The organism is Bartonella sp. TT110JLCBS (assembly GCF_042193405.1).
Classification (GTDB): domain Bacteria; phylum Pseudomonadota; class Alphaproteobacteria; order Rhizobiales; family Rhizobiaceae; genus Bartonella.
This window is the reverse complement of the sequence record NZ_JBHILT010000016.1, coordinates 1-42,981: the sequence shown is the minus strand read 5'-3', so window position 1 is coordinate 42,981 and position 42,981 is coordinate 1. Positions and strand designations below refer to the sequence as shown.

37 protein-coding genes and 3 tRNA genes are annotated in these 42,981 nt (G+C 36.2%); 23 read left to right on the top strand and 17 right to left on the bottom strand.

Features of this window, described 5'->3' with window-relative positions; translation table 11 throughout:
• Positions 1-155 precede the first annotated feature (155 nt).
• A complete protein-coding gene (locus ACFILW_RS07325; RefSeq protein ID WP_375685434.1) occupies positions 156-941 on the top strand; it encodes a DNA adenine methylase in 786 nt (261 codons plus the stop codon).
• Positions 942-1,006: 65 nt separating this feature from the next.
• The gene (locus ACFILW_RS07320; RefSeq protein WP_375685433.1) at positions 1,007-1,399 is read left to right on the top strand and encodes a helix-turn-helix domain-containing protein; all 393 of its coding nucleotides are present in this window, start codon (positions 1,007-1,009) and stop codon (positions 1,397-1,399) included.
• Positions 1,400-1,488: 89 nt separating this feature from the next.
• Here ACFILW_RS07320 and ACFILW_RS07315 read toward each other — a convergent pair.
• From ACFILW_RS07315 to ACFILW_RS07305, 3 genes are all read right to left on the bottom strand, one after another.
• Positions 1,489-1,563, bottom strand: a tRNA-Val gene (locus ACFILW_RS07315).
• A 97-nt stretch (positions 1,564-1,660) separates the two neighbouring features.
• Positions 1,661-2,023 (bottom strand): cell cycle two-component system response regulator CpdR, encoded by a 363-nt coding sequence (cpdR, locus tag ACFILW_RS07310; protein ID WP_375622424.1) that lies wholly within the window; start codon positions 2,021-2,023, stop codon positions 1,661-1,663.
• 900 nt (positions 2,024-2,923) lie between these two features.
• The gene (locus ACFILW_RS07305) at positions 2,924-3,826 is read right to left on the bottom strand and encodes a serine aminopeptidase domain-containing protein (RefSeq protein WP_375685432.1); all 903 of its coding nucleotides are present in this window, start codon (positions 3,824-3,826) and stop codon (positions 2,924-2,926) included.
• Positions 3,827-4,109: 283 nt separating this feature from the next.
• Here ACFILW_RS07305 and ACFILW_RS07300 point away from each other — a divergent pair, with 283 nt between their 5' ends.
• A complete protein-coding gene (locus tag ACFILW_RS07300; RefSeq protein WP_375622426.1) occupies positions 4,110-4,577 on the top strand; it encodes an Hsp20 family protein in 468 nt (155 codons plus the stop codon).
• 253 nt (positions 4,578-4,830) lie between these two features.
• Here the strand turns inward: ACFILW_RS07300 and ACFILW_RS07295 are convergent.
• Positions 4,831-4,907: transfer RNA gene (locus ACFILW_RS07295), tRNA-Pro, on the bottom strand.
• A gap of 612 nt (positions 4,908-5,519) precedes the next feature.
• On the opposite strand from ACFILW_RS07295, the gene ACFILW_RS07290 reads away from it, so the two are divergent.
• On the top strand, positions 5,520-5,885 hold the full coding sequence (locus ACFILW_RS07290; protein ID WP_375618518.1) for an iron-sulfur cluster assembly accessory protein: 366 nt from the start codon (positions 5,520-5,522) through the stop codon (positions 5,883-5,885).
• Positions 5,886-5,955: 70 nt separating this feature from the next.
• On the opposite strand, the gene mazG is transcribed toward ACFILW_RS07290, so the two are convergent.
• The 8 genes from mazG to ACFILW_RS07250 form a co-directional block, all read right to left on the bottom strand.
• Entirely contained in the window at positions 5,956-6,771 is an 816-nt protein-coding gene (mazG, locus tag ACFILW_RS07285; protein ID WP_375622427.1) for a nucleoside triphosphate pyrophosphohydrolase, read from the bottom strand.
• A 33-nt stretch (positions 6,772-6,804) separates the two neighbouring features.
• A complete protein-coding gene (locus ACFILW_RS07280; protein WP_375645872.1) occupies positions 6,805-7,734 on the bottom strand; it encodes a lipid A biosynthesis lauroyl acyltransferase in 930 nt (309 codons plus the stop codon).
• A gap of 6 nt (positions 7,735-7,740) precedes the next feature.
• Positions 7,741-8,769, bottom strand: coding sequence for a zinc-binding dehydrogenase (locus ACFILW_RS07275; protein ID WP_375622428.1), 1,029 nt, complete (start codon positions 8,767-8,769; stop codon positions 7,741-7,743).
• Between the two features lie 57 nt (positions 8,770-8,826).
• Entirely contained in the window at positions 8,827-10,101 is a 1,275-nt protein-coding gene (locus tag ACFILW_RS07270) for a beta-ketoacyl-ACP synthase (RefSeq protein WP_375622429.1), read from the bottom strand.
• Between the two features lie 15 nt (positions 10,102-10,116).
• Positions 10,117-11,292 carry a beta-ketoacyl-ACP synthase gene (locus ACFILW_RS07265; protein WP_375622430.1) on the bottom strand — a complete coding sequence of 392 codons (1,176 nt, stop codon included), beginning with the start codon at positions 11,290-11,292 and terminating at the stop codon, positions 10,117-10,119.
• Between the two features lie 11 nt (positions 11,293-11,303).
• Positions 11,304-11,588, bottom strand: coding sequence for an acyl carrier protein (locus ACFILW_RS07260; protein ID WP_375613069.1), 285 nt, complete (start codon positions 11,586-11,588; stop codon positions 11,304-11,306).
• 188 nt (positions 11,589-11,776) lie between these two features.
• Complete coding sequence (locus ACFILW_RS07255) at positions 11,777-14,095, bottom strand: NADP-dependent malic enzyme (protein ID WP_375622431.1); 2,319 nt, start codon at positions 14,093-14,095, stop codon at positions 11,777-11,779.
• Positions 14,096-15,223: 1,128 nt separating this feature from the next.
• Entirely contained in the window at positions 15,224-19,780 is a 4,557-nt protein-coding gene (locus ACFILW_RS07250; RefSeq protein ID WP_375685431.1) for a hypothetical protein, read from the bottom strand.
• A gap of 671 nt (positions 19,781-20,451) precedes the next feature.
• Between ACFILW_RS07250 and hfq the strand changes: the two genes are divergently transcribed.
• The 4 genes from hfq to ACFILW_RS07230 all read left to right on the top strand — a co-directional run bounded on the left by hfq (position 20,452) and on the right by ACFILW_RS07230 (position 25,284).
• Positions 20,452-20,691: an RNA chaperone Hfq gene (gene hfq, locus ACFILW_RS07245; RefSeq protein ID WP_005773461.1), complete on the top strand. Its 240-nt coding sequence runs from the start codon at positions 20,452-20,454 to the stop codon at positions 20,689-20,691.
• 54 nt (positions 20,692-20,745) lie between these two features.
• Positions 20,746-22,089 carry a GTPase HflX gene (gene hflX, locus ACFILW_RS07240; RefSeq protein WP_375622433.1) on the top strand — a complete coding sequence of 448 codons (1,344 nt, stop codon included), beginning with the start codon at positions 20,746-20,748 and terminating at the stop codon, positions 22,087-22,089.
• Between the two features lie 144 nt (positions 22,090-22,233).
• The gene (locus tag ACFILW_RS07235; protein WP_375622434.1) at positions 22,234-24,060 is read left to right on the top strand and encodes a hypothetical protein; all 1,827 of its coding nucleotides are present in this window, start codon (positions 22,234-22,236) and stop codon (positions 24,058-24,060) included.
• Positions 24,061-24,207: 147 nt separating this feature from the next.
• Positions 24,208-25,284, top strand: coding sequence for a COX15/CtaA family protein (locus tag ACFILW_RS07230; protein WP_375622435.1), 1,077 nt, complete (start codon positions 24,208-24,210; stop codon positions 25,282-25,284).
• Between the two features lie 21 nt (positions 25,285-25,305).
• Here the strand turns inward: ACFILW_RS07230 and argC are convergent, their stop codons facing one another.
• Positions 25,306-26,238, bottom strand: coding sequence for an N-acetyl-gamma-glutamyl-phosphate reductase (argC, locus tag ACFILW_RS07225; RefSeq protein ID WP_375622437.1), 933 nt, complete (start codon positions 26,236-26,238; stop codon positions 25,306-25,308).
• A gap of 323 nt (positions 26,239-26,561) precedes the next feature.
• Between argC and glyA the strand changes: the two genes are divergently transcribed.
• The 6 genes from glyA to nusB all read left to right on the top strand — a co-directional run bounded on the left by glyA (position 26,562) and on the right by nusB (position 31,100).
• A complete protein-coding gene (gene glyA / locus ACFILW_RS07220) occupies positions 26,562-27,875 on the top strand; it encodes a serine hydroxymethyltransferase (protein ID WP_375622439.1) in 1,314 nt (437 codons plus the stop codon).
• Between the two features lie 13 nt (positions 27,876-27,888).
• Entirely contained in the window at positions 27,889-28,371 is a 483-nt protein-coding gene (gene nrdR, locus ACFILW_RS07215) for a transcriptional regulator NrdR (RefSeq protein WP_375611570.1), read from the top strand.
• Complete coding sequence (gene ribD, locus ACFILW_RS07210; RefSeq protein ID WP_273791384.1) at positions 28,364-29,491, top strand: bifunctional diaminohydroxyphosphoribosylaminopyrimidine deaminase/5-amino-6-(5-phosphoribosylamino)uracil reductase RibD; 1,128 nt, start codon at positions 28,364-28,366, stop codon at positions 29,489-29,491. Before nrdR ends, ribD begins: the two co-directional genes overlap by 8 nt.
• The gene (locus ACFILW_RS07205) at positions 29,473-30,090 is read left to right on the top strand and encodes a riboflavin synthase (protein WP_375685430.1); all 618 of its coding nucleotides are present in this window, start codon (positions 29,473-29,475) and stop codon (positions 30,088-30,090) included. The genes ribD and ACFILW_RS07205 overlap by 19 nt, the downstream gene beginning before the upstream one ends.
• Before the next feature lie 81 nt (positions 30,091-30,171).
• Complete coding sequence (locus ACFILW_RS07200; protein WP_375645865.1) at positions 30,172-30,627, top strand: 6,7-dimethyl-8-ribityllumazine synthase; 456 nt, start codon at positions 30,172-30,174, stop codon at positions 30,625-30,627.
• 2 nt (positions 30,628-30,629) lie between these two features.
• Complete coding sequence (gene nusB, locus ACFILW_RS07195) at positions 30,630-31,100, top strand: transcription antitermination factor NusB (protein WP_375622446.1); 471 nt, start codon at positions 30,630-30,632, stop codon at positions 31,098-31,100.
• A 75-nt stretch (positions 31,101-31,175) separates the two neighbouring features.
• Here the strand turns inward: nusB and ACFILW_RS07190 are convergent, their stop codons facing one another.
• Positions 31,176-31,655, bottom strand: a complete 480-nt coding sequence (locus ACFILW_RS07190; RefSeq protein ID WP_375622476.1) for an outer membrane protein assembly factor BamE — start codon at positions 31,653-31,655, stop codon at positions 31,176-31,178.
• 221 nt (positions 31,656-31,876) lie between these two features.
• Between ACFILW_RS07190 and ACFILW_RS07185 the strand changes: the two genes are divergently transcribed.
• The 5 genes from ACFILW_RS07185 (at position 31,877) to ACFILW_RS07165 (ending at position 35,767) form a co-directional block, all read left to right on the top strand.
• A complete protein-coding gene (locus tag ACFILW_RS07185; RefSeq protein WP_375622448.1) occupies positions 31,877-32,434 on the top strand; it encodes a DUF177 domain-containing protein in 558 nt (185 codons plus the stop codon).
• A 146-nt stretch (positions 32,435-32,580) separates the two neighbouring features.
• Complete coding sequence (plsX, locus tag ACFILW_RS07180; RefSeq protein WP_375685429.1) at positions 32,581-33,651, top strand: phosphate acyltransferase PlsX; 1,071 nt, start codon at positions 32,581-32,583, stop codon at positions 33,649-33,651.
• A 49-nt stretch (positions 33,652-33,700) separates the two neighbouring features.
• Entirely contained in the window at positions 33,701-34,675 is a 975-nt protein-coding gene (locus ACFILW_RS07175) for a beta-ketoacyl-ACP synthase III (RefSeq protein ID WP_375622452.1), read from the top strand.
• Positions 34,676-34,752: 77 nt separating this feature from the next.
• Positions 34,753-35,067, top strand: a complete 315-nt coding sequence (locus ACFILW_RS07170) for an integration host factor subunit alpha (protein WP_015856447.1) — start codon at positions 34,753-34,755, stop codon at positions 35,065-35,067.
• A gap of 196 nt (positions 35,068-35,263) precedes the next feature.
• Positions 35,264-35,767 (top strand): MerR family transcriptional regulator, encoded by a 504-nt coding sequence (locus ACFILW_RS07165; protein WP_375622455.1) that lies wholly within the window; start codon positions 35,264-35,266, stop codon positions 35,765-35,767.
• Positions 35,768-36,883: 1,116 nt separating this feature from the next.
• Here ACFILW_RS07165 and thrS read toward each other — a convergent pair.
• The 3 genes from thrS to ACFILW_RS07150 form a co-directional block, all read right to left on the bottom strand.
• The gene (thrS, locus tag ACFILW_RS07160) at positions 36,884-38,860 is read right to left on the bottom strand and encodes a threonine--tRNA ligase (RefSeq protein ID WP_375685428.1); all 1,977 of its coding nucleotides are present in this window, start codon (positions 38,858-38,860) and stop codon (positions 36,884-36,886) included.
• Between the two features lie 112 nt (positions 38,861-38,972).
• On the bottom strand, positions 38,973-39,323 hold the full coding sequence (yidD, locus tag ACFILW_RS07155; protein WP_375622459.1) for a membrane protein insertion efficiency factor YidD: 351 nt from the start codon (positions 39,321-39,323) through the stop codon (positions 38,973-38,975).
• Complete coding sequence (locus ACFILW_RS07150) at positions 39,324-39,752, bottom strand: iron-sulfur cluster assembly scaffold protein (RefSeq protein ID WP_375622461.1); 429 nt, start codon at positions 39,750-39,752, stop codon at positions 39,324-39,326.
• Positions 39,753-39,877: 125 nt separating this feature from the next.
• Here ACFILW_RS07150 and folE point away from each other — a divergent pair, with 125 nt between their 5' ends.
• From folE to ACFILW_RS07130, 4 genes are all read left to right on the top strand, one after another.
• Complete coding sequence (folE, locus tag ACFILW_RS07145; RefSeq protein ID WP_375685427.1) at positions 39,878-40,489, top strand: GTP cyclohydrolase I FolE; 612 nt, start codon at positions 39,878-39,880, stop codon at positions 40,487-40,489.
• 137 nt (positions 40,490-40,626) lie between these two features.
• Positions 40,627-40,711, top strand: a tRNA-Leu gene (locus ACFILW_RS07140).
• A 192-nt stretch (positions 40,712-40,903) separates the two neighbouring features.
• A complete protein-coding gene (locus tag ACFILW_RS07135; protein WP_375685426.1) occupies positions 40,904-42,076 on the top strand; it encodes an alpha/beta hydrolase in 1,173 nt (390 codons plus the stop codon).
• Positions 42,077-42,214: 138 nt separating this feature from the next.
• Positions 42,215-42,721, top strand: a complete 507-nt coding sequence (locus ACFILW_RS07130; RefSeq protein WP_375622467.1) for a hypothetical protein — start codon at positions 42,215-42,217, stop codon at positions 42,719-42,721.
• The last annotated feature ends 260 nt before the right edge of the window (positions 42,722-42,981 follow it).

Below are 42,981 nucleotides of genomic sequence, written 5' to 3'. Positions count from 1 at the left end.
TAAAGATGATGTCACGCATCATGAAATTGATAGCCTTTATTGTCTTTATGTTTGTAATAGATTTTTCCCGTTGCGTGGACGCCATAGAGAATAGCTTCTCACATCTTAAAAGATGGTTAACAAAAAGTTAAATATCAAATCTCTCCTTTAAAAATATGATGAAACAAGAATTTACACAAACATTGTTTGCGTGGATGGGTGGTAAACACTATCTGCGTAAGAAAATTATACCGATTTTAAATAGTATTGACCATGAAACCTATGTTGAACCGTTTTTAGGCTCTGGTGTTATTTTCCTAAATAAAGGACCAGCAAAATATTCCGTTATTAATGATTTGAATGGAGAAATCACGAATCTGTTCCAATGTGTTCAAAATGACTTTGATGATTTAGCCAAACGACTAGAATGGTTTGTTTGTTCAAGACAGTTGTTTTTTGAACTTGCGGCGATTGAACCAGAAAGCCTTTCCAAAGTTGAAAGAGCCGCCCGTTTTTTGTTTCTCCAACGTTGTGTGATGTATGGAAAAAAAGATTATGTCTCTTTTGGCTTTGGAAGGAAAAAGCCTATAGCATTTAATCCCGATAAGCTGCTATCAAGGATGCGACGTGTTAGACAGAAGCTTCTTGATACAACGATCTTAAATTTGTCGTGGGAACGGGTTATCGAGCTATTTGATGCACCCGACAGTTTATTTTACCTAGACCCGCCTTATCTTGTGAAGAAGAAGTGTTACAGCTCTGGGAATTTTGTTGAAGATGATTTTGTGAGTATGGCAAAAGTTCTCAAAAGCATACAAGGCAAATTTGTCTTGAGTCTAAATGATTGTGATGCGGTTCGAGAGATCTTTAAGGATTTTGACTTTTTAGAATTAGAGACCCTTTGGACAGCAGGTACGGCAAAAAAACCACCCCGAAAAGAACTCTTGATTCGTAATAATTGAAGAAAATCATAAAAAGATTTGTTAGAATCAGAAGAAAATATTTCTTCTCTAATAGGACTTTTTATATGGTTACATCTTTTGGTAAAATTTTACGGAAACTTCGCATTGATCACTCCGAACGCCTTTTAGATATGGCTAAAAAATTAGACATATCTGTAGCATTTTTATCTTCTGTCGAGATTGGCAAAAAATCTGTTCCTGTAGGACTGGAGGAAAAGATAATTGAACTCTATGCTTTAGATCAAGAGGTAGCAGAAATTTTGAGAAGAGAATCGGATGCTTGTCGCAAAAGTTTTACAATCAAGACTTCTGATCCGTTGAGGCGTAAAACTGTTGGCATGTTTTTTAGAAATTTAAAAGATTTTTCACAAGAGGATTTAGAAGCATTCAAAACATTATTAGAGATGATTAGCGAAGCGCAAAGAAAAGAAAATGCTACTGTTGTAGACAAATGTTAGAAAATCCTATTCCCCAACTTTTATTTACGCGTCCCTCACAGTAAAAAACATATGGAAAATCAATAAGTTATTGTTGATATAAAATGCAATGGTGGGCGTGACAGGGATTGAACCTGTGACCCCTACGATGTCAACGTAGTGCTCTCCCGCTGAGCTACACGCCCATTCATTGATGTTGCATACACCATATAGAATGACAAACGTCAATGCTTAATTTCATTTCCTTTTTTATCAGACATGAATAATTTTAAAAATATCCTTTTAAGCAGCTATAAGAATCTTTTCAACCTCATTTACCAGATCACGTAAGTGAAATGGTTTAGAGAGTACTTTTGCATCAGGAGGGGCATCACTATTTGAATTGAGTGCAACCGCTGCAAAACCTGTAATAAACATTACGCGTAAATCAGGGTCAATTTCAGTAGCGCGTCGTGCGAGTTCGATGCCGTCCATCTCTGGCATCACAATGTCAGTAAGGAGAAGAGAAAAAGGTTCTTCTTGTAAACGTTCATATGCGCTAATGCCATTATCGAAGTCGGCGACTTCGTAGCCTGCACGTTCTAAGGCTTTGACTAGGAAGCGACGCATATCGTTATCATCTTCTGCGAGCAGGATTCGTTTCATGATTATGTTCCAATAGCTCCATTTGTCAGAGTTTTGCCGCATCAATTATACAATATAGAGTATTTATAAAAAAGATGGTAAAATGCTCATAATTGAAATGAATGGCAAAATGGTTAATTTTTACATTCTTATTCAGAATACAGCATATTCGTTGTGAGTTGGTTAAATTCGAAATGTATGTACTTTAAAAAAGGAGGGACTTGCAAAATATTTTAAGATAATTCATTGTTATTTTTTCTTTTAATTTTTTTCATTCTTAACAGAACTCCATTAAAAAACTTATAAAAATCATTACTGTAGAGACTACCTATATTAGAAAATTAGAAGAATATTATGTTAATTTGTTGTTTTAAAAAATTTCTATTACAAAATATATTTTTTATAGTTATTTGTATTTTATAGATATTTTAAAATAAATATTATGAACAGCGTTTTTTTAGAGTATTTTATTTAAATGGATAAAAACTGTTATTTTTATAGATATAATATAAAATAACAACTTAATAATAAATAAAAAACAGTATTTTGATGTTTTATTTATAAAGATGTATAATTTTTATTAAATCCGTTTATTTTATTTATTTTTATTTAAATTTATATTAATCATATAAAATATTTTTATTTATATAAGTATAATTTTATATATAATTATTTTTTATATTTTATAAATTATATTATTATTTAAATAATATCGTTTAATATAATGATATACTTTGTATATTAGGTATTTTTTAGAGGATGTAATGAATATTTAGCTCATGGCTTGCATGTAGAGTCTATAAAAAGAATCATGTGAGTTGTTAAAAGAGGCTATCTACTGTATCAAAGAAGTCTTTATAGATTGACGTTGCTCGTAGAAATTTTTGTTTTGATGGAGCAAGCGGAAGTGAAGGTCTCATGTTATTTTATAGATACATTATCGGGAATAAAAGCATCAAATGCAGCCCAAAATTGTTTTTTGTAATCTTCGTTAACCATAATTGTATCAAGTTCAGCGCCTGTAATAGTAATATTTTCTGTCAGACGTGTGTGTTGGCATAATTGCCGCACTTCAATATTGTTTGCAATATTTTTTTGATTGGCGAGAATAAAGAGTGTTGGGATTTGTAAATGCTCGTGAAGTAGATTTTTTTTCACAGAATCAATCGCATTAAATACCGATGCCATCCATAGGGATGTTGGGGGATTAATGGAAGGGTAGGGCACTTTTTGAGCGTGTTTTAATTGCATATTTTTTAGTTTTTTTTCATTTCTCGCTGGTATGAAGCCAAGACCTATATCAGAAAGAAATTGTGTTAACTTATGTTGAAAACCATTTGTTTTATTGCCGAATGGAGCAAAAAGGGGAGAAACACAGAGCAATTTATTAAACTGATGATTAATAAGATCTAATCCGCTCAGTGCTATCAATCCACCTATGCCATAGGCTAGCATAGAGTAAGGTGGCGGACAATTAGGATAAACAATATTTTTAAGAAATTCATATAAATCATTAATATCATTATTTATATCAAAATAATAATGTCGGCTTTGTTTTCTTGTTTTAAAGGATGTCTTTTCTTGATCAAACCAGTCAAATATTGCCGTATGAAAACCACGTTTAGAAATTTCATTTATTGGTAAAAAGTATTTTTCTAAAATATTTGCGTAGCTTTCGAGAATAACAATTGTTCCCTTAGATTTTTCTAATTCAGGATATGTTATCGCAAAATGAATCTCGCGATCTATTGCTATTTTAAAGGTGCTATGATGAATATTAGGAGGAGTAGATTCCCAGTCTATGCGATAAAAAGGCGTTTCCAATTGACATCCTTTACAGTAGTATTTCTGCAACTTAGTGCAACGTGAGATAATGAGATGACTTTGACTATTTATGTAATGAGGAAGAAGGATTAAGAAAGGGGTATGGTACTTTTTAGATAGTTTTTATCAATTCAGGTACAAAAGAGTTGAAATGAGGAAAAACAATTACCAGATAATATAGTGTGGTTGCCGTGAAGGGACCACTGGTTCACAAGTAAGTTTGCCATTTGGGAACTTTGTGAATCAATTATAAATTATAGTCGCTCTAGAGGAGGGCAATATTATGCGTCAAGTAGATTTTTCACCATTTTATCGTTCCACAGTAGGTTTTGATCATCTTTTTAACTGGTTTGATTCTAGAACACAACCAGACGAAGTTTCTTCTTATCCGCCTTATAATATCGAGCGTTTAACTGAAGATTCTTATAGAATTTCTATGGCTGTTGCTGGTTTTTCTCAAGATGAAATTGATATTGAAACGCATTGTAACCAGTTGATCGTTAAAGGAGACAGAAAGCCTGAAAATGATAATGAAGAACGAGAATTTCTTTATCGAGGTATTGCTTCGCGTGCTTTTGAACGGCGTTTTCATTTGGCTGATCATGTTAAAGTTATTGGAGCAGAACTTGGAGATGGGCTTCTTCATATTCAGCTTAAAAGGGAGATGCCAGCTGAATTAAAACCTAAAAAGATAACCGTACAGATGTCACCATCCATTACAAAAAATGATAATAGCAACAGTATCGCATAAAGAAAATTTAGAAAATATGAGATCGAATAATTATACATTTTTCTAAAGAATGAAATAACGCGAGACAAAAGGTCTCGCGTTTCGTATGTGTTTTCCTAAGAACGAAGCGCATTTAAATAAAACAGCTTATCTCGAATTTATGATAAAATATCATTGCACATTATTCTTTGTTGAAGAAAAAGTTCATGTGTGTGCAATTGAAATACATAATAATTCACTTTTTAAGTAAGCTTATTTTATAGCTTTTTAAAAATGGTCGGAGCGGCGGGATTTGAACCCACGACCCCTTGACCCCCAGTCAAGTGCGCTACCAAGCTGCGCTACGCTCCGAGTTCGTGTAAAACGATTAAATGACTGTTTCTTTAAAGGCAAGAGAAAAAATAAACAGAATAAAATCTAAAATGCTCTTGCACTTAGAGCTTTTGAAAAAAATTTGGACATCAATATTTTGTTGTTAATTCAAGATAAGTAACGAATCTATAAAATTCTTTGTGATCATTAAATTTTTAGTTCTATAGTTAATAGATGTATGCATTTAATTACTTTTGCAGATTATAAGGGGATAAGATTAGTGACTTTAGGGGTATGCATTAAAAGGAGGGGAGAAAATGAATGTGGGAGGTATATTTTTTCCTTACCTAATCGTTACTTTATCTAAAAAGATAAAGACTTTCAAAGGAAGAGAAGTGAATGTATGGTTTTGAAAAGTTTTCGTTTTTTTAGAGTTTTTATAGATGAGGTATTTTGCATTTTATGTGGATAAAAAATTGTAAGTTTTGGATTGTATAATCACAAGTCTCATTTTACGGGTATGTATTTTTATCCAAACAAACAAGGTCACAATGCTTTAATTTATGTTTTGTTTTTTTTCTAAAAGATCAGATAAAATATTATAGAGGAAAAACTTTCAAAGTGTCTATTGAACTAAGAAAAGAGTAAAGAATGAGCCGTTTTTCGGTAATAAATTTGACGCAAGCAGCAGTGGATCGTGTTAAAGCGATTATGGATGCAAAAGATGCACAGGGTATTCTTGTTGGTATCAAAAAAGGTGGTTGTGCAGGGATGGAGTATACAATTACTCTTGTCAAAGAAAAGGGGATAGATGCGGACGTTGTTGAAGTGAATGGTGCCCGTGTTTTTGTAGCACATGATGCGGTATTATTTTTATTAGGGACGCAGATGGATTATGAAGTGACAACGCTGCGGTCTGGTTTTGTCTTTAAAAATCCTAATCAAGTTTCAGCATGCGGGTGTGGAGAATCGGTGGAACTTCGTCCTGCTACGCAGGATCAATATAAAACAAATTGAGCTGAGCTAAATTATAATTTAGTAATTTTAGAGGGGCTTGTTCTTTTAGGTAGAAGAAATCTACTATTTTTTATTGTTCATTTTTAGCTTGCTTCCAAAGTGCTTCCATTTCCTTCAAAGATGCATCAATGAGTGTTTTAGATTGAGTGGATAGCTTTTCTTCAATATAGGCAAAACGATTTCGGAATTTTGTATTTGTTTTTTTTAATGCTTTTTGTGAATCAATCGCTAAGTGGCGTGCCAAATTGAGGAGAATAAAGTAGAGGTCTCCAAACTCTGCTTCTATTTCTGAAATTTTCTTATTTTTGATGGCTTCTTTGAGCTCTTCGAGTTCTTCTTCTATTTTTGCAAAAACTTTATCACTCTCTTGCCAATCAAAACCCACTTTCGCCGCTGCTTCTTGTAAAGCAAGCGCTTCTTGGTTTGCTGGCTGGATTGGTTTTACTTTTGCGAGTATGCTTGTGGAGGAATTGTTGTTTTTTTCTTCACACATTCTTTTTTGTTCAACCTGTTCTCTTTTTTTTATATATTCCCACTCTTCTTTTATAAATCCTCGTTTTTTTTGCTCAGCATTTCCAAAAACATGAGGATGGCGTCGAATCATTTTTTCCGTGATTGCATAAACAACATCTTCAAAAGTAAAGCTGCCTTCTTCTTGTGCTATGGTAGCATGATAGACAACTTGTAAAAGAAGATCCCCAAGTTCTTCACAGAGATCCTTTCGATTTTTTCGTTCAATGGCATCGATGACTTCGTAAACTTCTTCGAGCATATAGGGTATGAGGGATTCAAAAGTTTGTTTTTTATGCCAGATACAACCATTATCAGAGTTTCGTAATGCAGTGATAATTGCAGTGAGATCTTTGATATCTTTTGAGGCTAACATTTTGCACTTCCTTTGTAAGCAATAGAGCTTATGTTAGATGTCCCAACGTCTATGTAACCACATCCATTGTCCAGGATATTCACGAACCCAAGATTCAACAATATCATTTAATTTTTGCGTAGAAGCAGCTATATCGATATCATTTTTTTCATCACGTGGAAGTTCTACATGTTCATATAACTCTAAACGATGACGTCCACTAGGCAAACGAATACAACGTGCTGGATAAATATCACAGTTATATTGTCGAGCAAGTTTTATAATTAAGGGGTTTGTTTTAAGAGGTCTGTTAAAAAACGTCCCCATGACACCGCGGCGAAATTTTTGATCAACGAGCATACCAACATTTTCACCTTCTTCTAATTTGGCTGCTAATGCCCATGCTGCACCGGCCTTGGAGGGAACAAGATGTCCCATAGAAGTTTGTCGTGCTTTAAGGATTCGTTTGGCAACATAGGGATTATTGGGTGGTCTAAATAATACTGTAACATTAAGATCAAAACTTTGTGCGCAAATAGGCAGAAGTTCAAAATTTCCAGTATGTGCGGTGAAAAAAATATGTGGTTTTTTTTCATTTTTTAATCGCTCAAATATTTCAATGCCTTTAACCTCAATGAAACCTGGCTCGTCTGCATGAGGATCAAAATCAAAAATTTTATCAAGAAAAATATATTCGGCTAGGAAACGTCCTATATTTTCCCACATTTCTATTGCAATCACATGGAGTTCTTGCTCTGTTTTTTCTGGATATGCACTCCTAAGGTTTGCAAGTGTGATTTGATGACGATGTACAAGGGGACCAATTTTTTTTGCTAACCAAGCAAAAAAAGAAATTCCCATTTTGGCTGGAAAACATTTTAGAATAAATAAAGAACCAAAGAGCAGATATGCCCATAACAAGTAGGATATTTTTTTAGCTATAATTTTAATACGATATATGAGATTTTTAAGAGAAAGCTTCATCATGATTTAATCGATTTTAAGGATAATTTTACCAAAAACATCACGACTCTCCATTCGTTTTAAAGCTGTATCAATTTCATCCAGCCCAACAATTGTATCAATGACAGGGTGCACGGCTTTTTGTGCCATTTTTTGCATGGCATTGTTCATATTTTCCATACGGCAGCCAAATGAACCGAATATCTTAAGCTGTTGCTGGAATAATTGCATGAGATTTATTGGTGCTGAAACACCAGAGGTAGAACCGCAAGTCACTAAGCGTGCTCCTTTTTTCATACATAACAGAGAACCGTTCCATGTATCGACACCAACATGCTCAAAAACAACGTCAACACCTTTTTTTTGGGTTAATTTACGCACTACACCTTCAAAACGATCTTTACGATAATTAATCACATGATCTGCCCCAAGAGCGTGCGCTTTTGCAATTTTTTCATCTGAACCTACAGTTGTGATAACTGTACAGCCCATGTGTTTTGCAAGTTGAATGGCTGCAGAACCAATACCTGAGCCACCAGCCTGTACTAGGATTGTTTCTCCTGCTTGTAGTTTTGCGTTATCGAAAAGCATATGTTCTACGGTACCAAAAGTAATTGGAGCAACAGCTGCTTGCAATTCATCACATTGGAGAGGGGCTGGAACTAATAAACGTGCTGGCAAATTGACAAGCTCACACGCAAATCCATCAAGGTGAAAACCGTAGACTCCCTTTACATTACTGCAAAGATTATCCCGTCCTTCATGACAAGCTTGGCATATTCCGCAGGTTTGTGCACCATAAATTGAGACAATTTGTCCAAGTTGGAGATGTTCAACGCCATCTCCTATTTGTATAACCTCACCAGAGGCTTCAGCACCAATGATGAGTGGCATTTTTCTTTTCGCAAAGGCCATGCCACGCCATCCCCATACATCAATGTGATTAAGGGCAACAGCTTTTATCCGTACCGTTACTTCACCTAGGCTCGGTGGAGATGGCGAGGGAATATTGGTGATTTCAAGCCGACGTTCATCGAAGAGTTGCAGTGCACGCATTATTATCCCCCTTAAATATATTATTGGTTAGCGTTATAAAATTTTATTATTAAAGGATTATCCTTTATATGCTGTGATAACAAGACTCGTATTTTGACCACCAAATCCAAAAGAGTTTGACAAAACCGCATTAACACAGGCTTTACGGCTATGATGAGGAACAACATCTAAAGGGATAGCAGGGTCAGGATTATCGTAATTTATTGTCGGTGGAAGTATCCCCGATTGAATGGTTAAAAGCGAAAAAACGGCTTCTATTGCACCAGCAGCAGTTAATGTATGCCCAATCATTGATTTATTAGAAGAGACTGGAATATGCTCTAACTGATCACCGAAGACTGTTGATAACGCAAGATATTCCATTTTCTCATTTTCAGGTGTTGAGGTTCCATGTGCATTAATATAGTCAATTTCATTGATGGTTATTTGTGCATCGTCTAAGGCTTTACGAACGGATTCAATTGCTGGTGATGCATCAGGTTTTGAACGTGTACGGTGAAAATCATCGGCTGTTTCTCCACAGCCAGCTAAAATTCCTAAAACTGTAGCGTTACGGTTTAATGCGCTTTGAAGAGATTCAAGAACAAGAGCGCCTGAGCCTTCTGCCATAACAAAACCATCTCGATCACGGCTAAAGGGTTTTGCTGCTTTTTCTGGAGGCTCATTCTGAGTTGAAAGAGCAGATAGTAGCGAAAAACGAATAAGAGATTCTGCTGAAACTGACCCATCTGTCGCAATTATGAGAGCACGATTTGTCTCTCCCCGTCGAATAGACTCAACACCTAATTGAATTGCTGTTGCACCAGATGCACAGGCAGTGGAAAGTGTAACAGGAAGTCCTTTTGTACCGAATGTTTTTTGAAGTTTTTCTGCAATTGCACCAAATTGTGTGGTTTCAAAAAGCGTCTCATGGAGTTTATGCTTACAGACTTTAAGAAGATGTGCATAAGAAGGCTCATTATTGAATTCTTCCTCTTGATCAAGACTAAAACGTGCTTTCCATTCAAGTTCAACAGGAGGAGCAGCTAGAAAGAGTGGTCCATTAAAATTTGTTTTATCAATAGCAGCTTGTTTTAAAGCTTCTTCAGCAGAAAGATGCGCAAGCTTTTCAGAGAGAGCTGAAGCACCAAGCGTACTTTCTTTGAGGAAATCAATTGTTCCAGCAATATATGTATTTAATCCCTCAACGGGAAAACGTGTTATTTTGTGGATACCACTTACACCGTTTGTTAATTTTTGCCAATTTTCATGTTTCCCTTGTCCTAGTGATGTGACAATGCCTGCACCAGTTATTGCTACAAGTGGACGCCCAAAATGATCATGATATTTCACTATAGAAATTCCCCTTCAAACAGCTGTAAGACGTACGATACCTTCAGCTCTTTTTATACCAATAGTTGTCACAAATATTTCATGTACTTCTTTAAGAAAAGGTTTTTCATGAGGACTTAACGCTGGAAAACAGTGTTTTTTTTCAATTGCAAGTGCTGCAAGAGCAAGTGCTAGAGGAAATTGTGCTTCCCGCATATAGCCAAATAACGTTGTAATACCGCGATAAGATAGATTAGCATCATCAAGAGCATTTTGTTCTGCTTTTGTTGCTTCATGAGCACCAGAGGCTGCTGAAATGGCTAAGGCAGATTTAGTGCCCACAGTTTTTAACATTGTTGCAATTGATTCTCTAAGTGAAGTTTTGGTTCTATCTATTTGGTCTGTAACAATTTGACTAATTTCAGCATAAGCACGTGCGTTACGTTTTTTCGCATGTTCTCCACTTTCAAGAACGAAGAAAATACCACCAGAACCGGTTATAATACCGCCGCCAGGGTGAACTTTACGATCCCACACTGGGCTCCACCCATTATGAGTTAAAAGACCACCAAGCTCATGTGCTAACAACATATCATAACTTTGTGCATTATAGGAACTTCCTACAAGAGCATGGGTACTTTGTCCCGATTTAATACGGGCTACAGCAACTTGAAGTGCAGAAAGTCCACTACCTTCTTCTCCCATAAATGTGCGAGATGATCCAGTGACTTTATGAACAATTGAAATGTTTCCTGCCAGAAGGTTTGAAAGTTGTGCCAAAAATAATGTTGGACGAAGTTCGGTTGCAAGAGCAACATTTAACATAGAGGCATGATCGACGACTGCGCGCGCTTTAGAAAGGATTTGTGTATCAACAGTAATATCACGCTCTCCTCCACTTGCTGCTACGATCATATCCATTGTTGAAGTGAATTGCTCATTATTTTTCATACCGGCGTCATCAAGAGCAAGACCAGCCGCATAAGTACCAAGACGTTGCCATGTTCCCATTTGCCGTTGATCACTTTTTTTAGGAATTTGTAAACTCCAATCAACTTCGGGCAATTTATGAACTGTGTAGGGCGAAAAAGTTGTATAGTCTAGGTTTGGTTGACGGGCTGGATCATTTAAGAGATTCCAATGTTGATCAGTTCCTTCTCCCAGAGAGCTTATGAGTCCTATACCAGTGATGAATACAGATTGATCATGCATGATGAAAAAAATTACTCCGCCTGTTTTAAGGCAACGAGATCATCAATTTTTGCACAAAGGTTTTTAAGAACAAAGTATTCTTCCGTTGCAACTGTACCTTCGTTGACTTCTTGCGTCCATTGTTCTAGTGGAACTTTTATTCCGAAAGCTTTATCAATAGCGAAAACAATATCAAGAAAATCAAGACTATCAATTCCCAAATCGTCAATTGTATGACTTTCAGGTGTAATTATATTGCGATCAATTTCACTGATTTCTGCAATAATATCAGCAACTTTATCAAACGTAGCAGACAATACACGGATTCCTTATTATAGAGTTAGTAAATTCAAAATACATTTAATACTGTTCTTCTAGCCTTTTTTCTCTTTAAAAAAAAGCCTTAATCCAGAATATAACTGTCTTTTCTATAGAGAAAAGAGGTTTACAGTACATGAAATACTATATCTCAATATTTAAAAAACTTTGAAATTTTATTGCGCATTTATTTTACGAGACTATTTTTTCTATTGGCAGCAAGGACAGCAAGGGCTGTTATATTAACAACTCCCCGTGAAGTTACTGAAGGCGTTAAGATATGGGCGGGACGTGCTGCCCCGATTAGAATAGGACCAACATGGAGTGCATTTGTAAGGCTTTTAACAGTGTTGAGCGTGATATTGGCTGAATCAAGTGTTGGAAAGACAAGTAAATTAGCTTCACTTTTAAGACGAGAATCAGGGAAAACACGATCACGAAAAACTTTGGAAAGGGCAGCATCAGCATGCATTTCACCATCTGCTTCTAAATCAGGGTGTAATTTGGCAAGAATTTCTGTTGCACGTCGCATTTTACGCGCACTTTCTGTGTTTTTAGAACCAAAGTTTGAGTGTGATAATAAGGCTGCTTTTGGTGTTATTCCAAATGCTTCAACTTCTTGAGCTGCCAACACAGTCATTTCAGCGATTTCTTCTGCAGAAGGATTTTCATTGACGTAAGTATCTGTGAGGAAAAGAGTACGTTGTTGAGAGATAAGCAAACTCATAGCAGAAAAACGGTGAACATGAGGATCAAGACCGATAATTTGTTCAATCAATTCAAGTTGACGTTCAAAACGTCCTTCTAAGCCGCAAATCATCGCGTCTGCTTCTTCACGCATGACGGCGAGGGCAGCAATGGCCGTTGTTGATGTTCTTACTACTGTTTTTGCCATTTCAGGCGTAACACCACGTCTTCCTGTATAATGAAAAAATAAATTAACATAATCACGAAAACGTGGATCATCTTCAGGGTTTGTTAATTCAAAATCTATACCAGGACGAATTCTCAAACCAAAGCGTTTTAATCTTGCTTCTACGACATGTGGACGACCGATAAGGAGAGGTGTTGCCGTTTGTTCTTCAATGACAATTTGTGCTGCACGAAGGACGCGTTCATCTTCACCATTCGCATAAATGACGCGTTTACGTTTTGCTGTTTTTGCTGCAGCAAAAACAGGTTTCATTGTTAAACCAGAAAGAAAGACAAATCGATTGAGGATATCATAATAGGCTTCCATATCTTCAATGGGACGAACGGCGACACCTGTTGCCATTGCTGCTTTAGCAACAGCAGGAGCAATACGCAGTATTAAACGCGGATCAAAAGGAGAGGGGATCAAATAGTCTGGACCAAAACTCGGGGGTTCTTTTGAGTATGCGCGTGCCACAACATCTGAAGTTTCTTCACGTGCAAGGGCAGCAATCGCATGAACAGCAGCCATTTTCATTTCTTCATTAATTGCAGTAGCACCTACGTCTAATGCACCACGGAAGATATAGGGAAAACACAGTACATTATTAACTTGATTGGGATAATCAGAGCGCCCTGTACAGATCATTGCATCTGGCCGCACGGAGCGTGCTTCTTCGGGCATAATTTCTGGTACTGGATTAGCCAGCGCTAAAATGAGTGGATTTTGAGCCATTCTTTTAAGATATTCAGGCTTTAACACACCACCCGCAGATAAGCCCAGAAAAATATCTGTATTATCAATAATATCAGATAAAGTTCGTGCGTCTGTTTTTTGTGCGTAATTGTCTTTCCAACGATCCATAAGGGTCTTGCGACCTTCATAAACAACACCTTCTAAGTCACTAAGCCAAATATTTTCAACTTTTGCCCCAAGACGGACCAAAAGATTAATACAAGCTAGGGCCGCAGCGCCTGCACCTGAGGTAATTATTTTTGCATTTTCAATTTTTTTTCCTGAAAGATTTAAGGCATTTAATACAGCCGCAGAAACAATAATAGCAGTTCCATGTTGGTCATCATGAAAAACTGGAATATTCATCTTAGCGCGCAGTTTTTCTTCGATTTCAAAACATTCAGGAGCCTTGATGTCTTCAAGATTGATACCACCAAATGTAGGTTCTAAAGTCGATACCGTTTGTACCATTTGTTCTATATCGGATGCATCAATTTCAATATCAAAAACATCAATATTCGCAAATTTTTTGAATAAAACGGCTTTACCTTCCATAACTGGCTTTGAAGCAAGTGGGCCAATATTTCCTAAACCAAGAACAGCAGTTCCATTGGATATAACAGCAACTAAATTAGAACGGGAGGTATATTGAGCAGCAAGATTAGGATCTTCATGAATTGCAAGACATGGTGCAGCAACACCTGGAGAATAAGCAAGAGCTAAATCACGTTGGTTATCAAGAGGTTTTGTTGCTTGTATTTCCAATTTTCCAGGTTTAGGGTACTGGTGATAAAAAAGTGCGGCACTGTCAAGTTCAGCTTTTTGTGAACTGAAATTACTATTTCGTTCTCTAGACATTTTTATGATATCCAAGTTAGTGTATGTTTATACTGAGCGTTCCATCTACGATAAGGTTTTGTCTACTATAGATCCTCATTTCTCTGCATATCAAAATGCATGGGCATGAGTAAATTCTCCTGGATCGTAAAACCAATTTGATGCTTCTTTTTGTTTGTGCGCGTAAATAATTTTGTTGATAGCAGCACGTTTGTTTTTCTTTCCTTAATAAAACACGTAAAAATTAATTAGTTTACAAAAAAATGAAATATTTCTTAATGCTTACATTACCAAGTCATTATTTTTTTTGCAATGCTTACAAAATAAGGAAAACACAGAAGAGCTTTTCCTATTAATTTCATCCATTTTTTATAAAATATATATTTTATTTAAAATTCTATACGTAGGTAAAAGAAGTTTTAAACAACAATTTAAAAGTTATAAATTTTTTATTCAAATATTTTAAAGGTAGTTGAAACGTTAAGAAGAGAAATTGTGTTGTTTATTGTTCAATAGAATTTCTAATAGTGAAAGCTTTATTTTTTATATACTGATAAGTATATGTTTTAAGCAACGAAGATGTCGCAGAAATAGCTGTAATTGCGCATTCTATACATGAAGTTCATATATTCCATATAACGCTTTTCTTTATAATTTATAATGAATCATCTTGTATATTGGATGAGAAATTTGAATACAATAAAATCCATTCATTTCAAATTCACCTAATATAACAAAAATATTGACTTACATATTTCAAGGAAGAGCAATATGTGAGTAAAAAATCTTTAAGAAAGGAATAAAAATGTTTCTTATGAATTGTTTTCATAAAAACGCATGAAAAAACATTGAGAGGTAGCAAATAAAATAATATTGTTAGAGCTTTATGTTTTTATGAAACTATGAAAAAAAAGATTAAGAGAAGAATAAAGAAGTAGGAAATATGTTTTATTATTCTTAGAATGTTATGCTGTTTGATAAGTTATTATGCTTCTTTAGGATTATCGTCTAGGATATCAAAGAAAATCGCATGCCAATTATCCCAGCCTTTGAAAGCTACAGTTGAAAGCAAAGTACTCTATGATGAGCCATTAAAACAACTGGAGAGAGAAAGTGGAAAAAATATTTTTCTCCACTTTTCTTATTTGTTTATTGAATACGGCCACTTGCATGAGCAAGCATGGTATAAACTTTTCCGGTATCTGATATCAGGTATTTGCGCACTGAGTTGGAAGAACTAGAACTGCGCGATATATCACGTAAGAGCTTTTCGAAATCTGTAACATATTGATTCACTGAACGTTTAAACTCAAAATCGCTCATATATTTTTTCTTAATCATTTCAAATATTGTTTTTCCATTCAAGGTGTAAAGACGTTCTGTTACAATGTTTTTTTGTCCACGTTGATAATGATCCCATAGCTCAACAATGGCATTATGATTAATCGCTTGCACTATACCAGATGCTAATGAGTTAAGAGAGGTGTTTGCAGGACGTGGTTTTGTTTGCACAGACGTTAAAACAGCATCACTAGGGGCGTCATAAAATGTTTCTTCACGTGAAGCTCTTTCTAAGAGATTCGATACCCATTTATTTGGTCTTTTTTTGCTTTGATCTTGTTGCAAAACAGGTTTAGGTGGTACGATCTTTTTAATGGTTTCAGGGGAACTATCACTTCTTTGATTAAACATTGATGATGTAGGAAATGCCGATATCAGCTGTTTTTGCAAATCCTTTTGATCATTTTGTATAACACTGACTAAATCTTGTAACGCTGTAATCTGTTCATTCAAAGCTGTGCGAATTGTTTGCGTTGTTTCTTTTGTTTTTTCTGGAAGTTTTTTTACATTTTCATTGATATCATTATTAATCTTTGAGAGCTCTAAACGAACTTCATCAGCGGAGCGACGTATATTTTCTGCTGCTTCTGAAAAACGCGTTGATGCTTCACTAACAAGTCCATTAAGTGATTGTTGGAATGAATTTGTGGAGTTACGCGCATTCTTATCAGAGCGTTCAAGTGCTAAGTTGAAGATTTTTTCATAATGCTCAATCATTTGATTAATTTCATGAGACTTTGAAACAAGTGCATCACTTAATACAGAAAGCGTATTATGTTTTTCTTCAAGTGTTGCACTAAGTGAATTTTCAGACTGTTCAAGAACGTGAATAGTTTGGGTGAGTGTTTTTGCATGTTCACCAAAACTGCTTGTTATATGATTAATTTGTTCAAAGGTATTCTCTGAGAGTCCTTGCAGAATTTCAACATTATTGTTGAGTGCTTGATTTGAGGCTGTTAAACGCTCTGCTACTTGGTTTGTATTACGGAAAAAATTATTCGTCGTTTCACTAAACTGACCATCAATATTTTGAACAGCTGATAATAAAACATTACTATTTTCGTGAAAATTGTAAATTGATTGATTCAACTGTTTTAAGATGGATGAGACATTATTAACAAGCTCTTCCTTCATCGCTGTTACTGTTTGAAGTGTTTCGGAGTTAGCTTTGGTCAAGCTATTCACTAAAGATTCATTATGTGCATAAATTCTTTGTTCAGCATTTTGTGTAGAGAGAGAGAGTTGTTCACCGATATGCTGTGTTAAAGAATCAATAGATTCTGTCGTATTTTGCGCTGCTTGATTTAAGTAATTTGTCAGCTCTGTTATTTTTCCAACATGTTCTGAAACTTGTGTCGCTGTTTGATTTCCAGCATCTTCCAGACGGCTCGTGACATCAGAAAGCTGATGTCCTAAATTATTTTTAAGATTTTGCATAGAGTGATGAAGAACATCACAGCGTTCATTAAGAACTTGTTCTATTGCTGTTGTTGATGTGTGAATAGTTTCATTCAATAATGCTTGTGCATTATGACTGGCTGTTGCGAAAGCTTCGACAGTATGCGCTGTTTGTTCAGACAGAACGGACAGAACTTTTTCACTGGTATCATAAACAGTTTTTTTGACATTTGATACAATGCGATTGCCTGATTCTGAGAGAATATTTTCTGCTTGGGCAGTAACATTTGTAACAGATGAAAGAATTTGTTCACTCGTAGAAGAAAGAATATCAGAAGCTTTTATAATCTTATTATGCAGGTTATCTGTAACTGTATTAACAGAGTCTTCTAAAGTTACACGCATATTGTCAACACTGCTTTCCAGCGCTTGTTGAATTATCTGACTTTGCTCATTATTAAGCATGAGAGACGTTTTTAACGTGTCAGAACGTTCCTCAATAACAGATGTTTGCATATCAATGGCTTCACAGATTTGGCTAAACTTTTCAGATAATGTTTCCTCTAGCGTTGTTGTCCGTTCAAAAATTTTGTGTGCACGATCTTCTAGATCTGTATCGAATGATTCCATACGTGTTTCAAGGGTTTCAAAGAAAACTCCACTCGATTGAGAGAGGGTATTCTTTAAAATTTCGGCATGGCTTTCAAGGTTTTTGATATGATCTTGAACCGTTTCAGTAATGTTTTTATTATTGGCAACAATTGCACTCTCAACTAAATCTATTTGTTGTTTCAATGCAACATCAACACGTATATCACTTTTTGCAATGAGGTTATGGATTGTTTCCATGCGTTGCTCAAGTGTGCGTGCTTGATCGGCAAGAACTTCATTGAGAGAAAAACTATTAATCGCTAAAGAATCGCGCAGAGCATCGGCACGGATATCAATATTTCTCGCTTGTGCTTCTAAAGCATCTTGGGTTGTATTACAGCTTTGTACAATGACGTCTTGTAGCTTTTCAGTGCATTGAATGATGTTTGTAATATGATTTTCAGCTTGTTTATCAACAACTTGAACATTATCAGCCAAAACTTTTTCAATATGAGAAGTATTTTGGGACAAAACATCAATTTGATTTCTTAATGTATCTGCAATTTTATTCTTCTCGTTATCGAGCATGTCTGCCATAAGAGCTCGTTGATCAGAAAGTTGTACTTTAAAATCTTGTGAACGTTCTTGTATGATATCAACAATGGCATTGTCGACATATTGAATTTCTTCTCTCAGACTTTCTTTACTTTTATCAATTGCAGAAAGAATAGCTTCACGTCCATTTGTAAATGCATGGGTAATGTCTGCTGTTTTTTCTTGGAGGTTTTCATTTATTTTCAAGACATGAGATTCCAAGAAGTTACCAAGTTTTTCAGCATTATCCTCTAAAGCCTGACTGCGTTCTATAAAGGAATCAATAATGGAATCACTATGTTCTTTAAGAGAAAGATCAACAGTTGCTAAACGTTGTTCAAAGGCTCCAATTGCTTGCGAGGTTACGTTATCAAATTTAGAAGAGAGTTTATGTGCTTGGTCGTCGAGCTTTAAGATCTTCTCATCAAAATTCTGTAGAGATTGATTATTACGATCAATAAGAGCTTTATCCAAGGCTTTAAACTTTTCATCGACAGCGTGCAAAGTTTGATCTGTTACTGCTTGTATATGTGTTGCAATTTTAGCAACATGTACTTCCGCTTTTTCAGCTGTTTCATTAAAGGTTTTTTCTATTTGTTTTTCATTATGATCAAATCGTTTTGCAAAACCATCGAAGTTTTTTCCTAATTCATGAAAGAATTCTGTGTTTTTCTGCTGAATTTGTGTTGTTGTTTTGTTAAACTTTTCAACAAGCTGATTTGTTACGCCATCACTGGCGTAGGAAAGTTTTTCAACAAGGTCTTCACCTTGTTTTTGTAAAGTTTGAGAAAGGGTTTGTGCAAGTTTTTCAACGTTGGTTACAATGTTAGAGGTAACCAAACCAAATTCATCACTCAGTTGTTCTTGGGTTCCTTTAATTGTTGATTGTACGCGATCTGCGTGATTCAAAATGGCGATGCGTTCATTACTCAATTCTTTGATTAATGTATGGATACGTGATTCATTCTCAGCATAGGCTTGTTCTAAATTGTGAACTTCACCTTGTATGATCGCTTCAAGTTCAACAGCACGTCCGAGGGTACGTTCAATACCTTCGTTCATTGCTGCTACTTCTTCACGAATGGTTTGCCCTATAGCAATAGCTTGTTTTTCAGATAGATGTTGTGGTTCACTAAGGCGCTGTGCAGCATTGGTCATAAGAAGAGCAATATTATGCAAGTCGTTTGAGCGTTTTGTTAATTGAGCAACGCCCCAAGATATAAGGATAGGAATTGCTGTTCCAGCTGCTACAGCAAGGCCTGTTGGGGATGTAACAAAAGTGCTGATATTGGATAAGGAGCTGAGTCCGGTAGGTGCAAGCTTATGCGCAATAAAAGCTCCTCCAGTTGCCCATAAAGCACTAAGCGCTGTTGTATACCAGTAGACTCGAGAGGAAGAACGCTGCTTTAATGGTCCAAAATTTACAGGGGTTGTTATATCATCATTTGCAGGAAGAAGTTTTGTAGACAACAATGTATTATGAACAGTTCCACCTGAAATATCAGGTGAAGGTTTTGGAGAAAAAAGCTGTTCAACAACGGATTTATCAATAACAGCTTCATCATGAATATTAGAAACAAAAGTTGACGTACCGTTTTCAGCAAAAAATTCTTGTTCTGCCATTGCAATTTTTTGAATCAGATCATCGACATTAACAACATTTTCAGAATTATTGGATGATATTGTTTCAAATCCTGTGTTATCGAAATCAAAGTCCATAGCTTTTGTGAGGGCTTCTTCAACTTCAACTTCAAATGTTTGCAATTTTGTTCTGCGTGCCATACTCGCCTCGTACTCTTACAGACGGAAAAGGGATACGTCCTCTTCCACATAATTTCTACATACTAGCTGTTAATTATTTAGAAAGGAATATGCTTAGGGAAAAATTTTGAAAACTTATCAAGATAAAGTTAACGCAGTTTCTTATACCCTGTTTAAAAGTGCTATAAAATGTAACAAAAACAATTTATTATTTGACTCTAATAAAAACAAAAATACTGTTTACAACTTGTGTTTATAAAAAGCTTTATAAATCTATTATTTTTAAGATAAGATGATTTAATGGCGTATATATGGCATATATAATGTTAAAAAAACAGTGAGGTGCGAATGCCTCTTTTTAAATATCGATGATTGTTAATAAATGCTGTTGTTTGCTTACTTTTATTGATTCGAAACAAAGGAGATTTATCATCACAGATATAGCCTGTAATGGCTTAGTATAAATTTTTGCTTTTTAATTGTAAGCTCATAAAAAAGTAAACGTGGAAAAATTTTTAATTTAATATAGCTTTTCGTAAGTTGTACTTTATTATTGCCTTAAAGAGCCGTTTTTTCTCTAATTTCAGTTGTTTGTTGCTGAATTTTGAAGCTTCTACGTTGACAATTGGATATTTTTCAGTCGATATGCATGCACAAATATTTTATGCAATCTAGATAAAGGTGTAAGAATAATGGCAGAGCGATCACAACACCTGCAAGATGTGTTTTTAAATACGGTGCGTAAGCAAAAAATTTCCCTTACAATTTTTCTTGTCAATGGCGTTAAACTCACGGGAATTGTAACTTCATTTGATAATTTTTGTGTTCTTTTGCGCCGAGATGGACACGCGCAATTGGTTTATAAGCATGCTATTTCTACGATTATGCCTGGACAACCTGTACAGATGTTTGAGGGTGAAAGTCCTGAGTAAATATATCATTTAAAGATAGACCTCTTATCCCATTTTAAAAGTACTTAGATTGCTATGATAAATGAAAATGAGAGATTAGGAGGGGTGTTTTCGCAGAATACAGGACAAGTGCGTGCACTTGTTTTGATACCAATTTTTCAAGAAAATAGAAGTGAAAGCTCTTTGAGAGAGTGTTCTATATCTTCTCGTGTTAAAGAATCATTGGGGTTAGCGCGTGCTATAAGGTTAGAAGTTGTTAATTATGAAACGATTAATATTGCAACGCCTCGCTCTGCGACTTTCTTTGGAAAAGGTAAAATAGATGCGTTAACCTGTTATATAGATGAATATTCTATTGAGCTTGCAATTGTAGATCACTTTTTAACGCCAGTACAGCAGCGTAATTTAGAAAAGTTATGGAATTGCAAAGTTATCGATAGAACGGCTTTGATTCTTGAAATTTTTGGTGATCGTGCACGAACAAAAGAAGGGGTTTTGCAAGTAGAATTGGCGCATTTATCCTATCAAAAAGGGCGGCTTGTGCGTAGTTGGACGCACTTGGAAAGGCAACGGGGAGGGCGTGGCTTCCTAGGTGGACCTGGTGAAACTCAAATTGAAGCAGACAGGCGCCTTTTGCAAGGAAAAATTGTTCGTATTCGCCGCGAATTGGAAACGGTTATTAAAACACGTGCTCTTCATAGAGCAAAAAGAAAAAAAACATCTTATCCTGTTGTGGCACTGGTGGGATATACGAATACAGGAAAATCGACACTCTTTAACCGTTTAAGCGGTGCAGATGTTTTAGCAAAGAATATGTTATTTGCAACGCTTGATCCGACTTTGCGCAAAGTTGTGCTTCCCCATGGAAAAACTATTCTTTTGTCTGATACTGTAGGGTTTATTTCTAACTTGCCAACGAATTTGATTGCAGCTTTTAGAGCAACCCTTGAAGAAGTGGTTGAAGCGGATCTCATTCTTCATGTAAGAGATATGTCAGATCTTGATCATCGTGCACATGCCCAAGATGTTTTAGAAGTGCTTTCAAGTCTTGATATCGATATTGATGATACGGAGCATATCATAGAAGTCTGGAATAAGATTGATATGTTGGATGAGCAAGCATTGAATGTTTTACAAGCAAGCGCAAAAACACGATTAAATCCTGCTCTCATGGTATCAGCACTTAAGGGGGATGGACTCGATCAATTATTAAGAGCCATTGAAAAGCGAATTTTTGGAGATGTGCAAAGCATTGAATATCTTTTACAACCTCATGAAATGTCGCTTATTGATTGGTTTTATGAAAACTCTGCGGAAATAGTGCAAGAAGGGCATGATGATGGGTCTATTACCATTAGAGCGGTTGTTACTTCTGAAGCAAAAAAACAACTAGAGAGCCTCAAAAAAAATATGGATTAAGTTCTTTAAAGCTATTGTTGAACATTTGTGCTTAAATTTTATATTTTTATTATCTCAAAATAATATGACAGCAAGTTAAGAGGATAGTTACTACTTTCTCTTAATAAAACAATATGAAGAAGTATTTTGCTGGTTAAAATAAAGATGAGTCTTACATGTAATAAAAGACTGTTCGTATGTACAGTATGGCGAAACATTTTGATTGTTTTGCTATTACAAATCCTGTGTGTATCTTTGATTTGGTTGTATTATTTTGTCCAGCCCCGTGGTTACCAAGCAACTTTAACATTTTCATTATCTGATTCTGTAGGAAAGCCATTACCAACTGAAAAGCAAGACAATGTTATCGGCTTTTTGTTTTCACAGCCTATATTCTCAAATGATTCGCATTTTTCTTTAAGCGCTTCCTATAAGAAAAAAAATCGGGAAAATATTCGTTTATCGCGTCATGGTGATCTTATCAATCTTACTTTTGAAGCTGAGACACTTGAAGCAGCTCAACATGGGTTGGAAACTTGGTTTTCCGCATTTTCACAAGCAATCATAAAACAGAAACAATCCTTATTAAGTGATAAATCAGAAGACCAACAATATGATGATACTGCGATCGTTAATATTGTACAGGGATTTCGTGCATCTGTTGATTCTTTTATTCAGCGTGGTGTAAAACAAACAGAGCTTCATGATCTTTCGATGCAATTAACGCAAGCAACTTTAAAGCGTATTCATTTAACAAGTTTGAATTCAATGATTAACATGATGCGTGAAAGTGGGCAGTCTTTATTGTCTTTATCGTTTATTGCAGGCAATTCAGCAATTGTTTCTCTTGAATCTAAACGTGATCTTTTGGAAACGCAAAGAGCACATATGGCGGCGCAATTGGGGTGGACTCATCCTCAAATTAAGGCAATGACTGCGGAATTAGAGGCGGTTTCTCATCAATTAAAAAATAAAATTTTACAGATTGTTTATCAAGTTCATTCAGATGAGGTTATTGCAACGGAATTAGAAAAACAGCTTCAAAAAAGGGTGAGTTTTTTTGTAAAAGATCAATCCCAATCTTTGAATGAAATATTTAACGAGTTTGAAAATAAAATAAAAGCAGCAGTTGATGCCCAAAATGAAGCGATGAGCAAGTCTGCTCAACGAAGAGAAAAAATTGTTGATTCATATCCGAGATTGAGTGATGATCCTCTTCTCTTACAAAATACAAATATCCACGTGGTTATGCCAACAACGTTAGCACCAATTTCTTTTATGGCTCTTTATGGAAAAAATATTCTTGTGAGTGCATTGGCCAGCTTCCTTACTCTTTTGCTAGGAATATTGTTATTTTATCCGTGCTTTAGAAGCAAAAAAGACCAACTCTCAGAAGAGGGGTTGAGATCAAAAGAAAATGCTCTTAAGGAAACTGAGAGTATTTCAGTTTCTCAAGAAACAAAAGGTCTTGAAGCTTTTATTACAATAGAGGGATTATCTGATGTTTTGAAATGGCGTGCTTCAACCATTATTTCAATCATTGGACCAGAGGCAGCACGGACAGCGGCAAAACTTTCACTTCATCTCACAAAAGAGAACAAAACAATTTTGTTAGTCGATATTTCTGGTCAACAAATAGAGAAAGTCATTGGTCCACATCGTGGGCTGAGTGATGTTTTAACGGGCAATGCCCAGTTGCATGATGTTATTTACCGTGATTATGATACGGGGGTTGATATTCTCCCCCAGGGATTAACAAGCGCTGTTTCTGCACAAGATTTTTCAAATGATATTTCTCATATATTACAAGAATTTAAAAAAGAATATGATTTTATCATCCTAGAGATGGCAAGTGAACCCAAATATGGATTTGAGCAATTTGCAGAGCTAACAGATTATTATATTTGTAATACTGTTCTTAATGAACAGGATTGGATGATGCGGATGGTAAGATGCTTTCCAAAGACTGTTTATCGCGTTGTTGCATCATAAGCTTCGTAAAAAAGAAATATGTATCACATGTTATAGTGGTACGCTTGTTTTTTGCTAAAGTTGTAGTACATACTAAAATAGATAACAGAGTTAATGTTTAAATTTTAAAATGCATTTTAGTTGGAGAGAAGCGTGGGGCAATCAGAGATGGCAGTAAAGGAATTAAACAATAGCATTTTAACGCCCGTGCAAAAGAAAAATAGAAAACAAATACAGGTGTGGCTTTACTCTATTTTATTGCTTTGTTTAGCAATTGTCTTAGTGGGGGGCGCTACTCGTTTGACGGGATCAGGATTATCTATAACGGAATGGAAGCCAATACATGGCGTTATTCCACCGATTGGTGTGGATCAATGGCAAGAGGAATTTTTAAAATATCAACAGATAGCACAGTATAAGCTGCTTAATCCTGATATGACTTTAAGTGCTTTTAAGGTCATTTTTTGGTGGGAGTGGGCGCATCGTGTTCTTGGGCGTCTTGTTGGTCTTGTCGCTTTATTGGGGCTCATTTGGTTTTGGGCAACTAAACGTGTTGAAAAAAATATCTTACTCCCGATTATTGTTGTGCCTATTCTTATCGCCTTTCAAGGCTTTATTGGTTGGTGGATGGTTGCTTCAGGGATTGGACAAAGTAATTTAACAAGTGTGAGCCAATATCGTTTGGCATTTCATCTTATAACGGCATGTTTTGTGATTATTTTTGTTACTTATTTATCTCGAGGGCTTGCAGAATATTCAGAAAAACCAGCAAATAAAAAGGTGCAATATTTTGCGGCATGGCTCGTTATTCTCGTCTTGATAGAGATTTATTGGGGTGCTTTGGTTGCAGGGCTTCATGCTGGAAAAGTCTATAATACATGGCCCCTTATGGATGGTCAGATTATTCCTGATGGATTGTTACAGCATCGTCCTGTTTGGCTCAATTTATTCGAAAATCCCTTAACGGTTCAGTTTATTCATAGATTTTTTGCTTATTTTTTATTGTTTGCCTCAGCTATTCATGCTTTCTATGTACAAAAAAATGTTCCCCGTTCAACCCACTCTCGTCGTGCATTTCTTATCTGTGTTATGATTATTATCCAAGCACTTTTAGGTATTTTGACACTATTACATGAGGTTCCGATAAGTTTGGGGCTCATTCATCAAAGTATGGCATTAGTCGTGTTGTGTTTTGTTGTTGCGCATTGGCGAGCAACAAAAGGGGCATATTGTGCTGTTGAATAAAAGCTTGTATCTAGGTGGAGTTTAGTTGCTTGAAAGCATTAAATCAAGGTTTTGGACAGCAGCAGCTGATGCGCCTTTTCCTAAATTATCGAATATGGCGCTGAGATTAAAAATGCCTTCACGATCATTTCCAAATACGAACAGTTTCATACCATCTTTATTGGCTAAACATTCTGGATTAAGTCTTTGAAGTGAAGCAGTTTCTTCTTGTGATGCAACTAAAATGGTATTTTGTCCATCGTAATGGTTTGCGAGAATTTCGCGCAAATCAGAACAGTTTGCTGATTTTGTGAATAAATGGCGATGCAGAGGAAGATTCACAATCATTCCCTGAGGGAAACGACCCACACTTGGTATAAAAACTGGGGTTTGATTGATTTGTCCATAGATCTTGATTTCTGGCACATGTTTGTGTTCAAGATTAAGACCATAGATAAAATAATTTTCCTGAATATTTTTTTGAGATTGATTTTCCATTTGTAAAATCAACTGTTTTCCACCTCCGGTATAGCCGGAGATTGCATTAATCGAGATGGGATAATAGGCGTCTAGCAGTCCTGCTTCACGGAGTGGGCGAATCAAACTAATGGCACCGGTAGGATAGCATCCGGGATTGGTTACATAATGTGCCGTTTGGATGCGCTTTCTTTGTCCAGCTGTCATTTCAGGAAATCCGTAAACCCAGTCTGGTGCAACACGGTGGGCTGTCGAGCTATCAATAATCCTAATGTTTTTATTTTTTTTAAGCCAATGAACTGTTTCGCGAGCAGCATCATCTGGAAGACACAAAATAGCAATATCAGCTTGATTAAGATAGTCTTGTCGCAGATGAACATTATGGCGATCTTTATGAGAAAGAGAGAGTAGTTTTAAATCTGTACGCCTTTCTAAGCGTTTTTGTATTTGTAGTCCGGTTGTGCCGTGTTCACCATCAATAAAAACTTTGGTTAGCATTCTTATTTGCCTTCGTATTAACTTTTCCTACTATATTCAGCTTTTCAAAATATAAATTATTTTTAATCATTAAATTATTGAATTTCTTTAGATTATAGATTTTTTTTGAAAAAGGTGTAAATAAATTAAGAGTGTAAAAGAAGAAATGTAATCTTATTTTTTACCATTCTTGAGAGGAAAGTTTTTCGCTGTTTTTATAACAAAGAATAAGATAAATATTTTCCTCATTATTTTTGAGTGGAAGTAGTTTAAAATGTTTGGTTTGCATGGTTTGCTGTGTTATCGTTCAGTGACTTTATTTTTTTATGTTAGGAATGTGTTTTATGACTCAGCAAGAAAATGACGCACAAAAGCGCTTTTTTAATGATAATTTACAAACTGTTGATGGTGCAATTTTTGACGCAATTAGAGGGGAGTTTGAGCGTCAACAACGTGAAATTGAGCTGATTGCTTCAGAGAATATTGTTTCAAGAGCGGTTCTTGAAGCGCAGGGGTCTGTGTTAACCAATAAATATGCAGAAGGTTATCCAAGAAAGCGCTACTATGGTGGGTGTCAATTTGTTGATGTCGTTGAAGATTTAGCTATTGAAAGGGCAAAACAGCTTTTCGGTGCTGCGTTTGCGAATGTACAGCCTAATTCTGGTAGCCAAATGAATCAAGCTGTCTTTTTAGCTTTACTTCAGCCTGGTGATATATTTATGGGATTAGATTTAAATGCTGGTGGTCACCTTACGCATGGTTCATCTGTTAATATGTCAGGAAAATGGTTTAATGTTGTTTCCTATGGTGTCCGTAAAGAAGATCAGATTATTGATATGGATGAAGTTGAGCAGCTTGCAAAAGAACGTAAGCCAAAACTTATTATAGCAGGGGGATCATCTTATCCACGGCTATGGGATTGGGAAAGATTCCGTGAAATTGCAGATGAAATCGGTGCTCATCTACTCGTTGATATGTCTCATATTGCTGGTCTTGTTGCTGGCGGCGTGCATCCTTCACCTGTTCCACATGCGCATATTGTAACGACAACAACACATAAATCGCTTCGAGGTCCTCGGGGTGGTTTGATATTGACAAATGATGAGGCTTTATCCAAAAAAATTAATTCTGCTATTTTTCCTGGTCTTCAAGGGGGGCCTTTAATGCATGTGATTGCCGCAAAGGCTGTTGCATTTGAGGAGGCTTTGCGTCCCTCTTTCAAGAGTTACAGTGCGAATGTTGTTGCTAATGCGAAAACTTTAGCAAAAACATTACAGAGTAATGGTTTTGATATTGTTTCTGGCGGTACAGATAATCATTTATTGTTGATTGATTTACGTTCCAAAAATTTAACAGGAAATCGCGCCGAATTGGCTTTAGGACGCGCTCATATTACCTGCAATAAAAATGCTATCCCTTTTGATCCTGAAACACCATCTATAACATCGGGAATTCGTTTGGGGTCACCTGCTGCCACAACGCGTGGTTTTTCAGAAAAAGAATTTATTCAAGTTGGTCATTTGATTTCAGAAGTTCTTGATGGTCTTCGGGATGCAAAAAGTGATGAAGATAATCATGCTGTTGAAATAGCTGTTAAGAAAAAGGTGGAAGATATAACGAATCAATTTCCTCTTTACTCTTATCTTAGCACTTGTTAAGGATGCAAAAGAGATGCGCTGTCCTTACTGCCAATATGAGGATACACAGGTTAAAGACTCGCGTCCAGCAGAAGAGGGGGCAGTGATTCGCCGCCGCCGTGTGTGTTCCGTTTGTGGTGGTCGCTTTACAACTTTTGAACGTGTTCAGTTGCGTGAGCTCTTGGTTGCTAAAAAAAGTGGACGATGTGAACCCTTCGATCGTGATAAGTTAATGCGATCAGTTGATGTGGCTGTACGTAAGCGCAATATTGATCCTGATCATATTGAACGAGCAATTTCTGGCATTGTACGCCAGCTTGAAAGTTTGGGAGAACCAGAGATTTCTTCAGAAAAAATTGGGCATCTTGTGATGGAAGCATTGAAAAGAATTGATGATATTGCTTATATTCGTTTTGCTTCTGTGTATCGAGATTTTCGTAATGCAAGCGATTTTCACGATGTTATAGATGAATTGTCAAAGGGTATCGCGGATACAGAATCTCGTTTTGATGAATAAAAAAGTGCAAGATGAACGGTTTATGGCTGCAGCTATTCGTTTAGCAGAACGTCATGTCGGTCTTACAGGTGGGAATCCTTCTGTTGGTACGTTAATTGTGCAAAACGATAATGGTGCGGGGGCTTTTATTGTTGGCTATGGCGTAACAGCTATTCATGGGAGTCCTCATGCAGAAGTGCAAGCTTTACACATGGCAGGTTCTCTGGCTCAAGGAGCGACTGCTTATGTTACTTTAGAACCTTGTGCGCATTATGGAAAAACTTCGCCGTGTGTGAATGCACTTATTGATTCAGGTGTTTCTCGAGTTGTTGTTGCGCTGACTGATTGTGACAAGCGTGTTGATGGTCATGGTATTGCTCTTTTGCGAGCGGCGGGTATTGAAGTGGTTGAAGGCATTTTAGCTGAAGAGGCTTTTGAATCCTTATGGACGCATTGGTGCATAAGGAAGATACAACGCTGTGCGGTAACTTTTAAAATGGCAATTTCTGCCGATAATGGTGTTGGAAAAAGAGAGAAGGGCAGCGTAAAAATTAGTGGAACACTTTCTCATGCTCATACGCATATTCTACGTGCTCAAAATAATGCTATCCTTGTTGGTATTGGTACTATATTAGCAGATGATCCACAACTCAATTGCCGTTTGCCAGGGATGGAGATGCGTTCACCAATTCGTATTATTTTGGATGCAGATTTATCTATCCCCCTTGATGCAAAAGTTGTCCAAACAGCCATAAAAATTCCTACATGGGTTATTTGTGATGTGGATCTTTCAAAGAAAAGCAAAAAAAATGCATTGGAGCAATATGGTGTGTCTGTTTATTCGGTCGAGATGAACAATGGTTGTGTAGAACCCTTTGCTCTTTTACAGATGCTTTATAAACATGGGATTAATAGTGTTTTATTGGAAGGGGGTGTCAAGACAGGGGAAAAATTTTTGAATGCTGGTTGTGTTGATCATTTGATATGTTTTCATACTCCCATTGTTTTAGGCAAAAATCGTATTGAAGCCCCTCATTTTGGAAATTATCTCTCGCAGTTTCATGAGATTGAGACAAGAATGTTTGGAAATGACCGTTTTTATAAGTGGAGACGTAAGACATTATGTTCACAGGAATTATAACGGATATTGGTTGTGTTGAAGATGTTCAACCTTTAAAGCAGGGGATGCGTTTAAAGATTTCTACCCGCTATGCTATAGAAAGCTTAGCAATTGGCGCATCAATTGCTTGTTCAGGAATTTGTCTGACAATTGTAGAACGAGGATTAAAACAAGAAGATTCTAATTGGTTTGTTGTCGAAGCGTGGGAAGAAACATTACGTTTAACGAATCTTGCACAATGGATAAAAGGAACTTTTGTTAATTTGGAACGTTCGCTTCGATTGGGTGATGAAATGGGAGGACATTTGGTTTCTGGTCATATTGATGGTTTGGCTGAAATCATTGATCAAAAAAATGAAGGGGATGCAATTCGTTTTTATTTAAAAGTTTCAAGACAATTTATGCCTTTCATTGTTAATAAGGGATCTATTGCACTTAATGGGACATCTTTAACTGTTAATGGTGTTGAGGATTGCGTTTTTGATGTTCTTATTATTCGCCATACACTCGAAGTGACAACGTGGGGACAAGCTAAAATTGGAGATCGGGTCAATTTGGAAATTGATCAACTTGCTCGTTATGCTGCAAAAATTTTAGCTTTAAAAAGAGAAGATGAATAAGCCAAAACTTTCTTGATCGTTTTCAGAATTTTATGCTTTATAACCTTGATTTTTTTGATTCGTTTTTTGTGGAATTCCATTATGATGAAAGAGATACGTAAAAATCCTCACGTATTGATTGTTGAAGCACGTTTTTATGAGGGGATTTCTGATGCGCTTTTGAGAGGTGCAGTGAATACTTTGCAAAAAGCTGAAGCAAGTTATGATGTTGTAACGGTTCCTGGAGCATTAGAAATACCAAGTGCAATAGCTTTTGCTGAACAAAACAAGACATCGTATGATGGTTATGTTGCTCTTGGTTGTGTTATTCGGGGTGAAACATATCACTTTGAAATTGTTGCTAATGATTCTTGTCGTGCATTGATGGATTTAACTGTTCATCAGCATTTGGCTATTGGAAATGGTATTTTGACTGTTGAAAACGAAGAACAAGCATGGGTGCGTGCAAAACTAGATGATAAAAATAAAGGTGGTTTTGCGGCTGAAGCTGCTTTATGTATGATCGCTCTAAAAAAGAGATTTGGAGATAATCGTTAAATATGGCTGATATAAAAAGCAGACATTTTCCGCGTTCAGCCAATAAACGTGGAGCAGCAAGACTCGCTGCAGTTCAAGCACTCTATCAAATGGATATCGTGGGTTCGGGGGTGATGGAAACGGCAGCTGAGTATGAGGCTTATCGTTTGGGAAAAGATATTGATGGAGAGCAGTATCTTGACGCTGATTTTCAATGGTTTTTGGCGATTATAACGGGTGTTGTAAAAGATCAAAAGCAGCTTGATCCTCTGCTTCATCAACAGCTTTCAGCAGAGTGGTCTCTTTCACGTCTTGATTCTATATTGCGAGCAATTTTACGAGCAGGTTTATGGGAGTTGATCAACCGTAAAGATGTTCCCGTTGCGGTTGTCATGAATGAATATGTTGACATAGCAAAGGCGTTTTTTGAAGGTGATGAGCCAAAACTTGTTAATGCAGTTCTCGACAGTATGGCAAAAAAAGTCCGCCTCTAAGAGCGACAAATCCCCTTATTATAGGTCTGATATTATCAGACCTATAATATTGAAACGGTGTGTAGATTATATGATTTAGTTATGGGATGGCAAATTTGCAGGGCCTTTTATAATTTGAATTAAGAAAGGATGTTCTTTTGTTACAGTTGGTGTTGTTTGTGTAATAAAATCAAACACTTGACCGTCTTGTAATCCGTAATTTGCAACTTTTGCAACCTGATTATTTTTATTGAAGTAAATGGCTAAAACTTTGCGATCAATAATCTTTGTTTTCATAAACTGCATCCCACGATAGCGTGTCTGTGAGATGTAATAAAAAACTTCATTGTCATATTTTGTTTTTAATGAAGGGGTCCCTAAAGTTAAAAGAACCTGCTCTTGACTGGAGCCAATAGAAATAGAGCTTAAAGCATTTTTATCAAGAACATAGCCCTCTCTATAAATTTGGCTCGAACCTGAAGAATCAAGAAGACTACATCCCGCAAGCATTCCTATGCTTGCTATTGATAGACCAATTAATAATTTACGTTTGATTAAGGTTATTATGTGAGGCATTTGAAACAATGATATCTCCTTTTTATACTGAGATGTAGGACAAGAAGGCAACCTCAAGTTTTTTCTAATTTTAACTTAATCTACCGTAGCTTACACTGAGTTTCCCTGTTATAAAGCAAATTATGCCATATAGAATTTCTTTAGAAAAGAAAAAAATGCATAAATACTTGAGATAAATAAAAACACAGTGCTTTATGCGTTTTTATGTTTGGGAGTTGTCAATGAATGTTCAAAATGTTCCTCAAATGACATTTGCTTTGGCTTATCCAATATCCGTACGTTCTCTACCTGCTAAAGGTATAAGGGTTCATCTTTGTGCAAATAAAAAAGAATGTACACATTTAGCCCAGAACCATAATTTAATTGAAGTAAAATCTTGTGAGGGAAAATTCCATATTTTCCCGTGGAAAAAACGCGGAGTGCGTATAAAAGGTCTGTTGCAAGCGCGTATACTACAGTTATGTGTTGTTACATTAGAACCATTAGAAAATATCCTTTGTGAAAATATTGAGGTTGTTTTTGTTCCTGAAGATTCAAATTTGATGAAGCCCAAAATATCAGAGGATACAGGAGAATTGTTTTTAGATGTGGAGGGGCTTGATACTCCTGAAGTATTTTATGATGATAAAATTGATATTGGTGCAATCATGGAAGAGTTTTTTGAGTTGTCTATTAATCATTATCCACGTAAAGAAGGGATAAAGATGAATATGGTTGAAAATTTAGAAGAAGCAGAGCAAAAATTTTCGCCATTTTCTGTTTTGAAAAATTGGAAGTGATTGTAAAAACATACAAAAAATATCTATTGTATGCTAAACGGTATTTTCTGCGGAGCGATTTTTGCAAGATGTGCTGTGTGAGTGTTCAGGAGCCAAAAATCATAATATGTATTTGATGTAAATGAAAAGATGTGGGATATGCAAGCGTGATTAGAATTTCTGTGGATGTCATGGGCGGTGATTACGGTCCAGAAGCAGCTATTGCAGGAGCAGCAATTGTACAAAAATATTTATCAAATATTTATTTTCTGTTTTATGGAGTAGAGGAGGCCGTTCGTCCGATTTTAAAAAAATATCCCTGTTTGGATTCTGTATCGCGCTTTTTCCCTACAGAAAGTTATACACGCATGGATGAAAAGCCAAGCCAAGCACTTCGTAATGGGCGTGGTAAATCATCAATGTGGTACGCCATTGAAGCGGTAAAAAATGGTGAAGCTGATGCTTGCATTTCTGCTGGGAATACGGGTGCGCTCATGGCCATGTCTTATTTTTGTTTGAAAATGCTTGCAGAGGCTGAACGTCCTGGTATTGCGGGTATCTGGCCAACACTGCGTAGTGAGAGTATCGTTTTAGATATTGGAGCAACAATAGGTGCTTCGGCTAGTCAGTTGGTTGATTTGGCGGTTATGGGAGCGGGTATGTTTCGCGCTTTATATCACACTGAAAGGCCAAGTGTTGGGCTTTTAAATGTGGGGGTGGAAGAGGTCAAAGGACTTTATGAAATAAAAAAAGCAGGAATGATATTGCGTGAAGTGCAATTAGAAGGATTGGAATATAAAGGATTTGTTGAGGGCAATGACATTGGAAAAGGAACAGTCGATGTTGTTGTGACAGAGGGGTTTTCTGGTAATATTGCTTTAAAAACCGCAGAAGGAACCGCGCGACAGATAGGAGAGATTTTAAACTCTGCACTGCGCAGTTCTTTTTTAACATCTCTTGGTTATTTTTTGTCGCGGAGTGCTTTTCGTACACTAAAACATAAAATGGATCCCGATAGGGTGAATGGAGGAGTGCTTTTAGGTTTGAATGGTGTTGTTATAAAAAGCCATGGTAGTGCTAATGCTAATGGTTTTGCTTCTGCTATCCGCGTTGGTTATGAAATGGTTAGTAATGGACTTTTACAAAAAATAACGGCTGATTTACGGCGGTTTCATGAGAATAAAGAAACACTTTTTGATCAAGAGGATGAAGCGGTAATGAATGGAGAGTCCTTATGATAAGCTCTTATAATAGAAATGAAAAATTTGAAGAAAAGGTAAGAGCTGAATGATTCGGTCAATTATACGTGGTGTAGGAAGTGCTTTGCCGAAAAAAAGTTTATCAAATGATGAGATTGCAAAGTTTGTTGAAACGTCAGATTCATGGATTGTTCAGCGTACAGGAATACGCCAACGTTATATTGCCAGTGAAAATGAAACAACTGTTTCTTTAGGAGTTGAGGCTGCGCAAGCCGCCCTTATAAATGCTGGTTTAACAATAAAAGACATCGATTGTATTATTTTAGCAACGTCTACTCCGAATCGTACTTTTCCTGCTTCTGCTGTTGAAATTCAAAGCGCTTTGGGAATGAGCCATGGATTTGCTTTTGATATTCAAGCTGTTTGCTCTGGTTTTATTTTTGCTTTAACAACAGGAGATTCTTATTTACGGTGTGGAGGAGCTAAAAGAATTTTAGTTATTGGGTCCGATACATTTTCTCGAATTTTAGATTGGGAAGATCGTACGACATGTGTTTTATTTGGTGATGGTGCGGGTGCCGTTATTTTAGAAGCTCAAGAAATTGAAGGGGAGATTGCTTTTGAGCGTGGTATATTGTCTGCGAAACTGCGCTCTAATGGTGCTTATATAAATAAGCTATATGTTGATGGTGGACCTTCAACAACACAAACGACAGGCTATTTGCGTATGGAAGGACGAGAAGTTTTTAAATATGCTGTTGGTATGATAACGGATGTGGTTGATGATTGTTTTGCAGCTGCAGGTATGGATTCTTCACAACTAGATTGGTTTGTACCTCATCAGGCTAATAAGCGCATTATTGAAGCATCTGCTAAAAAGTTGGGAATTTCACTAGATAAAGTTGTGATTACCGTTGATCAACATGGTAATACGTCTGCCGCATCAGTTCCGTTGGCTTTAACAACAGCGGTTTGCGATGGGAAAATAAAAGAAGGAGATCTTATCATGTTAGAAGCCATGGGAGGTGGATTTACATGGGGAGCAATTCTTATTCGTTGGTGAATTATGGCTACTTGACCATATTTCAAGAAAACGTATAAGTCATTTTGTAATTTTTAATATTTTAATAGGTGGTTATAATGACAAGTAAGACAGTAACGCGTGCAGATTTAGCGAGCGTAGTTTGTAAAAGAGTGGGCTTGTCACATACTGAATCAGCAGCTTTAGTCGAATTGGTTTTGGATGAGATTTGCAACTCACTTGTAAGAGGTGAAGCGGTTAAATTATCTTCTTTTGCAACTTTTCAGGTTCGCAGTAAAAATGAACGTGTTGGACGAAATCCAAAAACAGGTGTTGAAGCACCTATCCCGCCGCGACGTGTTGTGACGTTTAAGGCTGCCAATGTCCTTAAACAGAGAATTTTAGATTCGCATCGTGCAAGACAGAAAAAATGATATCTCATAAATAAATGCCATGGTATGTTTGGTATTTGTTAAAAAAATGTATAAAATAAAGGTCTTTGTTTTTTAGAAAAAGACTGTTCAGTAAGTCGTCAATGATGGTCTTATTTTTGACTAATCTTGTTGAGAAATTGAGACAGAATGAGTCATTGTAAAGTATTTTATTTTGTTTTAAATAAGGTGTTGCAAAATGGATAAAAGCTCTGATGCTTTTCGCACAATTAGCGAAGTAGCGGAGTTGTTGGAGCTTCCGCAGCATGTCTTAAGATTCTGGGAAACACGTTTTAGGCAGATTAAACCAATGAAACGTGGGGGAGGAAGGCGCTATTATCGCCCAGTCGATGTGGATTTGCTCAATGGTATTAAGCAGTTACTGTATGATCAGGGTTATACGATAAAAGGTGTGCAACGCCTTTTGAAAGAAAATGGTGTTGCTTTTGTGACGGCATTGGGTAATGGTGATCTGGATGCTATGAATGTGGTCATAGAAAAGAAACATGCAGGACAAACTTCTGAAAATGCTAATAATAAGCCTAAGAAATCTTCTTTTGGGCTTTTGAGTTTCATGAGGAATGAAGGGGAAACATCTGTCGGTTCTGTGAATCTTTACAAAGATAAAACTGATAAAGCATTGTTACAAGAAATCCTGTTTGAACTCATTGAATGTAAGCGTGTTCTTGATAGAGCACGATAATAATATTTTTTATTTTATATGTGTTTCTTTTTTAGCAAAACATGTGTTTTAAAATTGTTTTACAAATCAATATTTAACGTTTAGCGTGGCAATGTATTTCGTAGATATTTAGACGTTTTATGGGGGTGCTCAGAGTTTTATACGTTCAACGAGTAGTAATGTATCGTATGGTATGTTTAACGAGTTTTTTATAAGAGTTTTTCATTTGGTAAAACATGAAGAAGAGAAAGAATAAACGCTGAGTTTTGCCATTTTTTTTGATTTGGCTTTATAAAAATTAAGGCAATATCTCATCAGTGTAGATTGTGGGATGTAGAATGCCATTAGCTTACTAATTCATGTGCTTGTTTTAAAGAGATGTTTCTTAAGGCTTCTTAAGCTTATTTTACCATAATGCCTCGTGAATGATTAATGGTAAACTCGTTGAGTACCCGCTATTTTTATACTTATGAAGGAGCAAGTCGGCATCATCATTATAGTTATAGCCTGTTCTCAATGACTGCAACAATCCTTAGCATTTTTTTAGGCGGTTCATTGTGGGCACTTTAAAAATCTTTTCTCAATTATTTTATCCACAGATTCATTCCGCTTGTTTCGTGCAAGCAAATGATTTTGATCGATTCAACATAAATATATTTAAAATGATAGAAGCCTATGATATTCGAAACCTTATTTAAGATGAACAATGATATATTATTATAAATCAATATCTTATCTTTTTTATAAGGGCTTATCTTACGAATAAGACACATCATTGTTCAGGTAACTTTACATATTTTTTATTAATAAATATAATCTTGTTTTCAGCCTTCTTGCTTGATGTTACTATAATTATCGTAATGATCTATCCGTGATAATAGCAGTATCTTTTCATTATAAAGGTAAAAGATTAATGTTATTATTAATATTCAATTGTCTATAATTTTTGCATTTAAACAGCTCATAGCTTACATTCAACTTTTTTACCAATCCACCTTGTAGAGAGAGCACGTTATTCTTTCTGGTGATAGCTAATCATGTATGTCCCCCTAAATACTACAGTATCAAATCGTTTGATCTTATATAAAAATTGATGATTTATAGTGAAAAATTAATATTTTACCATTTTCTGTGATGTTATGCATTTATTATACGCTGTAAATCTGGAGGTGTTGCCTCATTTGAGAGTTGCTTAATCACATCTTCTACAGATAAAGAGGTTTGATTCGTACTTCCTAAGCGGCGCATATTTACGCTGTTTGTTTCAGCTTCACGTTTGCCGCATACCAAAATTACGGGGACTTTTTGTAAAGAATGTTCTCGTATTTTATAGTTAATTTTTTCATTGCGGAGATCTGTTGTTGCAGAAAGCCCAACAGCTTTAAGTTTTGCTGTTATTTTTTGGGCATATTCATTTGCTTCGGATGTAATTGTTGCAACAACAATTTGTTCAGGAGCAAGCCAAAGTGGCATATGTCCAGCAAAATTTTCGATTAATATACCAAGAAAACGCTCCATAGATCCCAAAATAGCACGGTGGATCATAACAGGTTGACGTTTTTCTGAATCTTTATCAATATAGAATGCACCAAAACGTTCAGGGAGATTAAAGTCTATTTGTGTTGTTCCACATTGCCATTCACGACCGATAGCATCCTTTAATGTATATTCAAATTTTGGACCATAAAATGCTCCTTCACCTGGAAGGATGCTTGTTTTGATTTGTCCTGCAAATTTTGTTTCAATCGTTTTAAGGACAGATTCCATGATACTTTCTGCATGATCCCATAATGCATCAGATCCAACTCGTTTTTCTGGACGTGTTGAAAGCTTAAGACTAATTTCTTTAAAACCAAAATCAGCATAAGTTGATAAAATAAGATCATTAATACTGAGACATTCATCAGCTAATTGTTCATCAGTACAAAAAATATGCGCATCATCTTGTGTAAAACCACGCACACGCATAAGACCATGTAAAGAGCCTGAAGGCTCATAACGATGAACAAGTCCAAATTCAGCAAGTCTAATAGGCAAATCACGATAAGATTTTAAACCATGTTTAAAAATTTGCACATGACCAGGGCAATTCATTGGTTTAAGGGCATAAACATTCCCATGATCTGAATCTTCTGCTGCTGAAATTACTTTGAACATATTCTCCTTATACCAACCCCAATGGCCAGATATTTCCCAGAGTGATCTATCGAGAACTTGTGGAGCATTAACTTCAGCATATTGATGATCATCAAGGCGTCTACGCATATAGCTGATCAAATTTTGGAACATTTTCCAACCTTTTTTGTGCCAAAAAATCATTCCTGGCCCTTCTTCTTGAAAATGAAATAAGTCCATTTCACGTCCCAAGCGGCGATGATCACGTTTTTCAGCTTCTTCTAGCATATGGAGATAGGCTTTTAAGTCATTTTCATTTGCAAATGCTGTTCCATAAATTCTTGTGAGCATTGGATTATTGGCATCGCCACGCCAATAAGCTCCTGCAACTTTCATTAATTTGAAAGCATTCCCAATTTGCCCTGTAGATTGCATATGTGGTCCGCGGCAAAGATCAAACCATTCCCCTTGATAATAAACTTTTAAATCTTGATTTTCAGGAATGCTATCAATAAGTTCAACTTTATAAAATTCCTTTTTCTCAGAAAAAACTCTTCTCGCTTTTTCACGAGACCAAATTTCTTTTCTAAAAGGTTTATTGCGTTGGATAATTTCACGCATTTTCTTTTCAATGACGGTGAGATCATCTAATGTAAAAGGTTGTTGGCGAGCAAAATCATAATAGAATCCATTCTCAATAACAGGACCTATTGTTACTTGCGTTTCAGGAAAGAGCTCTTGCACTGCTTCAGCAAGGACATGAGCGCAATCATGCCTTATGAGCTCAAGAGCGCGTGAATCTTCTCGGGTAATAATCTCTACTTGACCAGATTGTCCCAATGGATCCGATAAGTCCCGCATGATACCATCAAGACTATAGGCAACTGCTTTTTTTGCAAGTGATTTAGAAATGGATTCTGCCAATTCCAAGCCTGTCATTTCGGCGGGGTAATTACGTTTTGAACCATCGGGAAAAAAAAGAGAAATAGAGCAAGACATAAAAACACCCTTTTAATCCAATTCCGCTAACGATTGCGGATGGTTTTGTGAAAATTGAGTAAAAAGCTTATAGACTGATTTTTTTATCAATACATATGAAAAAAGGAAAGGATTATTTGTTGTGTTTGTCAGAAATTTTCCAATAACGCCAAGGTTTATAAAAACAGCAAGAATTTCCAAGCGATGGAGGGACTGGATCAAAGCCATCTGTTCCAAAGGGCCCACAACGCATGATACGAAAGAGTCCCATCCATGCACCAGCCCAAAGCCCATGGCGTGCAATCGCTTCATATGTATATTCTGAACAAGTCGGGGCGTGGCGACATTGATTGCCTATAAGACTTGAAAGTGTTATTTGATAGAAACGTATTAAGAAAATACCCAATAATCGTCCGGGTGTTTTTTGCCAAGTGCCTGTGTAATTTCGAGTCAATTTTTTTTGTTTAGATTGTGATTTGAACATTTATTTTTCTTCAATTTTTTGAATGCAGTCTATCGTTGCATCAAAGGGTAGTAGTGTTGCTGCATGGCGCACTTTATAGTCTTTAATGGGCTGTAAGCAAGAAAAATCCTCAAATGGAGCTTGAGGAGAAGGACCATTTTGCGTTAGCATTTGGTAGATAACTTCACGCAATATTTTAAGATCTTGTGTTGTTTGTCCGATGATATGAGATGCTAAAAGTGAAGCCGAAGCTTGCCCTAGCACACATGCATGTATTTCGTGGGCAAAATCCGTGATAATACCATTTTCCACTTTTAAATCTACAGTGATTGTCGAACCACAAAGCTGTGCATGTTTTCTTGATGTTGCATCAGGATTATTAAGACGCCCAATTTTGCTTATATGTGCAGCATATTTAAGTATTTTATCATTATAGATATTATCAATCATGCGCTATTGCCTGAAATTTTGAGAGTCGTGATTGTTTAAACTTTTAATTCGCTTATATAGAGATTATACAAAATGAGATAGGTATGGAGCAAATGCTTTGTATAGAGTAAACTTGGAGTTTTTGAATGCGTAATGTTGTTAAAGAAGACGCAAATTTATCTGAAGAAAAGCGTCCGAGTATTGAAGAGGTGGAAGAAGCGATTCGTACATTACTCTTATGGATAGGGGAAAATCCAAATAGAGAAGGGCTTTTAGATACTCCAAAACGTATAGCCAAGGCATATCGCGAGCTTTTCAATGGTTATAGTCAATCGGTTAAAGAAACCTTAGGTACAGTTTTTGAAGAGGTTTCGGGATACAATGAAGACGTAATCGTAAAGAATATACCTTTTTATTCACATTGTGAGCATCATATGATCCCAATTATTGGGAAAGCACATATAGCATATCTTCCTAATGCAAAAATTGTTGGTCTTTCAAAAATTGTACGTGTTGTAGATATTTTTTCTCGTCGTTTACAAACTCAAGAAGCTATGACAGCGCAAGTGGCTCACGCGTTAAAAACGTATCTGAAGCCTCATGGTGTCGCAGTATTGATTGAGGCTGAGCACATGTGTATGGCTATGAGAGGAATCCAAAAACAAGGCTCTACAACAATTACAAAAAACTTTCATGGTTATTATGAAAAAGATCAAGCGGCACAAGCACATTTTATGATGATGGTTCAAAGGTCATAGTAGAGCCCATATTTCTCGTAATCTCTATTAAGTTATAAGTCGTCTGAATAAAATAAATTATGAGAAAAAGAAAATTGGCTTGTACCTTTCTTGATGATTTGTTAAAGGCTTAAAACCAAGTTTTTTTCTTTACACGTGCGGTCGTGGCGGAATTGGTAGACGCGCAGCGTTGAGGTCGCTGTGGGGCAACCCGTGGAAGTTCGAGTCTTCTCGACCGCACCAGTTAGTAGTGAGTCTCTCTGTAATGAGATGAAGTTATGTAGAGAGAGGGGATTTATATGCATTATAGAAAAATCTTTTTTGTATGTTATTTGTTGGTGTGTTGCCAATAATGTTTCGTTTTTTATTACTTTATCTGTGCATTTGAAATGTTATATTTTTATAGGGTGGGGTGAATTTGCAGTGAGAAGTATAATGGTTCTGAGATATTTAACACTTCTTATTTGTATTTCTTTATTGTCAGCATGTAGTAATTCACGTGCTGTACTTTGGCATGGAGTGCATGCAACTCCTTCTATGACTGCAGTAGAAAGGGAAGTTGAAGGAAAACCAGTTTCTCCAAAAGCCATCATTCCAGTGTATGTTGCAACAAGTCGTATGATGCAAAATAATTACGCTCAACCTTATGGTGCAGAGCGATCAAATAAAGTACATTATAATCGCGTTGACATAGGAATTCCTCAGCAACATGTAAAGGGTGTTGTTGAAATAAATGCGTATAAACCTACACATGATAAGTATTTTGCAGCAGTAGCGTTGCAAAAATACGATAATAAAGAACAGTTTAAACAGCAGTTAAATGCTGCTTTAGCAAAAAAGCCAAAAGGAAAAAGAGAAATTTTTCTTTTTATCCATGGATATAATAATAATTTTGCAGATGGTACATTTCGTACAGCACAGTTTACACACGATTATTCTTTAAATGTTGTTGCTGTGCATTATTCTTGGCCTTCCGCTGGATCTGTTCCTCTTTATATTTATGATCGTGACAGTGCTAATTTTGCCCGTGACGGATTGATAGAGCTTTTAACACTTATTAGTGAAACCAATGCTGATCAGATTTCGGTTATTGCACATTCTATGGGCAATTTTGTTATAATGGAAGCATTTAGAACTTTAGCCTTACAGAAAAAATATAAGCCTATTCGTCGTATTACAAGTTTATTAATGGCTGCACCAGATATTGATGTTGATGTATTTGAGCGCCAACTTAATGATATAAAAAAACTTCCGCAGCCAACAGCTATTTTAGTATCCAGAGCGGATAAAGCTCTCGCGGTTTCAGGACGTCTTACGGGTGGACATCATCGTGTGGGCGATGGCTCAGATATTGAAATGTTGCGTAAAAATGGAATAGCTGTTCTTGATTTCTCTCATGTGGATGGGGGAGCGCACAATGTCTTTGCATCTTCGCCAACGTTGATGGCTCTTTCTCGAGAAGGTTCTTTGGCTTCCACAATTATGCAAGGTACAGAATTGTCACCTAGTCAAGCTCTTCTTGCTGATGGTAGTAGTGTGTTGGAGAAAACAACACATCTTATCCTTTATACACCTGTACGTTTTCTCTCTCCACGGATTCCACGTTGATAGGTGAAAAGAGAGAAGGGGCTCTATCGAATAATGCATTGGAGGTAATATTTTTTAGCACTTTCTTTAGAATGGTTTTGTAAAATGAAAAATAAATAGCGGGATGAATGTAAAAAACAGTCATTAGGTGAGTTTGTGATGATTGCACGGAAACGCTATATTAATACGCCTACAGTTGTTGATTATTTATCTCATTCCGCAATTAAGTTATTAGACATTCATGCTATGCTTGTGAAGGTGAGAAAAGGTGATATGGGGGAAAAACCAAATTTATTGCGTCAAATTGATTCTACAAAAAAACAATTAGATGAGATAAGCCATGCTCTTATTTTAGAATATCGTAAACGCCAAGAAAATGAGCGTTTTTTTAAACAAATTCTGTTATCCATTTCCGATCAGCTTTTTGCACTTAATAATGGTTTTAAAGAAACAGGACGTCTTTTTTTTCAAGAAGTTAGAATGCTTCAATCTCAGATGCAATGTTTATATGAGGGAAAGGAGAGGCTGCATTTGTTGAATAGCCAAGAATCTTTTTGCTCTCCATCAAAGATTGATGAAGTCATTAAACAATTACAAAAAGCACGAGAAAAGCTTATTCTTGAAAGCCCACATCTCTTTGAAAAAAGCACAAAAGCTAAACAATAAAAGTTCTTTAGTTGAGCAGATAGATAATTTAAATTTTACAGCAAAAAGCGTTATTAGATAGAAGGCTATAAGCTTTTTAAAGAAAAGGATTTTCTTTTAAAAATGAAACACATGTATTTTATAATCACACTCTTTATCGCATTAAAGCTTTAGAAGAGTTTGATACGGGGGATAAAAATACGGAAGAAAGTCTTGCCTATCGTGCAGATTTTTCCTCACGCTTTTGTTATTTGATTGATCCCTTTGTACGGGTGGCAAAT

Bases quoted from the DNA above. Each gene is read 5' to 3' on its own strand.
- ACFILW_RS07190 (WP_375622476.1), bottom strand. From the start codon at position 31,655: ATGCCTCACATAATAACCTTAATCAAACGTAAATTATTAATTGGTCTA.
- ACFILW_RS07235 (WP_375622434.1), top strand. From the start codon at position 22,234: ATGAGTCTTACATGTAATAAAAGACTGTTCGTATGTACAGTATGGCGA.
- ACFILW_RS07230 (WP_375622435.1), top strand. From the start codon at position 24,208: ATGGCAGTAAAGGAATTAAACAATAGCATTTTAACGCCCGTGCAAAAG.
- ACFILW_RS07265 (WP_375622430.1), bottom strand. From the start codon at position 11,292: ATGCATGATCAATCTGTATTCATCACTGGTATAGGACTCATAAGCTCT.
- ACFILW_RS07275 (WP_375622428.1), bottom strand. From the start codon at position 8,769: ATGCGTGCACTGCAACTCTTCGATGAACGTCGGCTTGAAATCACCAAT.
- ACFILW_RS07250 (WP_375685431.1), bottom strand. From the start codon at position 19,780: ATGGCACGCAGAACAAAATTGCAAACATTTGAAGTTGAAGTTGAAGAA.
- ACFILW_RS07135 (WP_375685426.1), top strand. From the start codon at position 40,904: ATGGTTCTGAGATATTTAACACTTCTTATTTGTATTTCTTTATTGTCA.
- folE (WP_375685427.1), top strand. From the start codon at position 39,878: ATGCGTAATGTTGTTAAAGAAGACGCAAATTTATCTGAAGAAAAGCGT.
- ACFILW_RS07165 (WP_375622455.1), top strand. From the start codon at position 35,264: ATGGATAAAAGCTCTGATGCTTTTCGCACAATTAGCGAAGTAGCGGAG.
- ACFILW_RS07325 (WP_375685434.1), top strand. From the start codon at position 156: ATGATGAAACAAGAATTTACACAAACATTGTTTGCGTGGATGGGTGGT.
- ACFILW_RS07205 (WP_375685430.1), top strand. From the start codon at position 29,473: ATGTTCACAGGAATTATAACGGATATTGGTTGTGTTGAAGATGTTCAA.
- ACFILW_RS07185 (WP_375622448.1), top strand. From the start codon at position 31,877: ATGAATGTTCAAAATGTTCCTCAAATGACATTTGCTTTGGCTTATCCA.
- ACFILW_RS07320 (WP_375685433.1), top strand. From the start codon at position 1,007: ATGGTTACATCTTTTGGTAAAATTTTACGGAAACTTCGCATTGATCAC.
- ACFILW_RS07280 (WP_375645872.1), bottom strand. From the start codon at position 7,734: ATGAAGCTTTCTCTTAAAAATCTCATATATCGTATTAAAATTATAGCT.
- ACFILW_RS07290 (WP_375618518.1), top strand. From the start codon at position 5,520: ATGAGCCGTTTTTCGGTAATAAATTTGACGCAAGCAGCAGTGGATCGT.
- ACFILW_RS07130 (WP_375622467.1), top strand. From the start codon at position 42,215: ATGATTGCACGGAAACGCTATATTAATACGCCTACAGTTGTTGATTAT.
- glyA (WP_375622439.1), top strand. From the start codon at position 26,562: ATGACTCAGCAAGAAAATGACGCACAAAAGCGCTTTTTTAATGATAAT.
- hflX (WP_375622433.1), top strand. From the start codon at position 20,746: ATGATAAATGAAAATGAGAGATTAGGAGGGGTGTTTTCGCAGAATACA.
- ACFILW_RS07150 (WP_375622461.1), bottom strand. From the start codon at position 39,752: ATGATTGATAATATCTATAATGATAAAATACTTAAATATGCTGCACAT.
- nusB (WP_375622446.1), top strand. From the start codon at position 30,630: ATGGCTGATATAAAAAGCAGACATTTTCCGCGTTCAGCCAATAAACGT.
- argC (WP_375622437.1), bottom strand. From the start codon at position 26,238: ATGCTAACCAAAGTTTTTATTGATGGTGAACACGGCACAACCGGACTA.
- ribD (WP_273791384.1), top strand. From the start codon at position 28,364: ATGAATAAAAAAGTGCAAGATGAACGGTTTATGGCTGCAGCTATTCGT.
- ACFILW_RS07175 (WP_375622452.1), top strand. From the start codon at position 33,701: ATGATTCGGTCAATTATACGTGGTGTAGGAAGTGCTTTGCCGAAAAAA.
- yidD (WP_375622459.1), bottom strand. From the start codon at position 39,323: ATGTTCAAATCACAATCTAAACAAAAAAAATTGACTCGAAATTACACA.
- thrS (WP_375685428.1), bottom strand. From the start codon at position 38,860: ATGTCTTGCTCTATTTCTCTTTTTTTTCCCGATGGTTCAAAACGTAAT.
- hfq (WP_005773461.1), top strand. From the start codon at position 20,452: ATGGCAGAGCGATCACAACACCTGCAAGATGTGTTTTTAAATACGGTG.
- ACFILW_RS07200 (WP_375645865.1), top strand. From the start codon at position 30,172: ATGATGAAAGAGATACGTAAAAATCCTCACGTATTGATTGTTGAAGCA.
- nrdR (WP_375611570.1), top strand. From the start codon at position 27,889: ATGCGCTGTCCTTACTGCCAATATGAGGATACACAGGTTAAAGACTCG.
- cpdR (WP_375622424.1), bottom strand. From the start codon at position 2,023: ATGAAACGAATCCTGCTCGCAGAAGATGATAACGATATGCGTCGCTTC.
- ACFILW_RS07170 (WP_015856447.1), top strand. From the start codon at position 34,753: ATGACAAGTAAGACAGTAACGCGTGCAGATTTAGCGAGCGTAGTTTGT.
- ACFILW_RS07300 (WP_375622426.1), top strand. From the start codon at position 4,110: ATGCGTCAAGTAGATTTTTCACCATTTTATCGTTCCACAGTAGGTTTT.
- mazG (WP_375622427.1), bottom strand. From the start codon at position 6,771: ATGTTAGCCTCAAAAGATATCAAAGATCTCACTGCAATTATCACTGCA.
- ACFILW_RS07255 (WP_375622431.1), bottom strand. From the start codon at position 14,095: ATGTCTAGAGAACGAAATAGTAATTTCAGTTCACAAAAAGCTGAACTT.